The organism is Geomicrobium sp. JSM 1781026 (genome assembly GCF_041949955.1).
Lineage (GTDB): Bacteria > Bacillota > Bacilli > Bacillales > Marinococcaceae > Geomicrobium_A.
The window spans coordinates 230,687-288,357 of the sequence record NZ_JBHFQF010000001.1 but is presented as its reverse complement, the minus strand read 5'-3'; the positions used below and the strand labels follow the sequence as shown (position 1 = coordinate 288,357).

Genomic DNA, 57,671 nt, shown 5'->3' with positions numbered 1-57,671 from the left:
GAGCTGATGAAAGTCATTCAGCAATACGCCAAATAAGTACAGGCGAGACGGTTTCATTTGCACAACGGGTGGGTATATATGAAGTAACCTTCAACGAGGAGGACTTCAAAATGGGAAAAGGAAGTAAAGATCGTCTAAAGGGACTCGGCAACAAGATTAAAGGTTCTGCAGAAGATGCCGCAGGCAAAGCAACGAATGATCCTGATTTACAAGCAAAAGGGAAATTCGATAAAGTTAAAGGTACAGCCCAAGAAACAAAAGGCAAACTAAAAGATACGTAATGAATTAAAAAACGCAGATCGTAAATCGATCTGCGTTTTTTGCTATGTGGCCGAGGGGTCAGTTCTTATGAATTGACGCTCATCTTCATTTAACCCACATGCCCCACATTGGATGCGGTTGCTCGGTCCACTATAAGGCAGGTGAAACGGGTCTAATTCTGATTGCTGGTATTCTTCGACTACATCCCCCGTTTGTGGATTCAGTTTCACCGCATGCGGAGACTGTTCAATAATGTGAAAACGTGTTTTATTCGTTTTGCATGCTGGGCATACATAATGCGTCGTCATCAAATCCCTCCTGTTTTACGATTATCGTTCCCTTGAGCTTGTTTCTTTATCCAGAAAAAAGGATGACGCATACAGCGGCATCCTTTTTTGCTTATTCTGGTGCAACAACAACCCCACAACCAATTCGGTCTCCAGCGTCTCCTGCCTTCTTCGTTTCTTCATCCGCACCCGGTGCATCTGACTCTGAAGATTGATAACGGTCAGGAATGTTCGCAAAGTTATCGGCACCTTCATGAATCATCACAGAAACATCCGCATCAATTAACTCTTCTGCACCAAATCGGTCCATCATAAATGTCGCTTGTGCAGTGCCATCTTCATTCACATACAAGGATGGCATGTCTCCAGCATGATGATCATGAGAAACATCTTCAGGAGAGTAATGTCCACCCGCTGTCGTAAACGGACCGTCAGCCGCATCCGCTTCACAAATACCCTTTTCATGAATATGGAACCCATGAAATCCTGCAGGCTCTAACCCTTCGACTTTCGTATGGACAACCGTCTTCCCTTGACTGTCTTGGTAGAAATTCGCCTCGCCAATGACGTCTTGATTTACATTTATAATTTCTGCCATCGCTGACGGTTTCAACGGCGTATTCTCATGTTGAACGGCATTGACTTCTTCTACTTCATCCTCGCCAGGGGTTTGCTCGTCTTGCGCACAGCCGGTAGCTAAAATCGCAACCATTGCCACGATCATATACTTTCTCAATTCCTACACCTCTTTTCTATTTACATGCTAGCTTTGCCAACATGTTTCTTCTTTCATACATGAAAGATCATTCCAAAAAATAGGTGTAGGATCGTTGACTTTACACAGTAGGTTCGATTTTTTCTCCATTAATCCATGTGCTTAAATGCGTGGATGCATAATGGAACGGGTGGCCTGTCCAGATCGCAAAGTCTGCGTCCATCCCACTAGCGAGGTGACCGATTCGATCCTCTAGACCAAGATGTTTAGCCGCATTTGATGTAACAGCTTTCATCGCTGTCTTTTCACTTAGCCCAGCAGTGATTGCTTTTGATGCACTTACGAGCAAATGCTCAATAGCAATGACAGGATGATCCGTCGTAATCGCAATATTAACCCCTCTCATCTCAAGCTCCATTAGCGTGTGCCAACTTTTTTGACTCGTTTCGATTTTTGATTTTGGTGACATCGTTGGGCCAACTGACACCGATACATCATGCATCGCCACATGATCAGCAATCAAATGGGCTTCCGTCCCGTGTTCTAACGTTAAATCAAAATCAAACTCCTTCTTTAATCGAAGGACTGTAACAATGTCATCTGCTCGGTGCGCATGAATGCGGAATGGAATTTCTTTTCGCAATACTTTCGCTAACTGCTCATAACCAAGCTTAAAATCTGTCGTCCCGGCTTTTCGTTTTTCCATATACTCTTTCGTACGATACATTTCTTCACGAAAGATTGAGGCAATGCCCATACGTGTAATCGGCTTTTTCGTACGAGAACCATACACACGTTTCGGGTTTTCCCCAAACGCCGCCTTCATACCCGACGGGGCGGCAATTGCCATGTGATCAGCAATACTTCCTGATGTTTTCACTGTGCACATTTCTCCACCGATCACATTCGCACTTCCTGGCAACACTTGCACCGTCGTTACACCCGTCCGGATGGCATTTTGAAATCCTTCCTCTAAAGGATTGAGGCCATCAAGAGCGCGGACTTCTGGCGTGACCGGGTCGCTCGTTTCGTTGAAATCCGCCCCTGCTTGCCCGATCCCCTCTTCACTTACACCTAGATGCGTATGCACATCAATAAACCCAGGGGTTATATACCCGCCGCGAACATCAACTTTCTCCGCCTCAGACGGAATGTCCCCTTCTTTTACAATTCGTTTCACTTTTCCGTCTTCAATTAATAGCGCTTTCCCTTCGTATTTTTCACCGTCTCCATTAAAGATTGTTCCATTATAAAAAGCTTTCACTTATGACCACTCCTTTCAAACAGTGTAACAAAAGACGATAAATCTGGACATCGATCATGCTCAATAGCAAAAAAACAACAAAATATTATTGACAAAAACGAACAAATCAGCCTATAATATTGTTGTCGCCATTACTTATACGTTCCGTTAGCTCAGTTGGGAGAGCGCCACCTTGACAGGGTGGAGGTCACTGGTTCGAGCCCAGTACGGGACACCATTTATAACGCTACTCTTTTAGGGGTTGGACGTTTTTTTGTTTTTGTAAAAATATTCAATCTTTCGTATTTGGGGCTTATTTTCCCTTGATTACACTGTTGATACTTGATCTCCACTTCAAGCAGATGCTTGTAGTCCAGACTTCAATTGCAACATCGGTGGACAATATTCAGCCACAGTGTTCTCTTTACCCTCCGGGGTGTAAGTGCGGCATCACCTCTCCGCCTCGGTGTGCGAAAAGAGGTCCAAACGCCTTATGCAATCATTTAAGTGACAACTGGTAAAGAAAAGTCATTATTTTAAAAGTGGATCCGCACATAAACGGAGCGGGCGGTCACAAATTGCGATATATGCGCCCGATTTGAGAGCTGACTGGTCACATAAGTGACGGGTAATAACTTTCCTTGCGCCAGGTGGGGACCAGCCGTCACGTCTTTTTTACCCTTCAATACTCGTTTTCCGTGTTGTCTTCAACTCTTGCAGTGACGAACAACGAGCGGCATCATAGTTGTCGAGGTGAAACGAGATAAGCTTTAACAGTCAATATGTAGGTATTCACCCGTAAAGAGCGATCTCGATCATAGGAGTTCAACTTATATAGATCATTTAAGTATGCCATACTGCTCGGTTCTACTGGATAGACTAACAGCATTTATTGATAGTAACAGTTTATCTATATTCGTTACTATATCCATGAAATTATTTGCATTAAGAGCAGCGCCGTCTACAGCACATGAATATTAATCAATCGAAAGTTCACTTACCCAGCTGAGCGCTAATATCCATTTTTGTTCGCTTGTTTGTTATAGTATTCGTAACTATATGTTAGGGGATGTATACATGTTGCATAAGAAAACTCCTTATAGTATTCGCAAAGGTAAACTAGATGATTCAGATGAAATATTACAACTGCAAAGTTCAGTAATTTCTGAAGACAAATTTTTAATTACCACTTCTGCTGAATTTACTCCCAATTTTGCAAATCAAAAAGAATGGATGAATAAAATATTGGAGAATGATCGGGAAACGATCATTGTTGCTGAATTTGAAGCTAAAGTAATTGGATGGATAATATTTCAATCACATGATAGAAAAAGGTTACAACATACAGGCTCCTTTGGAATGGCGGTAAGTAAAGCACATCGAGGTACAGGTGTAGGTAAAGCTCTTGTAGAAAGTTTATTACTATGGGCAGAAAAGAACACATATATCGAAAAAATTAGTTTAGGAGTGTTTTCTACGAATCACAGAGCCATCTCATTATATAAAAAGATTGGTTTTATTGAAGAGGGCCGCAAAGTTAAAGAAATAAAAATTGATAATCACCAATATATTGATGATATTATGATGCACAAGTTTGTTTAAAAATTGACAGGAATTACGAGCACTAAATTCACTTTGAAAATATATCTATTTCAGTTTATCTCTTAGTAAACCTATCCTTAAAAGTTCATATAGCACATAATCACTTAAGTGCATTTTGGTACTTATAATCATCGGAATATTGAATGAGCGTTTATCATATATAATAAGCGCTTTGATTAATATTACTAAGAGAATACAGATATTCAAATGCCTTATGACCCCACTCCTAAAAACAAAATTGAAAAGCAAAATACTTTTCCTGAAAAATATATTTGCCTTTTTCTTCTACATTATATAATTGTTTCCGATATTATAGTAATATATAATCATTACTTTAGTATTTGGAGGAATTTGATGGCAATTTTGTTTGGGTTATTCGCTTTTTTTGCGGCATTTGCTTCTTTCGGTCTATTGGTGGTTGCTTTTATTCTCTTTTTTACGAAGCGCGAATATTTTAAGCGGACGATGATTGCAAGTGTTGGTTCTTTTGGTGCGATGGTTTTATCTTTTGTGATGATGGGGGTTTTATTACCTAACGATTCGTCGGAAGACGTCGCTCGCGCAGATGAAGAGCCTGCTGAAGAAGAAGAGGTTGATGAGGTAGAAGAGTCTGAGTCTGAAGTCCACTCTGTTGAGTTAGACGCAAGTATAAACTTTGATTCGACTGAAGACGAGATACACATATCTGGAGACACAAGCTTTGAAGATGGGGTTACTGTTACATATACGATTTCAAATTTAGATCACATGGATGAATTTATTGAAGGAGATATCGAAGTACAAGATGGTGAATTCGCTGCTAAAGTAGATATTTCTAGTTTTCAAGACGGGGAAGTTCATGCTGTTTTAGGGTATTATCCGTTCGCTCAAACTGAAGATATTACGGAGAAGTACGGTTTTGAAGGGGAATATATTGGTCACGATCATATTGATGATTTCGGTGAAATTCGTTTTGAAGAAACCTTTGTTCGCTCTCACCCTGTTGAATTGAGCGGAAGTGGTGATACCGCCACTGATTCATTTAGTCTGAATGCTGGATTTGCGGTTATCAATGCAACACATCAAGGGTCAAGCAATTTTGCTTTGTATTTAAAAGATGAATATGGTGGCCAAGATCTTTTAGTGAATGAGATTGGCAATTATGACGGAGAAACGTTTGCTGTTATTCCTCAAACTGATGATTTTTATTTGGAAGTTAAAGCGGATGGAAGTTGGGAAGCTTCCGTTTCACAAACGATTCCAGAAGAAGTGACTAACGAAGATGACTCGATTGAAGGAACCGGAGACTCCGTCGTCTTTGTGGATATGAGTAGCGGTAATAAACGACTTTCCTTCACCCATAGCGGGGATAGCAACTTTGTCGTACGATTAAACGGGCAAAATTTACTCGTTAATGAGATTGGGCATTATGAAGGGACCCAAACGTTCATGTTTAATGATGATGATGTTTATGCGTTTGAGGTTCTTGCTGACGGAAATTGGCGTATTGATATTGACTAAAAAAATAAGGAGACCGCAAACGTTGGTGATGCGGTCTCCCTATTTTTAGCGATACTGAATGAAAACTTTTAAGGGGCGCATTTTCCGTTCGGCTAGTAGGTGAAAACATTCAATCAGCTCAGATTGTTCAATGGTTTGCTCAAATAGCTCATAAACGTAAGGTGTGCCGCTTACTTGTCTGAAAAACCATTCGAAGTGTTCACGATAATCCCAACCATCACTCGAACGAAAGAGCGTAAGTTCTTTGCAAAAGTAATCATCGGTTAACTCAAATCGGTCGCTATTTCCATCAGACAGCAAACAAATGCTTCCGTTAGTGCACACTAGCCGCTGTAATTGGCCAAATGCGCGATTGGAAGTTGAACACTCAAGACCGTAATCGTAACAACCGTGGAGCTTATGAGAACCTTCATCGACATGTTCTTTTGCTCCGAATGTTTTGGCGAGTTGCATTCGATCTGCGTTTGGCTCGATTACATCCACGTTCCTCACACCGTAAAATAGTTTCAAATAATAGACCGTCCAAAGCCCGATTACGCCCATGCCTGAAATAACGACACGATCTTCTCGGCGCGGCGCCAGTTTTCTGACCCCCTTTGCTGCATCGCAACTGAGTATGACGAGTATTGCGGCTCTCTCGTTCACATGATCAGGCAGCGGGATGACTTGGTTCTCTTTGCATAGCTCGATATTCTTGTGTCCGTAAAAGGCAACAACTCGGTCTCCTGGCCGTACCGCGTTAACCTCGTTACCTATTTGAACCACTTCTGCGACGTTTTCATAACCTGTTTGTATTGGGTATGTGTTCACAGCACCAAAGTAAGCAGACAGTTCTGCCCCAATGCTAATGCTTGATGCCAACGTTTGGACGAGCACTTCATCGTGTTTAGGTTTCTGTATCAATTCCGTTTTCCATTGTAATGTTTGTTTATCTATTAACTGCAATTCACTTTGTGCGAACATTCCGAACCCCCATTTTTGAAAAAAGAAGCAGGCTGTTACCTGCTTCTTTTCGTTTGCTAATGGTTTAGCTCTCCAAGTTAGAAACGGTTCCCTTTCTTTTGTTGAAGCTGTTGCATTTTATTTTTGATTCGGGATTCTCTTCGTTCTGTTTCCTCGCGGTCTTGCTGAATGTGTGTGACTTGATTGTCATCAATCGTAAGTTGAAGCCATTCCCCTTCTTTCACACCGTCAGGAAGAGATTGTACAGGAACAATTCTTTCTATCTCGTCTTTGCCTACAAGTAACACAGCATTTGTTTTGTCTTCAATGCGGTCAATTACTGCTTGAACGGTTTGCATCATTGCCTCCTATTCAATAAAGCATACACTGTTTTCTGATTCGATTTGTTCTAATCGTCGCTCTCCAATACCTTCGATTTGCATAAGATCATTATATGATGAAAACGGCCGCAAATCTATCATTTGCTCCGCACGCTCCGGTCCGATGTGCGAGATCTCTTGAAGTTCTTTGGCGTTTGCATTGTTTACTGCGACTTGACCAGCTTCACAAAGAGATTCGGGTCCTTTCGCACCGTCCCCGGTACGCACGACGTAGTCCCGGCCATTTGTGTAAACTGTCACAACCCCATCGGTATCGGTTCCGTACACATCAGCTCCTGTAGCTGTGAGGCGTTGTAGTGCTTCTTCATGGGGATGACCATGCGAATTTTCCTCACCTGCTGAATAGATGGCTATCTCCGGCTGCACTTCTTGGAGAAAGCTTTCTGAGCTTGAACGATTTGATCCGTGATCGGCGACTTTTAGAATGTGTGAAGATAGGTCCATCTCTCGTGATACAAGCTCACCTTCTGCGTCTTCATCTAGATCGCCAGTAAACATCATGCTCACATCACCATAGTTAAACTTTACGACGAGGGAGTTGTTACTTTTATGCTCGCCAAGTTGTTCTGGATGCAACACGCTTAACTGCCCTCTTTCAAGCAATGTGCTGTCTCCTGCTTTTGGTTCATGATACACCGCACCAGACGATTGAATTGCGTCAAGTGCTCGTTCAAACGTTTCAGTTGTCTCAGCATCTCCGTTCATCCATACTTCGTGTACGATTAATTCCTCTAGAATCTCTGGAAGCTGGCCGATATGGTCGTCATGAACATTGGAACCGATAAACAAATCAAGCTCTTCAATATCCCGATCATGTAGAAAATCGATGACAGCTGTATCATCATGACGACCAGCATCAATAAGAATATTGAATTCTTCAGTTTCCAACAGTACCGCCTCTCCTTGACCCGCATCGATAAAATGTGCCAAAAGGTCTGGCAATTCATCCACTTCTTTGATTTGCTCATCTTGTGGATCGTTGTTCGCTAAATGTTGTATTCTTCCTAGCTCTTCTTCTGGAATGGCGTTGTTTTCACCATTCATACTACAAGCGGTTATGAGTGCGAAAAGTATAATAAAGCATGAATACAATCCCGTGCGTTTCATATCCAACCCCCTTTTCTTTTTTGTAGTATAAGGAGTTGGTGAGCGATTTATCCGAAAAAGAACAACAAGCGATGAGTGAATTGGACAACGTGCAGCCGGATTGTTTGATCAAAAATCCGACAGAACTAATTTCAAGGCCACCGGTGCTGTGTGAAGGTAAAAATCCCGCCAAAGTTCACTAAATGTTTATTGTGCGCTGGCGCAAAAACCGAACAATCTACCGTTCGTCTTGTGCGACTGACTTGATGAAAAGATGCGATGCACTAAAGAAATTCGTTGATTCTTGAGGTGGTTTTGCTGCATTAAATTTTATCTCTTATACGCTCGGCATAAGAAATTCCATTACTCTTTTCGGTCACTAAAGCCAACATCACATGAGCACAAGGTATATGAAAGACTGTATGGTTTTTCTTCGGCACCTGATGTGCCGATTGTTACTAGCTCATGAGGTTCATGTGAATAAATCGACAACTTCGCTGCCGATTGTTGGTCGTCACTGCGAGGGTTGCGAGCACCACAGAAAATGTTTGCCAAAGGGCATAAAGGCGTAACCGGTGGTCACTACCTGGCGCCAGGAATGTTATGGCCTGTTACTTATGTGACCATTCAGCTCTCAAACCGTGCACTTTCGGCATGCAACGGTCACAAAATGCAATATTTGTGACCGTTGACTTCGTTTATGTGCACATTCACGTTTAAAATCATGATTTTCCTTGCTCAAGTGTCACAATAATGAATATATGGGGCATTTGGACTTCTTTCCACACACCTTAGCCAGGAGGCAGAAACGTGAACCGATGTCGCCCTTGTGCTCTGGAGTACAAGCATCCGCCTGAAGTGGAAAGCAACAACAAACTGTGCAATCAGGAAAATGTTAAGTTCATCCTATATAGATCGTTTCGGACGTGATCTATGTAAGTTGAACTAAAGAATCTCTTCAAGAACCAATGGGGAGCTTGCTAAGATGGAAACTGTGCTCGAGTTGTGACCGAACTGTTCTCAAGTCGTGAAAAATCGCAGGAAAAGCGATATTTTCTCATAAACTAGGGAACAGAATGAGCAAACTCGGGAATAGATTAAAAGTCATGTGCACATCCGCGCTCCGAACCGAGTCCGATTTGGCTTCGGCCGTGTTCAGGTCGAAAGGGTGTTCGCTTATGGGCATTGAATCTGCACTCCAGTTGGAAACTGCGCAGGAGTTTAGCTGAATGAGCGCCAAAATCGTTAAACTAGGCAAACTTGCGCGCAGAACGTGTAAACTTGCGCGCAAAATGGCACCCAGCACCGCGTTACCCCTCCAACCCAACACCCAACAGCGCAATCAGGAAAACCTTAAGTTCATACTATATAAATCATCAAATTACAGTATATTCCAGATCTACAGGCGCTATAAAACCACATAATCCTTCTCCCCCGCAACATAAAGATGAGATATTAGTACCGGGTGCGCTTTAAAGATTAGCTGTTTTTTAGTGGCTTCTCTCGCCCTGACGAGGCATCCATTTTGTTTCTTTTACTTCACTGCGCGTTGTTTTCTTTTAAGAAGATCTTGAAACTTGGCGTCTAGCTCTTTTTTCTCTTCTTCAGTTGCTGCGACGCTGAGCTTACTTAGTGTTTCCGTAATTTGCAATTCAATCGCTAAAAGATCTTCGTCTGTATGAGAATGAGCGGTTTGTTCGTCTCTTGAGATTGGGCTGACGGTCGGCACGTTGTTGGCAAACGACAATTCATCGTCAGCGACTTCGTCGACGAAGCTACGATCATGGCTAACAAAAATGATCGTACCAGGAAATGAGCGTAACACTTCCGTAAGTGCTTCTTTTGTTGTGAGGTCTAAATAATTGGTCGGCTCATCCAATAGCAGAAGATTGTTATTATGCAAGAAGACGGTCGCAAGCGACGCGCGCACTCTCTCGCCACCACTAAGGACTGCGATCGGTTTATGCACATCTTCTCGCTTAAAACCAAGTCGTGCGAGCACGTTTCGAATGAACGTTTCTTTGTACGGGCTTTTTGCCGTCACATTTTCTAAAATGGTCTCATTTTCATTTAAGTTCTCTTGCTGTTGCGAGAAGATGCCTAGTTTTGCCGGACCTGCAACAGTAAGCGCCGAATCTCGACTTGCAATCATGTTAAGAAGTGTCGTTTTTCCACTGCCATTTGCTCCGGTAATGGCAAGTTTTTGACCAGGTTTGATGGCTCCAGATACTTGTGATTTGAGCGAACGGTTGCCAACTTTCACCTCACAATCGTTAAATTGAACAGCATAACGACTATGAAGCTTAGGAAATTCTGCAATATCAAACACAATCGCCTCATGCTCCATTGGCTTTTCTTTTTTTTCAAGCTGATCGATTCTGGAGTGCATCGTTTCTGCAGCCCGGTTCAGCTTCGCCTTCGTCGCTCGAGCACTTCGCTTGTGCAACCTTGCTTCTGAATTACCCATACGGCTTGGCGCCTTTTTTACACGATCTGATTTTTGCTGAACATTTTCAATCGCTGATTCCAGCCGTTTTTTCTCTTTCGCATACGTTTCGTAATCTTTATTTTGCCGAACACGAGCGGCTTGTTTTTGTTGTTGATACGCATCATAATTTCCTTCGTACATCGTGACGGTCTGATTTTCAATCTCCCAAATGGTCGTACAAACCTCATTGAGCAACTGCTTGTCATGGGAAGTGAGTAGCACTGCACCCCGGTGCATTTTGAGGGTACGCTCAAGTCCTTCAATGCCTTGTATGTCCAAGTGACTCGTCGGCTCATCGGCGATGATTACGTCAGCTTCTTCGCCGAGTGCGCTCGCAATCTTTTTCCTCGTGCGCTCACCCCCGCTCATCTCTCTATCGTCCTCTGGCACTCTCCATAGTGAGGCGAGCCGTGCATTCGGTTGGACGTCCCCCTCGTTGAGTTGTGGGATATAGACTGCATTCCCATATCTTTCAACCGTACCTGAATCCTCTTTGAGTTCCCCCGCCAAAATGGAGAGTAACGTCGACTTCCCTGCACCGTTGTCACCGACGACGCCGATGCGGTCTCCTTCGTACACATAAAGGGAATCGACGGAGAACACTTCCTGTCCTTCATAATTTTTTGATAGTTGTCTAGCGTGTAATAGCACGCAAAAACCCCCTCTAAAGACATTTAGAGAGGGTCCGCAAATCGTTCTACTGCTTATCTATTCACACACGCACAAATAAACATCACCGAACGGGCGTGTGTGTAGGCAGGTAAGTACGAATGGACAGACGAATCCCATCTCTAAACATCTTCAAAATGATGTTCAATCTCATTGAACGTATTCTGATTATGTTTGTTGATAAGATTAGTTCCACATTCGCGACAGTACCTGTACCTTTCTTAGAATTGAGATTATCATCACATACGTTTTCAAAAATGTCAACGCTGTCTGTTTTTAATGAGTAGTACGAACCGGGTCGCATGTAAAGCGACAGTAAGTACGTAGAAAATAAGAATGATCATATCGACAACGAGCGGGTTTTCGAAATCTACATATAACCAGACGATGAGCCCTCCCCCGAGTAGCAGGAAGAGGTTGAATCGGCCGAATTCATTCAAAAGTTTCATCGTGCTTCTCCTTACATTCAATTAAAGGTTTGAAAAAACGAAAAAGGATGAGATAACGAGCAATACGAACGCAACGAGCAGCAAAGAGATCGCATTCATAATCTTTCTTCCTCCCTTAGTGTACTGTTTCTATCGTATCTCGCTTCTCCTTAGAAACGAACCGTTCTTTCTTGCGATTTTCTTACAATTTTGTAACAAATCATAAAAGAAAAGTGCACTCAATAGCTTGAGTACACTCTCCAATCGGTTCGGTAAGGTTTTGCCATTTCTGTCTTTATTCCGTCTGCTTCACTTCTTAGTCGGCTTAAATCTTTCTTTATGTCTTCAATCTCTAGTTGGACTTTTTTAAGCTCCTTTTTCATCGGATCCACTTAAAGTTTTGCCCCCCAATAAACACTCTAGATCTTGTGCTATCTGTCATTATACTAAAGGCAGGGTGGCAGAAACATATGATAAAAGTCAGAAATCTACACGTTTACATTCGCTACGAAGGAATCATTCTCTGTGTTTTCTATAGGTGTGGTGCTCTTTTGCTAAATGAAGCGTGCGCATAAGGTCACAAATGATGACCATCGTTGGATTAAGAGCGGGCGTGATCTTTTACTTGTTCTCGAAGCGCTCGCTTTAGAAACTTTCCAACAGAAGTTTTCGGAAGTGCTTCTAAAAACAGCACCTGATCAGGTACCCACCATTTCACAAATTGCGTCTCAAGATGTTGGAGCAGCTCTTCTTCGGTCACGACCGAACCTTCTTTGCGAACGACACAAGCCATTGGTCGCTCCTGCCATTTTTCATCTGGCACGGCGACAACAGCGGCTTCGAGCACTCCAGGATGGGCCATAAGTGCATTCTCTAAATCGACGGAAGAAATCCATTCCCCACCACTTTTGATTAAGTCTTTCGTTCGGTCAACGATGGCAATCGATCCTTCTCGGTCAATCGTGACAACATCTCCGGTGTATAGCCATCCGTCTTTGAACGTTGCCTCGGAGCGATCGTCGTTATGATATGCATCGGCAATCCATGGACCGCGAATGAGTAGCTCTCCCATTTCTTTTCCGTCCCACTTAATCTCACCATGCTCATTCACGGCCTTCAGATCAACGAGAGGTACCGCCATTCCTTGCTTGGCTCGAATGTTCAATTGCTCTTCCTTCGAATCTTTCAATTGATGACTCTTCAACTGAGAAACGGTTGCCAGAGGTGCAGTTTCCGTCATCCCATACGCGTGCAAAAAGTCAATGCCGTACACATTTTCAAACTGCTCGATCATCCCTTTTGGTGCAGCAGAACCTCCACAGAGCACACAACGCAAACTGCTCGTGTCATACGACCCTTTTTCTAACACTTGCAACAGACCAATCCAAATGGTCGGAACCCCTGCAGTAATCGTTACTTTTTCTTCTTGGATAAATTGTGCAATGAGCTCGGGGGTGAACTGTGGACCTGGGAGCACTTGTGTTGTTCCAAACCAAGTTGCCGCAAACGGCATGCCCCATGCATTCACATGAAACATCGGTACAACCGGCAATGCCGTATCCTTTTCAGAGATCGCTGTTGAATCGGTTAACCCTAGTGAGAGGCTATGCAACACAATGCCCCGGTGCGAATAGAGCACTCCTTTTGGCTTGCCTGTTGTCGCTGACGTGTAACACATTGCGACAGGTTCATTTTCATCCAAATCGGCGACAAATGAGAAGTTCTCATCTCCTTCTTGAACGAGATCTTCATATGAATACACCGGTGAGAGAGAGGTTTCAGGGAGTGACGGTTTATCTGTCATGATAATAAACGCTCGTACCGTCGTTAGTTGATCGGCCACACGCTCAATGAGCGGTAAAAGATCTTCATCGACGAGAACGACACGATCTTCAGCATGATTCATTACGTATACGAGGTGCTCTGGTGGCAGACGAAAATTAACCGTATGAATTACCGCTCCGACACCAGGAATGGCAAAATACGCTTCAAGGTGGCGATGGTGATTCCAAGCAAGTGTTGCAACCCGTTCCCCGCGCTGAACGCCTAATTGCTTAAGGGCACTTGAAAGCGCGCGTGTTCGTCTGCCAATATCTCGATACGACATTCGCTGTACATTGTCCAATGTCCTGGAAATGACCTCTTTGTCTGGAAAGTATCGTTCTGCTCTTTCTAGCATTGGAGGTATCGTTAATGGCGTGTTCATCACCTTAATCAAACCCTTTCATGTTTAGATGCAGCGCTCTCCACACCGGTTTGTTTTTTTATTTCGGTGGCATACGAACCGCTCCGTCGAGACGAATCGTTTCTCCATTTAACATGACGTTATCGACAATTGATGCGACCAGTTTCCCGTACTCAGACGGGTAACCAAGTCTTGACGGGAATGGGGTCATCTCTTCAAGTGACTTACGTGCTTCTTCTGGTAAACTTTCAAACAACGGCGTTTCAAATAAACCTGGAGCAATGGTGACAACTCGTATGCCTAATGAAGCCAAATCACGACTTATTGGTAGTGTCATCCCTGCTACGCCGCCTTTGGACGCACTGTATGCCGCTTGTCCAATTTGCCCATCGTATGCGGCGATCGATGCGGTGTTAATGATGACCCCTCGTTCCCCTTCTTCATTGGTCTTATTGTCCTTCATTCGTTCTGCTGCAAGTCGAATGACGTTAAACGTACCGACAAGGTTGATTTCAATCACCTTTTTAAAAGACTCCAGCCGATGCGTTCCTCGTTTTCCGGTCGTTTTTTCCGCAGATCCAATACCTGCGCAGTTTACAACGGTATTCACCTTACCGAACACACGAACGGCTTGATCCATTGCGGTCGTTACACTCTCTTCATCTGTGACGTCTGTGACGTAAAACTCCACGTTTTCACCTAGCTCACTCGCCAGCTTTTCTCCTCTCTCTTCGTTCACATCCAAGATGGCAACGTGCGCTCCATCACGAACAAATTGCCTAACGGTCGCTTCCCCTAATCCTGAGGCACCACCTGTTACGACTGCTTTTACTTCATCTCTTTTCATCTGTACATCCTCCAAGTTGTAAGCCTTTTCATTTTTTCCTAATGAATCGATTCTCTCATTGCTACATTTCGCTGAATTTCGCTATTTTCCTGCTAAAAGAAAAAATTACCACTTATAAAAGAACGTATGTTCGTGTATACTCATTGTGAGGTGATCCACATGGCAAACAAACTTACTCCCGGTTCAAACATGCGCTGGGAATCAAGTCGAATGATTTTACCTGAACACCGAGAAGCTTGGCTAACCCATCAACAGGACACAACAAAGGTGAAAAAGCCCATCCTCGATGAACAACGCTGGCTCGAATTTGAACTCATCTTAAGAGAAGCGATGGAATATAACGAGCCCCTGCTATTCACATACTGGAAGAACGGATCATTCTTTGAACTCACAGGCTACTGCCATTACGTCAGCCATGACCAGAAGCAATTCCACATCGTTTGCACAAACGATGATGTGCACTACCTGAAGTTCGATGTGGTCATGAATGTTGAACGTGCGTAAGCGTGAATCAACGACAAAGGGCCGTCGCTGCCATGTGCCATTGGATAGCTTCCGCGCAGTAACCAGCCTGTTAGTCGACCGTTTTCTACTGCTCAGCGGCTTTGGGCGAGTGGATAAACGAGCACCCAAGCCACAAAAGTCCCGATAAAAGCAGACAGCGTCGCTGGCCATAACACAGAGCCAAGCTGCCATTCGGTAGTGATGGCTGTACATACGGCCATCACTACCGCTGCTCCCCCAGCCATCGTATAGCGTTTCATATTGTTCCCTTCCATGTCTGCCACCTTTCTATGACGCATTTCATCGCGCGTCATCTCTTAACATCCGTCGAGTTGATTAAAGCTGATTTTTTTCGCGTGTGCAAAGCATCTTCTTTGTTATATCGCTTGTGATTAAAAAGTCAAAACGACGTCCTACCAGCGCTAAGGAGAGCGGTAAAAAGCTAGAAACTGGACCTTCAACAGAATAAGTAGTATTCATCGGTAAAAATCCGAAAACAATCGCCTACACACCGAGCATCACCGTCACTACCCATACTAACACTCGAATGTTTTTTATCGTTTTCAACTTCATAAATCTACGTTCATTACACTCAACGATTTTGATTTAACCATTGGTAGAACGACCTCTCTTCAATCACATTCAGAATGCAGTCGGTGCCGTATTCGTTCACCATGCTCTCTAGCTCATCAGGGAAAAGGTGCTCCACATTCATGCGAATGTACGGCAATTTTTCTTGTGCCTTAATTGAGCGCAGATTTTCCGCTTTCGCTCCTGCGAAAACACGCTGGAGGTTCAGCTCATCAAAGGCAAATTGAAGAATTTGTTTTTTTGCTGCGGCGTTCATTCCCTGCCCCCAATACGGATAACCGATCCACGTACCGATGTGGCACGAACGCTTGCTCAAATCCACCTGTTTCAGTGTAATCACACCGACGATCTTGTTTTCGAATACGATCGCTCTTGAATACATGTTTCCCTTTGCCTCTTCTGCATTGACGAAGGAGATGAAAGCACGAGTGCCCTCCACCGACGTTTGTGCTTTGCTGAGGCCTAGTGCCCCGCTAATTTTCTCGTGTGAGGATAATGCCGATACGTGTTCAGCATCTTCCAGTTGGTGCGGCCGTAACGTAATCATACCATCCCTTCTCTCTATCTGTTCGGCAATCTTACAACTGCTCGTATTTCCTGTAGGTGATGACGATCATGTTCCGCAAGCCCTATAAAATATGCGGACACGGTCAGTTCGGTATCCCCAATGAAGATGGGGCGATTCCAGTCTGTTTCATGAATGTCTCGAATGGACTGTAAAAGATTTGTCCTTATGTTAGTGAATTCGGCGATGATGTCGGGTTGTGCGATACACCTTCCACTTTCAGCTGCTCGGCTGTTGATCCCTTCACGCTCTGGTCCTTTAGGAAGTGGATGCTGCGAAAATAAATAAGGGAGGCGTTTTTGCAAAACGAAGTCGCCCCAAGGAATAAGATGGGCAATAACTTCAGCAACCGTCCACCCGCCAAGCTTGACGGGTGTCCTCCACTCATGCTCATCGAGCCTTTGCAAAGATGTCACAACGGATAAGACGCGGTTATGGTGGGCGATAATTCGTGCTTGGTGTTCTTCCATCGTACGCTCCTTAACTTAACGTGAGTTGTCCATTGATAGCCCGAAATACTTCTCGATCTTACTCACTTCTGCCATCGTCCGTTCAATACCTACCGCTGACTGAAACCAATTGCCTCTCGTAATGCCAAATCGGTCCACACACGGAGAGATGAAGAAGGTCGTTTCCGCTGGAAACACTGATTGGTAGGAACATAACACCCTTCTTGCATGACACGCCTTACATACAATGAGAACGGCCTTCACTGAGATTTGCTCTCTTTGTAAAACCTGATAAGAAGACCGAGCATTGTCAAGCGTGTGAGTCGCTCGGTCTTCTTTTAAGATACGAGCATCGGGAATACCATAGGCGAGACCGATCTGCCGCAAGTACTCCCACTCGGTCGTCTGTAAGCGAGTATTGAAGCCACCAGAAGGGAGGATGAATGGCGCCAATCCACGTTTGTAAATCAGAGCTGCCGTTTCCATCAACTGACGATGATCAGCACCTGGAATAAGGATCACATCTGCATGACTCACTTTCGTTTCAACGAAAATAAAGTTCGTCATCTGTTCAATGAGTTGAGGTCGGATCATTCACGATCAACCTTTGCCACGTACGTATCGTTTTCTGAGGCGCTATGAATGCCGTATGACAGTGAAAAATCAAAGTCATCTGGACGGGCATTTGGCAACGCCTCTATTGATTCCGATGAACGTGTTCCACATCCGGCAAATCGCATGAACAAGCAGACGTTCTCCGCGCGATGTCGCACTTCTCAGCCTCCTCACTTATTCCTTCACTGACGCATTACGATGAACCCACCCGTGCTGAATAATCTGTTCAGTATGTTCCCCGAGCGCAGGTGCACCCGTTCGGACTCTGGCTGGTGTCTCGGATAAGCGGATCGGCTGGGCAATGGTTCGCCCAGAAGGTGCATCGTCCTGAATCATCTCCCTATGGACGACTTGAGGATCTTTTGTCATTTCTGCAAATGTTGCCACTGGTGTGACACAAGCATCCGAATTAGCAAAAATCGCGGACCATTCTTGAAAAGAGCGTTTGTGGAACTCTCGCTGCACTTCTCGTTTTACTTCACGCTGAACGGCAGCGTCGCCCGTTTGCCTACTGATGAGGTCCGGTCTATCTATTTGTTCACAGAACAAACGCCAAAACTTAGGTTCTAACGCACCGACAGCGAACCAGCGATTGTCTTTTGTTTCATACGTTTCATAACAAGCGAGACTTCCACTTAATGGCAACTCGCCCCGGCTTTCTTGCGCACCACTTGAAAGATACTGCGGCAAGCTCGTTTGCATCCAGGAAAGGGCGCCATCTAACATAGAAATATCGACAAACTGGCCAACGCCAGTACGATCTCGCTCATGAAGAGCAATCATAATTCCCGAGAAGGCGAGTAATCCCCCGCCCCCAATATCCCCAATTTGCGCAGGAGGAATGACAGGCTTTTCACCGGCATGTCCAGATAGGTCTAACATTCCCGCACGACTAATGAAATTCACATCGTGACCGGCTTTCGTTCGATCAGGTCCAGACTGCCCGTAGCCAGTGATTGCACAATAGACAAGTCGTTTATTTTCAGACTTGAGGGTTTCATAACCAATGCCTAAACGGTCCATCACACCTGGCCGAAAGCTTTCAATGACTACGTCCGCTTCTTTGACAAGTTTGAGAAAGTGGTTGCTGCCTTCCGGTGACTTTAGATCAAGGCAAAGGCTACGTTTGTTCCGATTCAAACTATGAAACATTGCTTGTTTCTCATCGGAGATGAGAGGGTCAAGACGAGCGGGGTCTCCATCAATACTCTCAATCTTAATCACATCTGCTCCAAAATCAGCAAACATCATCGAACAATAAGGACCAGGTAGTAGCCTTGATAGATCCAATACACGCAAATCATTTAATGCCAAGATGAACCCTCCCCACTAGAAACGATTCTTTCAATAATGGTTGCGTTCGCCATGCCATTTCCTTCGCACATCGTTTGTAGTCCGTAACGTCCTCCAGTCCGATCCAACTCATCCATCATCGTAATCATTAGACGCATACCACTTGCGCCAAGAGGATGACCAAGCGCAATTGCCCCACCTAACGGGTTCACTTTGCTCGGATCTACACGAAAAGCATCCAGCCAAGCAAGCGGTACCGAAGCAAACGCTTCGTTCACCTCAAAATGATCGATTTGATCAATCGATAACCGTGCTTTTTCAAGCACTTTTTCGGTCGCTGGAATTGGACCGGTAAGCATGAGCGTTGGATCAGAGCCGACTACCGTTCTTGCTACAATCCGAAACCTCGGGGTAAACCCTAACGCTAACGCTCGTTCTTTTGACATGATGAGCATTGATCCAGCCCCGTCACTAATCTGACTAGAGTTACCGGCAGTAACGTTTCCTTCTGGATTAAACGCAGGGGATAACCTAGCAAGCTTTTCAAAGCTCGTATCCTCTCGTGGCCCTTCGTCTCGGTTGACAATGTGTTGTTGACCGTCTGCCTGTGTGACAGTGACGGGCATAACCGAGCGATCAAAATATCCGTTTTGCAATGCTCGAACCGCACGGCGGTGACTTTCAAGGGCATATTCATCCAATTGTTTCCGCGTCATTTTCCACTCGTCAGCAATTCGGTCGGCTGACAACCCTTGATGCAAAAGTTCATAACGTTTCGATAACTCCGGACTCGGTTTTACTCCTTGTACCGTTGACCCGAGAGGCACTCTTGACATGTTCTCGATTCCACCAGCAATGACAACGTCCATATCCCCACTCTGAATCGCTTGAGCCGCAAAATGGACGGCCTGTTCACTTGAACCACATTGCCGATCAATTGTCGTTCCAGGCACTTCCACAGGTAAACCTGCAATTAATGCTGCGGTTCGCGCAATGTTTTGTGACTGCTCACCAACTTGACTTACACAACCAAGGATTACATCCTCAATCTGATGTGGATCCAGCTGCGCACGCTTTACGACTTCGCGAATGACCATACTTGCAAGCTCATCGGCTCGCACCTGACTTAACTGTCCATTCCGCTTGCCAACAGGTGTACGAACAGCTTCTACGATGACGACTTCTCTCATCTCATTCAACTCCTAACTTTTTGTAAAGGCTTCGAATCTCTTCTGTCGGTTGACTGGTGAGTGAGGGAATCGAATGCCCCGCTTCAATAAGCGCTCGAATGATACACATTCCGTAAAAGTATCCGGTCCTTGGAATGACCGCGTCCGGTTGCGCCATAAAGTACGCGTTCATTCGCTCCTTCGTTAACGGCAAATCAAATTGTTGGTCCAATTCTCGAATAATGTCACGTTTATGTTTGTTCATTTGTACATACGTAGCGGAACTACAAAAGAGCATACGTTGTAAATTCCCGTCTGTCATCGGCTCCCTATCCAACTCAAGAGCGGTGAGCAAAGCTAATCCCTCGGCAATCGCTAACTTTCCGACCGTCCATATACGTTTACCATATTCATCCAACCGGGAAAATCGAACGAGGTGATTCATTTCATGGGCGATGAGAACAGATCGGTCCGTATGTAAAAGCCGTTCAATACCCAAATAAAGAAACGGACGAGTTGTTCTTAATGCACAACCGTCAATATGACCGAGGCCAACGAGCAAATACACATCAAAATCTTCATCAAACTGAAGGAAACGAGCAGCGTCTTGTGCTCGACGACGAATGGCATGCTCATCTACACATGCAACACCTGCCCGGGCGTCTCGAATCAGCTCATTGGCATTAATGGATGCAAATAACGCACGCTTCTCCTCAATTCCTACAATCTGATAAAGCCGATCAAATATCGGATCAAACACTTGTTCATAATCTGAAATGTATGCCAGCCACGAATGTTCATCCACTGGAGGTGACTTCATGAAGTCGCGATAACCATGTATCACATCCATCGGTCACACCGAATCCGATACCAATTTGCCGTAATAGACGAGATCCAAAAACGCCCCGTCTTTATGCACATGTTCTCTTAACACACCTTCTTTTTTCATTCCGCACTTTTCTAATACCCGACCTGAAGCGGGATTGAACGTCATGTGACGCCCGTATATCCGGTGAAAACCTTTGGACTGGAACCCCCACTCCAACACAGCACAAGCCGCTTCGGTCGCATAACCCCTCCCCCAATACGGTTCTCCCAACCAATAACCGATTTCGCCATGACCGTGTTGCGCGTTTTCAGAAAGTGACATCGAGCCAATAACCTTCTTTGCGTCCTCTGTTGTGATCGCCCATCGATACGTATTCTTTGTCTCATGAGCGATCCAAGCTTTTGCATCCGCAACCGCATAAGGAAAAGGCAAGTGAAGTGTAGATTCGTAAAGCTTTTTATTGTTGCAAAGCGTCGCCACCTGCTTGGCATCTGCCATCCGTAACGTCCGTAACACTAAACGCTCAGTAACGATACGATATTCATCAACCGCTTGACACATCTTCACTGCCTCCTTTTGGTGAACTCCTCAAAATTTTCCGATATCGAATTTTCCACTCGTGTGAAAGTGACTTGAGTTCGAGCATTGATTGGATTTTTGCAAAGTCTTCACGTTTAAAATAAACATCGCTGCACATCCAAACACTCGGCGAATTGACGGTTCGCTCCATAAGCTCAAGGGTGTCTCCTTCTTTTATACAGCCTGGCTGCAAAACCCTCGCAAAAAAGCCAGAGTAGCGGGTTTCAATAAAGCGGGCAAACACTCCATTCACATTCAGTTTTCGGTCGATCGTGTTGCACGGCACTCGCCCTTGGCTAATCTGAACAGTCGCACTGCCAATCGTGTAAATGTCCCCAATATAAACATCTCGCTCCAGCAAGTTCGTAACGGTTACATTTTCGCCAAAAGCTGGGGCTGTAAGGGAAAGGTCAAATTCTTCCTCCCACATCTGATAGTGTTCAAACGGATAAAAACTAATGGCACGATCTCTGCCACCGTGGTTCTTCGTATTGCCAACACCGTCTCCTTCAAAGCCGTCGTATGTCAAATCAACAGCTTTTACAGGTTGCTTTTGAATGCCTGTAACGATTGACTGATCCACCAACTGACTGTTCATTTCCTTCGGCAAGCCGATGGATAGTGTATGAATGCTTGGATGTAGCATGCGGTTTCTCCTTTACGTTACAAGTAATCAATGGTTGTCCATATGGTCTTGCATTTCCTCTATAAACCGAACGTTGCGACCGTTTAGAACGTTCCAAGTTCAGCGTAACACATTCTTCGTGTGCCGACGTAAAAAAATGGGTAAAGTAAAAGAAATTGGATGTTGAGGTGATTGAATGAAACACAATGAAAGCGACGTTATTATCATCGGAGCAGGGCTCACTGGACTTTCAGCTGCGAATCGGCTCATCGAAGATGGGTTTCACGTAACCGTTCTTGAAGCGATGGAGCGAGCAGGTGGAAAAGTAGAGTCTGTAGAAAAAGAGAGCGGATGGTTTGAACGAGGACCGCAATTCGTTAATGATGATATGTCTGAAATGGTCAAGCTCATTGAACGAGCGGGCCTAACTTTAGCCGAGACGACGGTCGCTGACAATGCAGTGATGATTCATGCAGAAACTAAAGAAGATGCGGATCAACGAACGGAGCCACTCGTCCCGAAGTTATTTGCCACCCGTTTAACCGACGATATTCCACTCGCTCAATTGTATGCGAATGCGGGCATGAATGATACGAGCCTTTCTATTATTCGTAGCATGCAAACAGAACTCGTTACGATCGAACCTGATCAATTGAGCGCTATCGCACTTATTGATACGAATAACCGCTACCCATCAGAAAAAAGCGATCTTACCCACCAAGCTTCTGGTCCACTTGGAACCGTCGTTACGTACTTAGCGGACCGACTTAAAGATCGATTGATCTATGAGGCACCGGTCACACACGTCCGGACTTCAGAAAAGATGTATACCGTTCATACGAAAAACGAGCAGTACACTGCCCCTGCAGTCATTGTTGCACTTCCCCCTGCTGTGGCAACCTCTCTAAATTATCCAGAAGAGGTTGAGTCCCAGTTTCGCGACGCATTATCTAGCTACACGAACGGCGCGATCGTTAAAGTAACTTGGCAATTTGATCAGCCATTTTGGAACGATTTGCATGCCAAGAATACAGAGAAACCGATGGCAGGTCTAGTGTATACAAACCCTGAAGGCATTACCGTTTCTGTATCAAGCAAAGCAAATGGACAACCTCGATTAACGATGTTTATCGGCGGAAACGAAGCGAAGCGCTTTTCCACTATGAACGAGAAAGAACGTATTCACGAAGCCACGCGCTTACTCGCTATGGGTGTCGGTTCAGCTGCCTATGACTATACGGATGCGACTGACAGCGTGTGGGTGGACCACCCCTATTGTGGAGGTGGCTACGGAGCAAGCGTTCATTTCGGTGGGCAGCCGGATGCGGCAGAACATTTACGTCTACCATACGAGCGCTTTTTGTTTGCGAGCAGTGAAACCGCGACCGAATTCCCGAACTTTATGGAAGGAGCGGTACGTGCAGGGATCCGCGCGGCGATGAATATCAAATAAATGATCTATGACCCAATCCCCACTTGGGAATTGGGCCACATCTATTCGCTTTCCTCTTCTTCATCATGTTTTGTAATACGAACTTGGCTAATTTTCTTCTCATCCGCCTCCAGAATTTCAAACCTCAAATTGTTAAACTTGATGACTTCTCCTATTTCTGGCAACCCGCCATACTGAGCCAACAGAAAACCAGCAAGGTTATCCTCGTCTTCGGGGATGTTCGTCGAGAACACGTTATTTAAACGGTGTAATGTGAGCTTACCCTCACAAATGATCTCATGATCCGTTTGTTTCACAATAAATGATCCGTACGTGTCTGTTTCATCTTCAATGTCTTGTCCGATCATCGCTTCGATGAGATCCTCATGGGTAACAATGCCTTCAGTGCCTCCGTATTCATCATGGACGACAGCAAAATGTTTCTTTTCCTGTAGCATCTTCTTGAATACGGAGTTTACCGCCTGAAATTCATGTACGTAAAGCGGACTCAGATCAGAAACTTCGCGCACGGTGCGGTCTGGCTCCGTAATCCATTGAAGAGCAAACTTCGAATGAAACACACCGACAATGTGATCGATGTCGCCTTCATAAATTGGATAACGCGTGTATTGGTTATTGCTTAAAATTTCTTTCGCTTGTTCAAACGTGTACTCTACAGGAATGGCTTGGATATCTATTCTAGGCGTTTTTAAAATGTCTGATACGTTCAGTTTTGTGAAATCCAACATCCCTTTTAGCCGTTGCATTTCATCTGGAGCAAACGTTCCTTCCGTATGACCGATATCTACCATCGCTCTCATTTCATCTTTGGAAAATGTTGCTTCGTCCTCATTTCCTCTACCTAACACCCGAATAACAAAACGTGTAAACATGTTCAACAAGTATGTAAACGGCTTTAATACTTTGAGCAAAATGTACGTAAACGGATACACAATGTGAGAGACCCGCTCCGGATACGCTGCTGCAATTGATTTCGGCAACACTTCCGCAAAGATGATAATCATTACCGTTAAAACGGCAGTTGCAATTCCTACATTAATGCCATATTCTAGCGCCACAATCGTCACGAGTGACGGCAAAATGATATTAGGGACATTGTTTGCAATCAGAATACCCGATATAAACTCCTCAGAGTTCTCGACAAGTTTCAATAAGTTTGCCGACCGTTTGTCCCCATTGGCAGCTTTAGATTGCAATTTAATTTTGTTCGTAGCAGTGAGAGCTGTTTCGCTTCCAGAAAAAAAACTGGATGCGAGAAACAGCAAAAATATCGCGATAATCACAAGACTTCCTCCACTCAAGATATAAACGTTTGTGTATACAATTTCCATTTCTTGTTCTTATTATAACGTAGTTAAAGCTCTTATGCTTAGCATCGTATACCTCTCAATAATTCGTGCATACTACACGTAATTTAGGAGGGTAAAATTTATGAGCCTTTGGGAAGAAGATTACAACATACCGTCGTTTCCCGCAGTTCCCGCGGACGACTCGGCAGACGTTATTATCGTTGGGGGTGGCATTACTGGCATTACAGCGGCATACCTACTTACAAAAGCGAATGTGTCTGTCATACTTATTGACGCTGATCGGTTAGTAAACGGAACGACCGGCCATACGACCGCAAAAATTACTGCTCAGCACGGCCTCATCTACGATGAACTCATTCAACATACAGACAAAACGAAAGCAAGGCTTCACTATGAAGGGGCTACTGATGCATTAAACATGATTAAAGAAACAATTGAATCCTTGGCAATCGATTGCGATTTTGTTGATAAGAACGCTGTTCTCTACGCAGAGAATGACGTGTACGCTCGTAAATTAGAACGAGAAGCTATGGCTTACAAAACGTTAAACATTCCCCATGAAACGATCGAAGGCCCTCCAGATCTACAGGCGGTGGGCGGCTTGCGTATGCCGGACCAAGCGGAGTTTCATCCGATTAAGTACCTATCTTCACTCGTCCATTATATCACTAAACACGGAGGGCGCATTTATGAGCAGACAGTAGCAACAAACTTGTCTAAAGATGATCGTCCAGAAGTGATCACACGCGATGGCCATCGCCTGCAAGGGTCTCACGTGATCGTCTGTTCACATTTCCCTTTTTATGAAGGCAACCAATTTTATTTTACAAGAATGTACGCCGAGCGCTCCTACATTCTTGCCATCAAACCGAAACAAATGCCCGCAGAAGATGACATGTATTTAAACCCAGAAGATCCGGTCCGCTCTATTCGCAAAATGTCCTTCAGAGGAGAAGAACTTCTACTTATAGGCGGCGAACAGCATAAAACTGGACAAGGTCGTGCGACAAGCTCTCATTACGAAGCGCTTGAAACATTTGCCAATAAACATTTCGGAATTGAACGCATCGTTGACCGTTGGTCTGCCCAAGATTTAACAACGATTGATAAACTGCCCTATATCGGCAGGATGAGTGATGCACATCCGAACGTATATGTGAGTACCGGATATCGCAAGTGGGGGATGACGACCGGCACGTTAGCCGCAATGATCCTTTCTGACGCTGTCCATCTCAAGCAAAATCGGTATGCATCATTGTATTCACCCAACCGGTTTTATGCAAACCCTAGTATCGCGACCTTTCTTAGAGAGAACCTTAACGTTAGTAAACACCTATTACTCGGGAAGCTGGACTTGACGAATCAATCGTTAGATGATCTGAATACGAATGAAGCGATTGTGTTCAAGCATAATGGTCAAAGAAAAGGTGCATTTAAAGATACCGAAAATCACATCCACATCGTTGATACAACGTGTACACACCTTGGGTGTGAAGTGGCATGGAATGACGGTGACCATACTTGGGATTGCCCTTGCCACGGATCAAGATTTTCCTACACTGGAGACGTCATTGAAGGTCCAGCCGAAACCCCTTTACAAACACATGATCATAGTCTTTTTACGAACCTCGACACGAAAGATGATTCGTCTGGTTGGTAAAAAACAAAAAAGAACTCGTCGATGTTGTTGACGAGTTCTTTTTTGTTTAGAGTAACCCTTTTTCATGGATCGCCTGCGATAACGACGATCGAACCGAGACTTCATCAAATTGTATACCTAGTTGTACTGCCGTTTGCGCAATTTCAGGACGTAATCCAGACAAAATCGTATGTACGCCTAATAGTCTTAGCCCTTGAATAAGCTGAAACAGTTGTTGCGCGACCATCGTATCGACAATCGGCACACCTGAAAGGTCCATAAACAACGTGGATACTTGCTTTTCAGCACATTGTTGCAATGTGTGCTCCAACATTATTTTCGCACGGTACGTATCAATATCTCCTACGATCGGTAAAAGAGCGGTATGTTTCGTGAGCAAAAGAACAGGTGCACTCAACTCTGCAATCGTTCTCTGTTGAGCAAGGTTTCTGCTTTCAGCAATTTCGTCATACGCTTTTGCAAACATTTGAATAACGGTGTTCATCGCTTCTGAAATGGCTATCGTCCAATCAAGCTCATCTCGTTCACTCCATTTTTCAGGAGATTGTTGGATATATTCATCCAATAACTGTTCATAGAGTCGTTGATTATGCGCGAATTCACGAATAATCAGATGAATGGGTGTGTTTTGATGATACTCATCTCGAGCAATTTCTCTTACCCAAGGTTCAAGCGTTGACTGGAACTCATCGATGGTACTTTTAAAGATCGTAAAGAAACGTGGATGAAAAGCATGATTCTGTTCCTTTAATTGATCAATTACTTCTTGATTCCTCGAAGCGTACACGCCTTCATTTTTGTCTAGCTTTTCGTACCAACGCTCAGTAACCGTTCTGCTATTCCTCATCATAAATTCATACAGACCGTCGTTTTGGCTCATAATCTTCTCTCCTGTTCCATATATATTTCTATCATAGAACATTTGTGCACAATTGTCTTGCAAAAATGGGGGTAGAGAAATATGTCGAATCAAGATGAACAGGTTGTGCATCTCATAAAAGAAGTGGGCACACAAATTGTACAATTAGAAGAAGAGTTAAAGCAGCTCAAACGGATGATCAAAACATTGGAAGAGAATGAAAAAAAGCTTCATGAGCAGATGGAAGAATACGAACAGCTACACCGTTACGTTCACAATAAAGTATGCGAGCATGATCGAGATATATTTTTGCTAAAGCCTAGAGGTGACCGATGAAACAAGAATGGTATTACCTCGTAGATGATGGCAATCAAATCGGTCCTTTCTCTGCAAAAATGATGGTGCAATTATATGAAGATGAGAAAATTCATAAAGAAACGTACGTATGGGATGGAATCATTGATGGGTGGCGCTACTTCTCAAGAACACAACTTTATGAACAATGGAAGTCCTATTCCATGCGTCATGAAAGGACAACCTTACAAGAGCCCGTAACTCGTATGCATAAATGGGAGGAAGTTATTGAAAAACGGGTGCTGCGAAAGCAATTCTTTGCTAAGATCTTTACGATCCATTCTTGGCAAGAAACGAATGATGTGTTATTCGCTCACCACCCCGTCCAAAAACCTGTACAACCTTGGGTGTACACGCGCGTCATGTTGTTAAGTCTTTTTTTCTATTTACTCGCGTTCACATTGTCTTTTTTCGTAGCCAATAACCCGCTTTCCATCCCATTTGCCATAGCAGGTTTGCTTCTCCCTGGATTGTTATGGATTGTATTTCTTTTAGAGATTCAACGACACGTGCAATTGCTTCCAATAATCTATACCGTGATTGTTATTCTTTCGGGTGTTGTTGCCATGGTCGGCTACGCCACCGTTGCCATCACCGGCATCTCATTTATACTGTTAGTTTTCTTGATCGGAAGCGTTGCGCTTTATATGCGATTGTATAAGCATCAGGACCTTCCCCACGCCCTGTTTATAGGTGCGCTAATCGCCGTGCCATATGCAATCATTGAAGGGCAGATGCTCCTAACATTTGCTGGGAGTAATTTGACGCTTTTCTCGTTGTACGGCACATTCCTCACTTGGGGCATGCTCATCGGCGCAAGCTTGTCAAAGCATTGGAACAAGTGGCAAAGCATCGGATTGTTTTCTTTCGCCATTCTTTTGGCTGGATTCTACTACACCTTCCCTATCACTTTCGTCATCGTTCTCGTTACGATCGTTGGATTAATAGCGATCCTCATGCTAATTTATGTACAATTTATTAAGACAGAGCAAAAAACAGGCGAATAGAACCACTCGCCTGTTTTAAGATTTCTTTTTATTTTTATGGATGCCTAAACGCGTTCGCTCACTTCGTACGTCAAACCCAAACTCATCCATACGTTTAATCATATTTAAGTACAACTCGCCATTTTTTCTCGTATCCATTCCATCAAATAAAGAAATAAAACGAACGCCTTGCTCGCGTAGCTTTGATAAGTTGTCGATCAGTTGTTCACTCGATGATGCAAAACAGGAAAGCTTAATGACAACGATTGTGTCTTTCGGCTTTACAGTGTCCATTAGCTTCTCGAGCTCAACTGGTTCATCCGCTTTTCCAAATTCTTGTTCTTCAAACACAAAGTCTACACCGTAATTTTTAAGCATTTGTCGCTGAATAAAGCCCTTTTCATCGCGACTATAAGGATTTACATATCCATAGATCAATTCCGCATACCTCCTTTAGTCTATACTTCTGTCTCATACCTGTTTCTCGTCCTTTTCAAACGCCCTTTAAAAAAGCGGAATCTGCACATGCTCTGCTTCTTCAAGATTAGAGACAGTAATGCCGAGTAGCCGGATCCCTTTTTCTGCATCCCCTAACTCTGCCCATAATTCTTCAGCATATTCATATATATCGTCAGAGGCTTGCACGTGACGGTTGCCACTCACTCTTCTAGTAATCGTTTCAAAAGAATGGTAACGAACTTTAAGAACAACCGTTTTTCCTTTCTTACCATGCCTAACTAATGCGTTCATTACCTCATCGGCTAAGCGTTGAAGCTGAGTTAGCACTTCAGTTTCTGAGTACAAGTTTTTAAAATACGTATGTTCTTTACCCACTGACTTTCGTTCACGTTCAATCCGAATCGGCTTATTATCGATGCCACGAATCTTTTTATAGTAAGACATGCCCGCTTTACCAAAAAGACGGATCAATTCCATCTGCTCTAACTGATACAAGTCATCTCCTGTATAAATTCCAAGTTCGTGCATACGTTGCGCCGTTTTCGGCCCGACACCCGGAAACTCCTCCACGTGTAATTGGCGAAGAAACCCCTCGGCTTCATCAGGAATGATGACCGTTAATCCCGCTGGCTTTTGCTGATCAGAAGCAATTTTAGCAATGAACTTATTATAGGAAACACCCGCTGAACTCGTCAGCTTTGTCTCTTTCCAGATGTCTCGTTGAATCATCCGTGCGACGACCGTCGCACTTGGAATGTTCTTTTTATTGTTCGTCACATCAAGATACGCTTCATCAATGGACATCGGTTCTACGAGGTCTGTATACCGAAGCATAATGTTTCGAATTTGTGCTGATGCCTCGCGATACGCTTCATAATTGCCAGACACAAACACACCGTGTGGGCATCTTTCATATGCTTCAAAGGCACTCATTGCCGAGTGTACACCGAACTTACGCGCTTCATAGTTCGCCGTTGATACGATGCCCTTTCCCCCGGTTTGGTGAGGGTGCTTCGCAATAATGACGGGTTTCCCTTTTAGCCGTGGATCGTCTCGTTCTTCAACAGAGGAGAAAAACGCATCCATGTCGATATGAATAATCTTCCGTGAAATATCCCGATAAGGTTCTGGAAACTGTATTCCTGACGACACGGCTACTTCCCCCCTACTTTTATATACACTTATTATAGCGAACGTATGATCGTTCTTCAAGTGACGAGGGAACTTCACATGAACATTTCACTTCCGGTTCTATATCGTGTTAACTTTAGATTTTTTTAATTCACGCTGTTGGATTGGAGGGGGAGCGCGGTGCTAGTTTGCCTAGTTTTTCGCTTTTGGCGCTCACTGCGCTAAACTCCTGCGCAGTTTGTTCCAACTGGAGAAGAGATTCAATGCCCATAAGGGAGCACCCTGTCGGTCCCAGCACGGCCGAAGCCAATTCGGACCCGGTTCGGCGCCGCTCGTACCGACAGCTTGTTGGGACTTCGGGGCGGGGATGTACACATGACCCGGTGATCTGTCACCGAGTTTACAATATTATACCGCTTTTCCAACGATTTCCCTTAACTTGAGAACCGTTCAGCCGCAACTCAAGCACAGTTTCCACTTTACGAAGCCACCCATTGGTTCTTGAAGAACTTCTTTCGTTCAACTTATATATAGAACAATAACCTAACATTTAGTGTAGATCCGAAAAAATAAGCGACCCCGATTGGGGTCGCTTATTCATTTATTCCTCATCTTCGTCCTCGTCGTCAGAGTCCTCATCACTATCTTCTTCATCAACTTCTTCATCTTCACGCTCTGCCTTCTCATCAGCACCCGCAATTTCAATGTCGCGACCGAGCGTATAATCGACGCCTTCAGTATACGAATTACCCGCATTCCAAAGGAGGAACTCGTAAATATCGTTGTCATACAGCGCTTGAATTTGCGCTTCAACTTCAGCTACCCCGTAGTTCATATAATTGCCAGATCCAAGATAGGAAGCTGTAAAGTCTTGAAGCCACGGTCTCGAAACCGGTGGGTTATCCAATTCACCTAAAACATCGTTTTCCAATTGTGAAAACCAATCCATAACATTGTATGGCTCCAGATCTGGAATTGGAATTCCTTCAATATGCCCAACACCCCAGTGACTTGGATAAGGCATGGCAGAGATAATGTCAACGTGCTCTGCAATTCGTTGATAATCTTGACCAATTGTTGGTGCACCGTCAGGAAGACGAACGGGTTCACCGAAAATATCTACAGAAACTTTCACACCATATTCTCTTAGTTCTTCACGAGCGTATTCAACAAAATCTGTAACCGCTTGGAACCGCTTCTCAGAACTCTCAACGTCCATATCGCCGTATTTACCGTAATCAAAATTCAAGCGATCTTCATTAGATGCGAGGTTTTCTGGGAAACGAATATAATCAAATTGAATCTCTTTAAATCCAGCCTTAGCAGCCTCTCTAGCTACTTCAACATTATACTCCCAAACTTCTTCAGAGAATGCACTAACAAACACATCGCCATAGTTTTCCCACATTGAGCCATCTGGCTCGGTATAGGAAAGTTGAGGTTCACTTTCACCAAGTACACGGTCTTTAAAAACAACAACCCGTGCAATCGGGTAGATCTCTGAATCTTCAAGCGTTTCCATCATCCCATCAACATCAGAAATAATGGCTTGTGAGTTGTTTTGGATTCGCTCATCTTCGGAGTCCGTATCAATAGTAATATTTCCGTGGTCGTCTTTAATATCAATAACCATTGAATTCAATTCGGTGCGATCTAGTAAATCAACTAACGTTTCGAACCGGTCCCCGCCTGCTGAATATGCGGTAGAATACACACCTCTCACACCGTCTTGAGGGTACTCAATCTCAATGCCACTATCGTATGTAAATCGATCAGGTATTAAGCGTGGGAGAAACAAGAGTCGATCTTCTTCTGATATAACATCAAACAATCGTTCTTCTTCTGCTGCTTCATCTTCAGCTTCATCACTGTCTTCTTCTGCATCGTCTTCTGTTTCTTCTTCAGCATCTGCATCCGTTTCTTCAGCCTCTTCTTCTGCAGATACGTCAGTCACCCCAATGCTCAGTGCAAACCAGCCAGCAAACAATAAAGTTGATAGTTTCAAAGGTTTATTCATGAATTATTCCTCTCCCTCTTCTTCCTCAACGTCCATTTCAAAGTCTGCGAGAATTTCTTCAATCGTAAGTAACGCTTCTTCTAGCTCGTCCCAAGCTGGAAGTGTTTCGACATGAGAATCATTTAATGTTTCAATGCCATCTGCCAACATTTGAAAATCGGCTTCTTCGCTTCCTAGCCCATCAAAATATTGTTGATGACGCTCTAGATTGGCACTATATTGTGAGATAAATGAAGAAATACCGCTTTTAGCATCTGCTAAACTCGATGCCGTTTCTTCAAGATCACTCGGAAGTTCTTCAGCATTCCCGTTTTCTAAAACGAGTTCAACGGTGGACAAGTCAGATTCCATTTGAGCGTATGCCGTTTCAATTTCATTGAAGTACTGCTCACGAGTGCTTACATTCTCAGCAACTTGCCCTGAACCTTCTGTCAATGCACCGTTTGCGTCATCTGCCAAGTCTTCTTCAAAATGAATTTGCAAGTCTCTTTCTTGTTCCAAAATGTTATGAGCTGCATTGATGATCGTTTCGTGTTGCGACTCTATGCTATCAAATGCCGTGCCTGCCTCTTCTGTGCTGCTCGGCTCGTCCGTGCCATTACATGCAGCAAGTAAAAGTGCTGTACTAGCAGCACCAAGCACCAAGTTCATCTTTTTCATTTGTTTCTCCTCCCTGTTTCTACTCCTGAGCGTTATCGACAATGTTACTAGAAATGCGCCTGATTTCCTAGATCTTTTTTCCTCTATTGGCAAAAGAAAAACCGGCACGTAAAAATTGCCAGTTTTAGAAATCATAAACCATATTTATTATATCAGCACCTTCGTAAGAGTGGAAGAGTTAGATGTATGATTTTGTCAATTATCGTAGAATTATGAACAAGGACAAATGCATAGAGAGCGGTTATACTAGATGGAACGCTTTCGTTTGAAAGGAATTCGAGTATGAAACAACACCAACAAGATTTCACCCAAGGCCCCTTGTTTAAGCCGTTGTTGCTGTTTTCTGGGCCCATTATGCTCGCCAACTTACTTCAATCCTCATTCCAGATCACTGACAGCTTATGGGTCGGTAACTTGCTTGGCGCTAATGCACTCGGTGCTGTCGCCGTTTCCAGTACGATCATCTTTACCGTTCTCTCATTCGTCATTGGTTTGAACAACGCATCGTTAACGATCCTTTCTCAACAACGAGGCAAAAATGACCAAACCGGCTTAAAACGATACTTAAACGCATTTGTTGTCGCTATGACCCTCATTGCCCTGTCTGTAGGTGCTGCCGGCTATTGGTTTAGTGAGCAGTTACTCTTATTAATCGGCACGCCTGAAGCTATGCTCGCATCAGCAGACGCTTATTTGCGCATAAATTTTCTAGGCATTCTCTTTCTTTTTGGGTATACCTTTATTAGTACGATCTTACGTGCGCTCGGCGATAGCAAAACGCCTCTTCGCATCGTATTGCTCGCGGTTGTTTTAAACATCGGTTTAGACCCGTTGTTCATCAGCGGATTTGGCTGGGGCATTGAAGGGGCTGCTTATGCGACGCTTGCCTCTCAGGGTACTGCCTTTTTGTTCGGTGTTATGTACATCATCAAAAAAAAGCTAGCACCATTTACTATGCCACACTTGCCCTCTAAACAAGAAATTGGTTTGATCTTAAAACTCGGCATTCCTTCAGGGTTGCAAATGTCGGTGATCGCGGCAGGTGTTGCCGCCATTATGAGCGTGGTGACGAGCTTTGGTAGTGATGTTGTTGCCGGATTTAGCGCTGCTCAACGTTTAGACAGCTTAATTATGCTTCCCGCCATGGCCCTTGGGACGGCTGTGAATAGTATGGCAGGTCAAAACATTGGAGATGAACAGTGGGATCGCGTAAGAACGCTCGCCAAATATGCGGTTCTTTATAATCTCGTCATTATGTTTGCCATTGCGACGTTTATTGTGCTGTTTGCGGAATACGGCGTGCGTTTATTCATCCAAGATCCAGATGCGGTTTTGTTTGCGACTCGTTACTTACAAATCGTTGCCTTGTGCTATCCGTTTCTTGGCATAAACTTCGTATTAAATGGGATCGTAAGAGCGTCGGGAGCTATGTATCAAGTTCTTGCATTGAACATCATCTCCTTTTGGGTATTACGATACCCCATTACCGCGCTTTGTTCCTCGTTATTCGGGGAAATTGGCATCGGAATTGGGATGGGAATAAGCCTTCTCATCGGTAGTTTATTTGCCTATCTGTACTACCGCTACGGAAAGTGGGACCAAAAGCGGATTTTTGCTGAAGAATAAAGAGGGAACAAGAAAGCGATGAGATTCGTATTTTGCGAATCTCATCGCTTTAGCTTTTCTTCACATCCGGCACTGTTAATGTAAACTGAACTCCCGCATCAGTATTTCCTAATTTGTACGGGTAGGACAAAGCTTCAGCCATTTGTTGAACGAGATACAAGCCAACGCCACTACCGCCACTGTTTTTGTTTCGGGACTTTTCTACACGGTAAAACGGGGCAAAAACAGCCGTTAAGTCTTTATCTGAAAGGGTTGCGCCTGTATTCACAATTGAAATGTCCCAAGCGTTAGGAACCTTTTCAGCTCGAATGACCATCTGCTCTCCTTGAGGAGAATACATGAAGCCGTTATGAATGACGTTATACATAATCCTGGATAAGAGTTCTTCGTTTGACTGAACCCACACGTCGTCCTCTAGCTGACAATCGACCGTAATCTCTCGTTCTGATTGGAAGTACTCCAGTCGCTCCAACGTCTGATTGATGAGGGAAGCGAGTTGAATATCTTGTCGTTCGATACTCGTCAGGCTTCTTTCTAATTTCGACAGCTTCATCATATTTTGCAAAAGACTCTCCATCTCTTCGGTCGTCTGAATCGACTTAGCCAAATACACTTCTCGGTCTTTGTACGGACCGATTTCGTGTAGCATGCCTTCAAGCTGTCCTTTTAAAATTGTAATCGGTGATTTCAGTTCATGGGAAACTGCAGAAAAATACTCTCTTCTCTTCTCTTCGATGGCCCGCTCTTTTTCAATATCAGTCTGCAACTGCTCATTTGCCGACTTTAACCGTTCCAACGATTGTTCTAAGTTCCCAGACATATGATTAATACTTTGAGATAATTCACCGATCTCATCGCTCCGCTTCATGTCAATTTTTTCGGTGAAGTTCAGCTGTGCCAGCGATTGAGCGGATTGATTGAGCTGAAGAAGCGGTTTTGTGATCTGTCTAGAGAACACATAGGCAAACCCAACAGATAAAACAATCGCAAACACAATAATGTAGGGCAAAAAGAGAAACAGTGCTTCAGTCGCCTCACTTACCGGCTGCAAAGAAGCGTTCACGTACAAGTAAAACGGCTGCCCTTCGATTAAAATCGGTATCGTCCGTGAATACCCATCGGAAAAGCCTTCAATTTGCTCAGGGTTGGCTAAAATGCGTTCACGATAGTTTAAGCCCCCATCGATCTCAATGGAACGAGCATTTAAGGAGAGTAGCGGTGTATAGTTTTCGTCGAGCAGATGAAAATGCACATTCTGATTCCAACTAATCTCTTGCATCCCTTCATAAATCGATTGAAACGGGCTTGCTTCTGCTTGCTCGACTAATTCGTCAACCGCTTCGTCAATTTGTGCAACCTTATACTGTTCATAAAAACTCGGGAGAAATAAATAAAGGGCTACATAAAACACAAACGCAAGTGTAAGTAATGTACCTGTTGAAATTAGAAACAGTTTGCCCGTAATTCGATTCGGTGACAGTTGCTTAATGAGATTAAACATCCAATTTATAACCGACGCCTTTCACAGTTTGAATCGTATCAATGCCTAGCTTTTTTCTAACGTTTTTAATATGTGTATCAATCATTCTCGTCTCTCCTAAATAGTCATAACCCCACACTTGCTCAACAATTTTCTCTCTTGTCAGTACAATGCCTTGATTCATGAGCAATAACTTTACGATCTCAAACTCTCTCGTTGTCAGCGTCACCTCGCAACCATCAACCCACACTTGGTATCGATCAGGATCGAGCTTGATACTACCAAAATGCAACGTAGTGTCTGGTTCCGATTGATTGGCTCTTCGTAACAGCGCCTCGACTCTCGCTGTGAGAATTCGAAAAGAAAACGGCTTCGTCATATAGTCATCAATGCCGGTTTCAAACCCACGCACTTGATCCTCTTCTTCACCAAGTGCCGTCAGCATAATGATTGGGACGCTCGAATGTTGGCGAATCATTTTCACAAGTTGAAGCCCATCAATGTTTGGCATCATCACATCAATGAGACAAAGATCAAACGAATGATTTTTCATCCATTCATACGCTTCTAATCCATCCGATGCAGTCGTCACATCATAGCCACCAGCGATAAGAAATTGTTTTATAATTTCTTGGATCTCTAAATCATCTTCTGCAACAAGTATTCGGTTCATAGACGGTCCCCACAGTTTCATAGTATACGCTCATTATAATCGATGCCGACACCTCTCTTAAAGAAAAGATACTTCATCAACGAATTCCTGAAGATACACTTTCTAACAGAATTGCCTATTAGAGCATTTTTACGAACAAAGACAACGTAACACTTCCATCTTCTTATAGAAGCGCAAGATCCCAACGTAGAAACACCTACGCTGGGATCTTAATGGATTTTAGGTTAATTTTGGCTGCAATTCCTTGATTAGATTTTTGTCAGCACATCTGTCGTCAATGTGGAATTTATGAATTAATCAACCGTTCACCCCGGTATGCTTCATTGTCCCTCCTTTATATGAATAGATTGTCATCAGATTCTTCTGCTACGTTCAGCATCAGCTGGGGGGCAGCTTGCTGTTTACATATTCTAAACTACAGACCCCATCTGTAGTTTGTGTGAAGTTCACTTGAAGACTGGATGAGGATTCACAAATCTTGTGATTCCATTCTTCTACACTTTCTATTTACACCATTCTTTCGTATAGTAGCAGTGAGGTGATGACGTGCAAACAACCGATAACGATTGGCAAGCCATTGTTGACAATGATTCGACCTTTGATTCTGTATTTGTATATGCGGTTCAAACGACGAAAATCTATTGCAAACCGTCTTGCCGCTCCCGCCAACCGAATCGTTCTCACGTACAGGTGTTTCAACGTGCTGAAGACGCAGAACGTCACGGTTATCGACCGTGTAAACGCTGCGAACCACAGGAACGATTAGAGCCAAACGCACGGATTGCACAAACAATGACTACCTTGCTAAGAAATCATTTAGACGAGCCAATCACTTTGAGTTGGCTTTCAATGAAACTTCATAAAGACTCTGCCCACCTGCAAAAGATCTATAAAGCACAAACAGGGGAAACGCCAAAACAAACACTCACATACATGCGTATACAAAAAGCAGCAGAACTACTCGTTCATACGCACAAATCAATTGCTGAAATTGCACGCACTGTCGGGTATACGAACCGTTCATCATTTCAGCGAACGTTTGAAAAAGTTATGCACAGTACACCACAACAATTTCGAAACGAGGAGGGGAAACGATGAATGTTTACTACACGAACATCACAGTTTCAAAAAACAGCCATTGTGATTTATTAATTAGCGAATATGGGCTTTGTTATGTTGGAGCTCCTGCCGACTCCTATTCAACAACAAAAGCTTGGCTGGACCGGAACTTACCAGACGCAGTATTGACGACTGACCCGCTCGCGACAGAGCCCTACGAGAATGCTTTGCAACACTATTTACTTCAAAAAACGAACACCATCGATATTTCGATTCATCTCGTTGGAACCCCTTTTCAAAAACAAGTATGGAATGAATTATGCCAGATTTCATATGGGCAAACGAAGAGCTACTCAGACGTGGCACGTGCACTCCACCGACCAACAAGCGTTCGGGCTGTGAGCAATGCCATTGCGAAAAATCCCGTTATGATTGCCGTTCCTTGCCATCGTGTGATCGGTAAAAATGGTAAATTAACCGGTTTTCGTGGCGGTTTAGCGATGAAAAAACAACTTCTTCAATTAGAAGAGGGGGTGTTTACATGAACCTAGACGTGCGACACGTCCAATCAAAATCCATTCTCACGCGAACGTCTGGGTTTTTAAATGGTTATACACATTCACTAAACCCTTATACGGGTTGTGCTTACGGGTGCAGTTTTTGTTACGTGAGGCAAATGCCGATTGCCCTTTTTCGAACAAAGAGCTGGGGAGAGTATGTCGATGTGAAGCAAAATGCCAATGCACTACTCGAAAAAGAATTAGTACGTGCAAAGAAAAAAGAACCTGTCTTCATCTTCATGTCTTCCAGTACAGACCCTTACCAGCCCATCGAAATGAAAGCAGAAATCACTCGATCGATCCTTACTACCCTCATCGAAAACCGTCCAGCTTTTCTGTTCGTACAGACGAGAAGCCCAATCGTGCAACGTGATCTTGATCTATTCAAAGAACTTAAAGACCAAGTGTTTGTTAGCATGACTGTTGAAACCGATGACGACCGAATACGGAAACAGTTCACCCCGAATGCGCCTGCGATTCGCGGCCGATTAAAGGCATTAGAAAAACTCGCAACAGCAGGTATTCCTACTCAAGCAGCCGTTGCCCCACTATTGCCTAGCACCTCCCACTTCCCTAAACTTTTGGCAGATTATGTGGAGCGTGTTTGTATTGATGACTTCTTTTTAGGCGATGGAAGTGGAGGAAAACGAACCTCACGCCTTAACATCCGGTCCTTATACGATGAAAAACACGTCCGAGATTGGTACGACCCCTCCGCCCGCGATCGCCTAAAAAAACGCTTTTTAACAGTTTTTAAGGACGAAAATGTGAGGATGAACCAGGATGGCTTTCTGCCACCTGCACATCTTGGATTGAATCGGTAATCCCAAGTGCAAGCCGTAACCGATCACGCCAGGCGAGAAGCCCATCCTCATCCTCGCTTCCTCGATTAAGTTGTGTATACGCCAATCCGTCAGATTCCACGTAACCGACCACTCCACTCCGTTTCTTTACTTGCAGTGGCCAGGCGGCGTCATTCATTGAGAACACGTTCTCATGCATGAGTGTTCGTAAACTCGCTATATTCATCCCACAAGAACCAGCGGTCACATCCCAATACTTTTCTCCCATTTCTTTCGAAAATAACCGATTTACAATACTCTCGGTTTGTTGCCAAGACTCTGGATGACTGCGAAATGCCTGTTCGCTTCTACCAATTACCGTATAATCGTTCTCCTGAATCGTCTTGTGCACAGCGGCCAACTGCTCTTTTGCCGTCTCCAACCAGGTTAATAACCGATCGGTGTCGCAATAATGAAAATGATCTGATTGCGCGTGCTCATCTGCTAAGTGGAGAAGTGAATGTCTAGCAAAAGCCGCCCCTTTTGCAGGAATGACTTTCACCAAAAATCCTAAGCGTTGCAGCTCCTTCTGTAAAACATTCGGCGTCTCGTCACTACACGTGGCGATTTTTTCTGTAAAGTACGCATCTAATTGTTCACCGTGCTCCTGCATTTTCGTAAGCAGCGCACCTTTTGGGTCATGCATTGTGACAAGTAGCACCATATTCAAAACGATTCACCTCGTAATAAAATGAAGGAAGTGAAGATCTCTCCTCACTTCCTCGGCGTTTTAGTTAGCCATGACTTTACATACATCTTGTGTAAATGCGACAGGGTCTTCAAGTGGAAGCCCCTCGATCAGCAAGGCTTGATTGTATAACAGCTTTGTATAGAGCTCCAACGTTTCGTCATCCGCTTGTTTTAGCGATTGAAATACATCATGCTTGGCATTCACTTCTAATACTTTATCTGCCTTAACATCTTGATTATCCGGCATGGACTGTAAGACTTTCTCCATCTCTATCGTAATCTCACCATCAGCCGCCAGAAAGACCGGATGTGTTTTTAGCCGTTTCGATTCACGAACGTCTGTCACTTTCCCTTCTAGAAATCCTTTCATTTTCGCAAAAATCGCTTGGTCTTCTTCTGTTGCTGTACTCTCTTTGTCATTCTCTGACAAGTTAAGGTCTGCACTTGAAACCGATTGGAATTCTTTTTCGTTGTAACTCGCAATCATCTTTAAGGCAAATTCATCAATATCTTCGGTCAAGTAGAGAATTTCATATCCTTGCTCCGCGACCATCTCCGTTTGTGGAAGCTTATCTATTCGCGTGACAGATTCACCGGTAGCATAGTAGATATGAGATTGATCGTCAGCCATACGCTCTACATACTCCGCAAGTGTGACGAGCTTCTTCTCTTTAGACGAATAGAACATTAACAGATCTTGTAGGTCATCTTTGTTCATGCCAAAGTCGCTATACACGCCGAACTTAAGCTGACGACCAAATGCTTCGTAAAACTTCAAGTATTTGTTTCGGTCGTTTTTTTGCATCGTTTTCAGTTGCGATTTAATCTTCGATTTAATGTTTTTGGCAATTAACTTTAATTGTCGATCGTGTTGCAACATCTCTCTCGAGATGTTGAGTGACAAATCTTCAGAGTCAACCATCCCTTTGACAAAGCTAAAGTAATCAGGCAAAAGGTCGCTGCATTTCTCCATAATGAGCACTCCGTTGGCGTAAAGCTCCAACCCTTTCTCAAATTCCTTTGAGTAATAATCAAATGGTGCAGACTCAGGAATATAGAGAATTGCATTGTAGCGAACCGCCCCGTCGACACTAATGTGGACATGGTCTAATGGCGTATCAAAGCCGTAGCGTTTGTCTTTGTAAAACTGTGTATAATCCTCTTCTTTAAGCTCCGCTTTGTTCTTTCTCCAAATCGGAACCATGCTATTGATCGTTTGTAGTTCTTCCACTTCCTCCATTTCATCACTGTCATCCGATTTAGGCTGACTCACTGTAACGTTCATTTTAATCGGATAGCCGATAAAATCCGAATACTTCTTAATGATCGACTGTAAGCGATGTTCATCTAAATAATCCTCATACGTTTCTTCTTCTGTGTCTTCTTTCAGTGTGAGAATGATTTTTGTACCAATCTCGTCTTTCGATGTTTCTTCGATCGTAAAACCATCCGTACCGTTGGACGTCCATAAATACGCCTTTTGTTCATCTACGGAACGACTGATCACTTGCACCTCTTCGGCGACCATAAATGCAGCGTAAAAACCAACACCAAATTGACCAATAATGTCATGGCCATCTTTAATTTCTTGTTCTTTCTTAAATGCTAAAGAACCACTTTTGGCAATTGTGCCTAGGTTATTTTCTAACTCATCATGTGTCATGCCAATTCCTGAATCCGTCAGTGTTAGTGTGCGACTTTCTTTGTCTGTCTCCACTTGAATGTAGTAATCTTCACGATTAAACGTAATGGAGTCATCGGTAAGCGCTCGGTAGTACATCTTATCTGTTGCATCACTTGCATTAGAGATGAGCTCACGAAGAAAAATCTCTTTGTGTGTGTAAATGGAGTTAATCATTAGTTCTAATAAGCGTTTTGATTCGGCTTGGAATGGAATTTTAGTCATGTCTGTTTCCTCCTTAACGATCGTTTAGCACTCCACTCATTTGAGTGCTAACCTACATATTATTTTACCGAATCACCCAAAATCGTCAATGATTATGCGGATGTTTTACACATTTTTGTTACATAAAACCTGTACACTTAATAGAATTGTTAATTTAAGGCGTAGGTACATATTGTATAATGGCACTGAATGAAAATGACGCATATCGTGAGGTGTACGATGTCTGCGCGATTCCATGTTCGAACCGTAGTGCAAGAAGAAGAGCTCCACTCCATGAGTCAACTATATGATGATGTTTGGAATAGTAGTGAATCTAGTACGATCCAAGAGAGAATGAAACTACACTATGAATATGAAGGATTTTTAGGGCTTCAGGTCATTGGCCCAAAAGACGAGCTTTACGGTTTTGTTTATGGCTACACGTCTAAACCTGGACAATATTATCACGAACGGTTGAAGTCCAACTTGCCAAGTCCCGTTTATGAACAATGGCTATCCTCTTGCTTTGAACTCTCCGAACTCGTCGTTCACCCTTCTGCAAGGCGCAAAGGAGTTGCCCGTTATCTTTTAGAACATATCACGACCGTGGTTCGCCACGATACCGCGATATTAACGACGCAGGAAGCAAACAAAAAAGCGAGAGCGCTTTATGAGCAACTCGGATGGCAAACAATATCTGAAACGTTTTACCCCTCCTCCTTACTTGAACCCTATGTCATTATGGGTAAAAATCTCGAAGAAGCTGATGGTGTCCCCTCTATATAATTGAGCGTTTTTATGGCTTTAGCCGTCCCCTCCCGCTAAAGCCAACGTTCATCTTCCTTAATCTACTAACGGTCATTGATTGTGAAATTCGTAGTTTCCATGTATATTTTTAATGAGAGAGATTCTCAAGGAGGAAAACGATGCACACATCCGTGAAATTCTGGATGAAAACTGCCCGCTCCCAAGTGCTACCTGTGATGGTGCTTCCAGTGCTCATCGGTGCAGCTGGAGCGTTTGCTGTTTATGAAACTTTTCATCTCGGACTATTTTTACTCACACTTATTGGTGCGCTTAGCGCTCACCTGTTTAGCAACATGATTAATGATCTATGGGACTATCGAAATGGTGTAGATATCGCTGCTGAAGAAACGGCTGCTGCCATTTCTACCAATTCTCGAGTATTACCGAGTGGGGCTGTTCCCGAACGAACATTTTCCTTCGTCACGTGGCTATTCTTTGTTATTGCCCTCCTATGCGGCGTCGTGATCAGTGCGTTTGTCGGTTGGACGGTTTTATTATTTGCAGCTGCTGGCGGCGCTATTGCTTATTTCTACGTTGCTCCTCCACTTAAATTTGGCTATCGGGGGAAAGGATATAGTGAAGTAGCCATTTTCCTCGCTTTCGGAGTGTTGCCCGTCGTCGGTACGTATTACGTCCTTACCGAGCAATTGGACGTACAAGCCTTCATGATGAGTGTGCCAATTGGAATCTTAACCACTCTAATTTTATTTAATCATCATTTCTTACATTGGCAAGCCGATAAAGCATCTGGAAAAGTAACACTCGTCGTTGTTCTTGGCGAAAAAGGAGCGCTCCGCTTTTCTAAAGTACTCGCTTCTCTAGGATTTTTCTCAATTATTGTCGGCATAGTTGTCGGTGTGTTTCCGTGGTACACAGTGCTCGCCATCCTCCCTGCAATACCGTTATTCAAAGTGTATCCATCGTTTAACGAGACGAATGCCAACGAGTCGTATGTGAAACTGATGGGTGCATCGTTAAAAGCGTCTGTACGCTCAGGCTTGATCATCACGATTTGCCTCGTCATTAGCGGACTATTATAAAAAACAAAGGTGTGAAAAAAATTGACAAACACGCGCATACTCGGAGATTTTCATAATATCATTTCAGAAAACGACACTTGGAGAATTGGAGGCTTCCCACTTCCTGACGGAAGCTTCTGGGAATACCGTGAACCGGAAGCCGTTGTCATTTCCAGAAATGGCTTTCTATATGTACGCGCCCCACTTAGTCGCTCGCACGACCACGTCCAAATTCTTGATAATGCCAAGCATATGTACTACTCAAAAGAACCTGTCACCGTCCCTGAAAACACAAAAGTTAGCTTTGAGCTTCAAATTCGCGCTCGCACGAAAGACACAAATCCAGACGACTTGTATGATGGATATGTATCACTTAACCTCCTTGATTTCTCAACTGGAGCTGCACTGGACTTCTTCACGAACGACAAACAATACGCCTCCGTATACGGCGTGCTTCCGTTCCCTGGTGTCGATGTGCCTGATACCGATGAAACGAAGTATTTCTGTATGTTCAAAGAATCCGATGACCATTTCATCTCGAACGACTTTAATCGATATAAGATCACGTATGACCGGGCAAACAATGAAGTTATTTTCTTTGTAAACGGCCACGAAGTACGTCGAGAGAGCAACGTACCGATTAAATTCAATCAATTCACCGTTGCCCTTGGCATCATGACTGAACAAGACCTCGGTCCAGATGGTAGTGTATCCGTTCATGGTCAAACGGTGATTGGTGAATGGTCGCCAGTAACCGTAACAACAGAAGAAGAATAAACCGAACCTAAGGGAACGATCGTTGCCAAAGCTGAATATGGCGGAATTAGCACGCATAACCATTCAAATTCCAAACACCCCCATACGTGGCTTCAGACCACGTATGGGGGTGTTTGTGCGCAACCTAAACTCTTCGCTCTACGTCTTCTGCCTACGTACTAACGATCAGTTACGTTCAAAACGGCGAAGCATCACATAGCAGTGTTACGGTTTATCTTCGCCACCAGAGGTGCCGACAGTAGCTCGCTCTTTGAGGTTAAGATAAATAAGCAAGGCTGAAGTTCGGCATAGAGCGCTCAGTATGAGGTTAGCTGAGGTGTTCTGAAGTGATCTAGATCACCTCTCTCCTAGAGGTTCCCAAAAACGAGTGGCCGTCGCCAAAGCCGGAGCTGAAGATCGTGAAAAACGATCGGCATAGAACGAACATAAGCATTACCTCATTTACGCTGTTCGGTTGGAGGGGTAGCTCGGTGCTGGGTGCCATTTTGCGCGCTCGTTTGCCTAGTTTAACGACTTTCGCGCTCATTCCGCTAAACATGCGCGCGGTTTGTTCCAACTGGAGCGCAAATTCAATGCCCAAAAGGATCGTTCTCTGAACCCGTTGCCGCAAGGGATGGCGGCATATGCGGGCAAGACGAACGATCGTTCTGCGCTCTAGTTTTCTCCATCTGCGCGCAAGTTTGAGCTTTTCACTGATTTTAGGGTAGATTTCGCCAAACTTGATCGCAGTTTGTTTCAACTTGCGCGCAGATTCCAGGCTGAAGTGCCAACGACACGTCGGCCCCGCCGGGGCCGAAACGAAACCGAACTTGGTTCGGCGCGGTTCGCGCCGACAGGTTGCGGGTACTTGGGGCGGGGATGTACACATGAACTTATGATCTGTTCCCTAGTTTATAAGAATAGAGCGCTTTTCCTGCGATTTTCCCCAATTCGAGCACAGTTTCCACTATACCAAGCTTACCATTGGCTCTTGAAGAAATTATTTAGTGCAACTCATCTATATAGGATGAACTAAACATTCTCCTAATTGCGCAGTTTGTTGTTGCTTTCTACTGCAAGCGTATGCTTGGATGTCGGGGGTTCCCCCCTACCATCACTCCCGCATATTAAGTTCAACAAATATATATTGTCACATGAACTTCACCAACTGTCACAAATCGTATTAGATGGAGCGTTTGACGGGTGAATGATCACATAAAAAGGGCAGAGAGAATGACTGCCCTTTTTCTCTACGGTGACCACTAAACAAACCGATCATGTCTGTTCAAAGTGATCATTCATACACTTCGTAATGCTCCCCTGTTTGTTTCCCTTCCAAAGACTTCACGTACGCTTGTGCGACCTTTTTACCGGGAACGGGCTGAAAACCTCGGAAATAACTGCCAAGTTTTTCAAATGATTCTTCTAGCACTGTTGGACTTACAGCATTAATCCTGATGCTACGCGGCATCTCAATTGCCGATGCTTTCACAAACGATCGTACCGCTCCATTTGCCATCGCAGCTGAAGTCCCTTGTGGTATGGGATCATCCATCATGACTCCGGTTGTGAGTGTGAAGCTTCCTCCATCTGCCACATAAGGAATACCTAAAAGCACCAGGTTAATCTGCCCTTTCAGCTTACTATTGAGACCGACTTCGTTCTTTTCAGGTGTTAACTCGGTAATCGGTGAAAAACCGGCTCGCCCAGAAGCATTAATAACTGCATCAACGATACCGGTTTGCTTATACATCTGTTGGATACTCGCTTCGTCCGTAATATCGACTTGGATATCTGAACCGTTCCTCCCTGCTCGAATGACTTCATGATGATCCTTAAGACATCCATAAATCTCCTTCCCGATCGTTCCACTTGCACCAATGAGAAGTACCTTCATCTAATCAACAACCTCTCCTAAAAGAATTCGCTTCAGTTTACGGATTAACTTAATAACTATGAAAAAAATCCGTCTGTATTCTTCTTTTACCATTATGCGGTAAGATAAACATACAGAGTCGGTGAATAGTATGTGGAAGAACAACACATAAACATCTGAACAACATATATGAATTCTTTTTTTGATGGCGTATAACGCATGGATGAATCAGCATATTCAAGCATTAGTGACAAATAGAAATTTCAAAACGTAAATATCGAAATGAATCTCACAAAAAAATCGAAGTGGAGTGGAGTGGGATTTTGTTTGTCATCACCAAAAACTCCACAACGATTATATAATCCATGCAAATTTCACTGAAAATGGGTTCCCTACTCTTACCCATGTTACGATCATTTTAAATGCATAACAGAATTACCGACGATGTCTTGATGATGCGCTTGACCTTAACTTCAACAAACAAATTGAAAGGTTTGTCAAAATGGCTGTTACGAGAGAGACCCCTAGATATAGAAGAACTGGAAACCACCATGATTGAATGTTCAACCGGTGAGCGATTTGCTTAGCTAAACCGCTCATTGGCAATATCCATGACCATCATTGACGCGGCCATATTGCCGGTAGTGCTAGCCATAAGAAGCGAGGAGGATGCTTTTTTCTCAGTCTCACCAGCAATATGAACGCCAAGTACGTTCGTTCTCCCAAACCCATCAGTAATGATTTCATCTCGTTCATTTCTTTCTAAATGGAGTTGTTCAGCAAAAGGGTTTGCACGCACGTATTCGGGAACGACGAATCCGCCTCGTCGGACAATCTTCTCTCCATTCTGTAATTCAACGGATGATAATTTCCCGTCCTCTCCGTGAAGTTGGCTAATCGGGTTTGTTTGAATGGTCATTCCTTGCTCCGTTAGCGGTTTGACAGCTTCTTTGTCAACAGCTTTACCGTTTGTAAACACGACCAAATCAGCGGACCAATTTGACAACAATTTCGTCAAGTGGAGGATGGCTGCTTCATCATCTGCGAACACAGCAAGTGGTTGGTCACGTAATTCATAGCCATCACAAAAAGGGCAGCCAAAAATGGACGTCCCATAATATGTGCGAATTTGCTCGTGAGAAAACACTTCTTGTACCCCGGTCGCAATGAGAATTCGTTTCGCGACGAAAACCTCTCCTTCTTCAGTTGAGACTTCAAATCTGTCTCTTATTTTTGTGGCGCTTGCTACAGTTGCAGAAATCTTCTTCACCGTCGGATATGCAAGGGCATCAAGCTGCGCTTGCTCTCGAAATGCGACCGGGGACATGCCATCTCTCGTAATAAAGTTGTGTGACTCTCTCGTCACACGATTCCGGTTCGTATCGTTATCAAATAATAACACGTGTTGACGAGAACGACCGAGGGTCAAAGCAGCTGCTGAACCTGACGCACCCCCACCGATAATAATGACATCCACAAATTTCATATTTTTAACACCCTCCAAAGAATATATTAAAGATCTTTAATATCTACAATTAAACCGTTATAAATGCCACTTGAAAGTGGCATTTATCGGACTTGGGAAACCAAATCTTCCAGCCTTGTTTCATCTAGTTGTGCAAAGAATTTCTCCTCTGCAGCTTCAATGGACCGTTGAATAACACAGTTTGGATTATGTGTCTCACAATAATCAAAGATGGCAGGCAGCCCCTCTACCGCACGAATCATTTCTAATATGGAAATCTTCTCCCAGCCTGCTTTTAATTTGTATCCCCCATTTGCACCAGGAACAGAAACAATCATTCTCGCTTTCACAAGTTTTGTTAAAATCTTGGAAAGATACGTGGTTGAGACGTTTTGATGGCCTGCAAGCTTAGCCACACTCGTATGACCCGAATCATCCCCAACAGCTAAATGGAGCATCGTATGCAATGCATAATTCGTCGCCTTGGACAGTTTCATCTTTCGGCTCCCTTAACATAGATAATATGAATCTATAATATCAACGACACCTGCTCGTGTCAATTAAATTGGAATGCAATCTTCCCGTTCTCATCTAGAGTAAGCACAGCTGAAAACTTTTTCTTGTTTTTGCTTACGAACCCTTTAATTTTCCTCGTTTCTCTTTTCGTACATAACATTCGAATTTGATTTTCTGTGAGTGTCTTTCCTGCGATTCGAATTGGAATCACTTGTTTGCACCCTTCTTTATATTTGTCGCAGCCGTATACTCTACCTTTTTTAATCATGGCTCCCCCACATGCAGGGCAATTTGCAATTGATGGGGGTTTCACACGATCCGTTACAGAACGATCTAGCTGTAACTGGCCGACTTGTTGCTTGGATGTTTGTAAAAGATGATGAATGAATTGCTCGATATTCGTTAAAAATTGATCTTTTGATTTCTCCCCTTGTCCAATTCTTTGCAAAAACTGTTCCCACTCAGCCGTCATATCTGCTTTAGATAACAGCGTTCCATCGACAGCTTCACAAAGAATACGGCCTTTCGGGGTCACACGTACGATATTTTTCGTGACTTCAATGTAATTCTCTCGGATGAGTGTTTCGATAATGCTGCTTCTTGTCGCTTCTGTGCCGATACCGGCTGTCTTCTTTAACACCTCTTTGAGTTCCTCATCTTCAACAGACTGTCCTGCCGTTTTCATAAGGTTAATGAGCTGTCCATTCGTATAAGGTTTTGGTGGCTTCGTCTCATCTTCGTGTACGCGTAGGTTTGCATGAACGACTTCACCTTCTTGAACATTCGGAAGACGCTCTTTTTCTTCTCCCTTTTCAAAGAGCAACGCTTTCCAACCTCTCACTCGTTCAACGACGCCTTTCGCTTTGAACTCTAGCCCCTTAATGTCAACTTTTACATGGGTTTCTTCAAACTGATGAGCTGGCATAAACATCGCCAATGTGTTCGTTAAGATTTCGTCATAAATCTTCTTTTCAAGTGCTGGCAATTGATCAATACGGCGGCGTGTAGGCACCCGCTTCGTCGGAATAATTGCATAGTGTTCTTTCACCGCTTGGTCGTTTACGTATCGACGATCCGGCTTTCCAGGTTGAATAAGCGAAGAGGTAGACTCCGGAACAGAAAGCAATTGTTTATATTTAGTTAAGTTTGTGTTTAAATACTTGAATTCATGTTGGGTAATGTAGTTGGAATCCGTTCTTGGATATGTGACTAACTTCTTTTCATATAAAGACTGGACCGTACGAAGCACTTGAGAAGGGCTCATTTTCCATCTTTTGTTCGCTTTCGTTTGAAGTGTGCTTAAGCTATGCAATCGCGGAGATTTCACCCTCTTCTCGACACGATTCACTTCAGCAATCGTTCCCTCTTCCTCCTCCCGAATGCCTGCTTCATAAAATACTTTCTTTACTTCAGGCATCGAGCCGTAACGATTCGGGTGTTTCGCTTCAAATGAGCCCTCGTTAGTATGAATTCGGGCGTAGACTTCCACATAGGGCTCGGGCTTGAAGTGTCGGATTTCTTCTTCCCGACGATGAATTAGGCAAAGCGTAGGTGTTTGCACACGGCCGACACTAAACGCTTGTGATAGCCCACGTTCTTGTAGCAGAAGGCTGTAGGCTCTAGAAGCATTCATTCCAACAAGCCAATCACCAAATTGACGTGCTTTTGCTTCTTCGTACAAAGACAAATATTTGTCCCCTTCCTGCAACTGCGTAAATCCACGCTGCACCTCTTGTTTCTCTAAAGAATTGATCCACAACCGTTGCATCGGTTTGTGTGAGGCACGGGCTTTTTCAATAATACTTCTTGCAATGTTCTCCCCTTCTCGGTCGGCATCTGTGGCAATGATCACTTTTGTTGCTTCAGCGAGTAGTTTCTTCACTGTATCAAATTGCTGTTTTTTATCCGCAGGCACAAAAAACTGAAATTGCTCTGGTAAAATCGGAAGTTCGTCCAACTTCCATTTCTTCCATTCTTTTTTATAATGATGAGGCTCAGCCAAGTTGACCAAGTGGCCAAACCCCCACGTAATGACAGTACGATCGCTAAAGTAATTCGGATCAGTCACTTCAATATAGCCATTCTTTTTCGTCGTTTTTGAAAATGCAGACGCGTAGTCTCGCGCTTGACTTGGCTTTTCAGCCAAAATGACGGTTGTCATGTTCCTCACCTCTACCGCTACATTGTGCGTTCCTATCTTCATCCAATTATCGCATCCTTAACACGTGGTGACTAGCTGAAAATATAATAAAAAGGCATGAAGCACATGGCTCCATACCTTTTATTTTACGGTTCGTAATAAATCGGTGCGTTCGGTCCAAGTTCAACCCCTAGGAAAATCCATGCGATAATCATTACCGTCCAAGCGAGGAGGAAGAATATCGAAAATGGCACCATCGTGGAAATGAGTGTTCCGATTCCCATCTTCTTATCGTACTTCTGTGCAAAAGCGATCACCATCGCAAAGTAAGTCATGAGTGGTGTAATGATATTTGTTGCCGAATCTGATACACGATAAACCGCTTGCGCAAGTTCAGGCGAATAACCGGTTTGCATCATAATTGGAACAAACACAGGCGCCATCATTGCCCACTTCGCTGAAGCACTACCTACAAAAAGGTTTAACAGCGCAGTAATGAATATAAACCCTATAATGACAGGTAATCCGTCAATATTTAAGGAAGTGAGGAGTTCACCGCCGTAAATTCCCATAATTAAATCAAGGTTCGATTCGTTAAAGAATGCAACAAACTGACCGGCTGTAAACGCGAGCACAATGAATACACCCATGGAAGCCATCGTATCCGACATTTGCTTTGCAACATCCTTATCGTTACGAATCTCTCTCGTAATAATTCCGTATACAAGGCCTGGGATTAAGAATAGCAACAACATCACGACAACGAGTGAATCCATAAACGGTGAATTCACAATCGGCATTTCTGGATCATCACCGCGCATCGGTCCCCATTCTGGAACGACGAGCAAACTCATAAGACCTGCAGAAATGAGCACAGATACAACTGCATAAACAAGACCTTTCTTCTCAATCGGCTTGAGTCTTTCTAAGTCCCCTCTGTAATCACCTTTGTACTCTCCAAGGCGAGGCTCGACAATTTTCTCAGATACCCATGTACCGACAATCGTAAGTAAGAACGTCGACGCGATAATGAACCACCAGTTCATCGCAATGTTCATCTGTTCAGCATAAGCAGGATCGATCGTCGCTGCTGCTGCCATTGTAAGCTCACCAAGCATCGGATCGGTTGCAGATAATAAAAGGTTCGCACTAAAACCACCAGACACCCCAGCAAAAGCTGTGGCAAGACCTGCAATCGGATGGCGTCCGAGTGCTGCATAAATGACGGCTCCTAATGGAGGAAGAACGACATACCCTGCGTCTGAAGCGACACTTGACATGATCGCCGCAAACACGAGACCTGCGGTAATTAAACGGTTAGGAATAGAAAGCACAAATCCCTTCAACCCCGCGCTAATTAACCCGCTTCGCTCACACACACCAATACCAATCATCGTGGCTAGCACAACACCCAATGCCGGAAACATAATAAAATTGTCTACCATACTGGAAAAGATATACGCAATCCCTTCGCCAGATAACAAGTTAAACACTTCGACTGTTTCTCCTGGCTCAACAGGATCTTCAACAGATAGATTAAAACTTGATGCGATTGCAGAAGCAACCATTACAATTAACGCCAGAATGACGAATAGCGTAATAGGGTGAGGCAATCGGTTTCCCGCTTTTTCGACGACGTCAAGAAAGCGCTGAAACAAACCCCTTCTCTTTTTGTTTGGATCCACAGTTTCTTCAGACATACGATTTTCTTACCCCTTTTCTATCCCCTTGTCCAACAATTGATGGTTATAAATTATTTAGAAAAAGTATTCTAACAATTGTTGTAGTTGTACTTATGTAGCAAACATATAACCATAATCATGATCGGTATCCATGCATTTGTCAATCGGTAATTTATTATTCCAAAATAATAATATGACCAAGTAAATTACTGACCTCCTTCTTAATAGAAAGAAGGAGGTCAGTATATTCATTATTCAGATATAAATCGAACGAGCTCTTCGTTGAATTTCTCCCACTCATCATGGAAAAGACTGTGTCCACTTTCTTCAAACGGAATCAAGGTGCTTTTTTCAATTCCACGCTCAAGAATTTCAGCGAGCTCGAACGGGCAAACCTCATCATTTCTCCCATGCAATATCGCTGTAGGTACGTGTATGGATGAGAGATCATCACGCAAGTCTGCGTCCCTTAGCGTCCGTGCGGAAAAAATTGTTGCGTGTGGTCCTGCTTCCATAGCGAGACCATGAAACCAGCGATTGTAAGCTTCACTCGGGTCTTTTCCAAAGAATAGACTCCCAAAATCAACGAGCATGTTCGCACGGTCCGCATACGCTCCATCGATTAATCCATTCACATTGTCTTTAGGAATGCCATGTGCAAAGTCATCTCTTTCGGTAAACACTGGGGCGGCGGCACCAAGAAGGGCCAACTTCGAAATCCCTTTTCCCTCATGACGCGCCATGTAGCGCACGGCGATGGCTCCACCCATTGAAAAGCCAGCAAGCACAGCGTCTTCAAGTTTTAATTGATCAATGACTTTTCGGACGTCGTCTGCCATCGTATCATAATCGTACCCGTGTAATGGTTTATCTGAATTTCCGTATCCTCTAAGGTCGATACCAATGAAGCGAAACCCTTTCTCAGGCAACACAGACATTTGATGTTCAAACATCTTATGGTTCACAGGCCAACCGTGCAAAAAGATGACGGGCTTGCCTCTACCAATATCTTCTACAAACACGTTTGTTTTCTCACCGACTTCAATGAAATGACTCATCGTATACACACCTTTCAAATCGTATGGAAATCAATTCCCAAAAGTCTTGCTTTTGAAACTTGTTTATATCCCGTATGATAAGGGTATAGATTACACGTTTCGCCGTAATCAAAATGCACTTACTAAAAGGAGCGATAATTCATGAGATCCGATCTTTTGCATTACATTAACGGAGAATGGACAGAATCTTCGGGCAAAGATACTATCGAAGTGATTAATCCTGCTACAGAAGAAGTGATTGGTACCATTAGTAACGGCACGAAAGAAGACGTTGACCGCGCAGTGAAAGCGGCACGAGCTGCTTTTCCACATTTTTCACAAACATCTAAATCCGACCGCATTGACCTGCTACATCGAATTGCTGAAGAATATGAGAAACGAAAAGATGACTTTGTTGAAATGATTACACAAGAGCTCGGGGCCCCTGTAAAAATGAGCAACAAAGTCCATTACAATATGGGACTCTCTCATTTTAAGGAAGCAGCAAAGCAGCTAGACACATTCGAATTTACCGAAAACCGTGGGTCGACGCTTATCCGGAAAGAATCGATTGGTGTGAGCGGCCTCATTACCCCTTGGAACTTCCCGACAAACCAAACATCAACGAAACTTGCCAGTGCATTCGCTGCTGGAAGTCCAGTTGTGTTAAAGCCTTCCGAGCTCACACCGTATGCAGCGATCATTCTTGCTGAAGTATTCGAAGCTGCCGGCGTACCTAAAGGAGTGTTCAACCTCGTAAATGGATCAGGCGAAACCGTCGGAGATGCCATCAGCTCTCACCCAGACATTGATTTTGTTTCCTTTACAGGTTCTGGTGCTGTCGGACAGAAGATTAGTGAAAATGCTGCTAAAACGGTCAAACGTGTGGCACTTGAACTCGGTGGCAAATCGCCGTTAATTGTTCTGGATGATTATGATGTGAAGAAAGCAGCCAAAATCGCTGTTTCAAATGTCTTGGCCAATTCCGGACAAGTGTGTACAGCTGCAACCCGAACGCTCGTATCCAAAGCAAAACACGACGAGTTTGTCGAAGCGGTTAAAGAGGTGCTTCCGAAGTTCCCTGTAGGCGACCCACGGGATGAAAATACATTTTATGGCCCTCTCGTCGCCGAAAAGCAATACGACCGCGTCCAAGATTACATTAAGAAAGGCGAGGAAGAAGGCGCAACGTTACTTGCTGGAGGTACAGGCAAACCTGAAGGGTTAGAAAAAGGGTATTATGTAAAACCTACCGTGTTTACGAACGTCAACAATGACATGGTTATTGCAAGAGAAGAAATCTTCGGTCCGGTCATGTCGATTATTACGTATGATGACCTCGAAGACGCCATTCGAATTGCAAATGATACCATTTATGGTCTCGCAGGTTATGTTGTTGGAGATGATCCAAAAACGGTGGAATATGTTGCATCTTCCATCAGAGCAGGCAGAATCTCAATCAACACACCTCCTGCCGACTTCTCCGCGCCGTTTGGTGGTTACAAACAGTCGGGTATAGGTAGAGAATGGGGAGACTACGGCATCGAGGAATACCTTGAGATTAAATCTGTTGTCGGGATGTCCTCATAACCGATCAAAGACACAACACGCATGAGGAGCACCAAATATGTTCAAACGTTGGTTCAAAAAGAAGAGCTGCTTCTTTTGCAAGAGTAGCCAAGGGCACATGAAACCGTACTACACACTGGAAAATGAAAAGATCTCCGTTTGTGAAAAGTGTTTGGAGTACGCAGAACGAAGAGCTTTTCGTAAAGGGTGATTCACGGTCTGTTCGTCCTTAACGAGTCGGTTTAGAAGACTCGAGAACATCCGCTAAAAGTAAAGTAGGTTAGGATTATGTTCGCTACATAATCCTAACCCTTTTTATTACACTCGCAGTTCAATAGAATGACCAATAGCACTTGAGTAACCTGTAAATTAGCCACAAACCCACAGATTACCATTAGAGCTGTATAGTGTGAACTTTTCATTTTTCTAACCTGCGCAGTTGCTACTTCGTTCTCATCAGCTTTCCAAGGTCCAAGTTTTGCATCGACACCGGAGGTAGCTACAAAGGTTTTTGTTTCCAAAGAGCTTGGATTGGAGACAGCTATTCAGTGGAGTACGAAGTACTTAAACCTGTCACTATTAATCATTTTGAACGAGGTAATAATGTCATTTTCAGCAACCGTACCAAGGGTAGATTATCGTCAAACCAAGCGTGAAATTAACCTCAAATCCCTTCAAGCCGTTGGTCCTAATTTCCCTATTGACCACTTGGAATCGACAACAAGCATGTCATGAGGTCACGTTGTAAAGCCTTAGAAATTCGATCCGCGCGCAGACAGTAAAAACGAGGGCATCAAGCTCCGACAGCAGTAATGAGGGAACCTTAACGATCAACTTACATCCATTACTTAAAAAAGAGACTGTCAAAAGGTCACTTCATCCCTTTAAACTCAGTCCCTATTCCTGAATACACTATACAATTCAAAAACTTTCATAGAAACAAAATCAAACTGGTCGCCATGACGGCCATACCGAGTACGACACCGTATATGGTCATGTGACCGTCATCGTATTTTCTTGCAGCTGGTAATAGCTCATCTAAGGAAATAAAAACCATAATGCCAGCAACTGACGCAAATACGAATCCAAATGACATCTCATTCAAATACGGCATGAGAAACAAAAAGGCAACGACTGCCCCTAAAGGCTCTGCTAACCCTGACATGAACGATAACTTAAACGCTTGCCAACGACTGCCAGTTGCATAGTAGACCGGTACACTTACAGCAATTCCTTCTGGAATGTTATGGATGGCGACGGCAATTGCAATCGCAACCCCGAGCGATGGATCATGTACAGCAGAGGCGAACGTAGCGATGCCTTCAGGGAAGTTATGAATCGCGATCGCTAATGCGGTTAACGTCCCCATTTTCAAAAGTTCTGGATTATCCCGCAATACACGTGCCCTCGGCGCCCTCATCTCCTCGACCTTTTTAACTTCATGAGGATTCTTCTCGTCAGGCACACACCGGTCAATGATCGCAATCATGAGTATGCCGGCAAAAAAACCACCGGCAGTGAGCCAGCTGCCTGTCTCACCAGTCGTACTCGCCGTTAGCGCTTCATGAGCTTTTGGTATAATCTCCATAAATGATACATAAATCATTACCCCTGCTGAAAATCCTAATGCCCAAGATAAAAACTTCGTATTTGTGGTCGACGTAAAGAATGCTATAAAGCTTCCAATGCCAGTAGAAAGACCCGCAAATAACGTTAGTAGAAACGCCAGCCATACGTCTTCACTCACAGCCCACTCCCCTTTTACACTTCGCTGGTTGTCCTATGTATATGTATGGATATGACGTTCATGAGCAAGAAAGCGTTTGTAACGATTTTCTTGCGAACGCGACTATAATAAAAAGACGGACTTCCAATGAGGAGAATACGATGAAGAAAACATGGTTGTTCATTTTACCCACCCTTATGCTTGCGTCTTGCGGGACGAATCCATCACAAAACAGTGGAGATCAAATTCATATTGGCAATGTTGATGACCTTACTGAAGGTTATGTTTTAGGGATAACAGATGAAACGATTACACTGAACATGTCACCAGCGCATCAAGCTCATGCTCTTGAGGAAGGTCACGAATTTACGGATATGATGCTTCGCTCAATGGATGTCGTTCGGACTGATGAGCTCGATGTGATTGACCGTAATGGATCAGTTATTGAAGATGCTCATATTGAAGAAGGAGAACGGTTACGGTTTGATTTTGACATGGCAGAATTCGATGATATTGAAGGGCCAATTGAGCTCGACTACGTTGTCGTAGATCCTGTGACAGCAGAGGATATTATTGCGGAATATACGCCATCAGAGCCTGGAGTCAACGTCGGCTATGTTTATGATGAAACCGATAGCTTAGATGATTTGCCAGAAGAAGACGTCAATGACTTACTCGATCATCCAAACGTGTTAGATCTTTACTACTTGCCTCAATCAGCCGATGACTATGGCCACAATTACGAAGAGATCTTTGAGATTGAAACGTTACCTGCCTGGGTGTTGTTTGATGAAGATGAAAATGTGACGGTTTATGAATCTTTGGAAGATGTACAAGCCGAATTGGACGAGTATTAGTTCAATTCGGTTTGTATAATTTATATCTGAAAATTAAGATTAAAAAATCTGTTGATCGGGAATTGGACAAGTAGCCGAATGCGGCAATTCTTTTCTGGAGGGATTCGAATGTCAAGCAATCGCGCAGTCGTGTACCAAGGACCTGGTGAAGTTACTGTTGAAGACATTGCCTACCCTGATCTCGTGTTACGAGATGGCCCTGGTGTACCCAAAGCAAATGTAAACCGTAAATGTGAGCACGGGGTAATCTTGAAAGTCATTACGACGAACATTTGCGGCAGTGACCAACATATGGTTCGCGGTCGGACAACCGCTCCGCAAGGTTTAGTTCTTGGTCATGAAATTACAGGAGAAGTGATTGAAGTCGGTAGAGACGTGGAGTTTGTTAAGAAAGGAGACATTGCTTCGGTGCCATTTAACATCGCATGTGGTCGGTGTGTGATGTGTCAGACGCAAAAAACCCACATTTGTACGAATGTGAATCCAGAACGCCCAGGTGCTGCGTACGGTTATGTGGATATGGGTGGATGGGTTGGCGGACAATCAGAGTACGTGATGGTACCTTATGCTGATTTCCAATTACTCGTCTTCCCAGACAAAGATCTGGCAATGGAGAAAATCTTGGATTTAACGATGCTAACGGA

At 43.9% G+C, this 57,671-nt stretch carries 57 protein-coding genes and 1 tRNA gene (2 of these 58 running past the window's edge); 20 read left to right on the top strand and 38 right to left on the bottom strand.

What is annotated here, in order from left to right; translation table 11 throughout:
• Window positions 1-36: the end of a metal-sensing transcriptional repressor gene (locus ACE1TF_RS01435; protein WP_042403542.1), read on the top strand. Its footprint begins 282 nt before the window's first position; 36 of the gene's 318 nt are visible here — the last part of the coding sequence; its start codon lies off the left edge, out of view; its stop codon occupies window positions 34-36.
• Window positions 37-110: 74 nt separating this feature from the next.
• Complete coding sequence (locus ACE1TF_RS01430; protein WP_081829423.1) at window positions 111-281, top strand: CsbD family protein; 171 nt, start codon at window positions 111-113, stop codon at window positions 279-281.
• A 42-nt stretch (window positions 282-323) separates the two neighbouring features.
• Here ACE1TF_RS01430 and ACE1TF_RS01425 read toward each other — a convergent pair whose 3' ends face one another.
• The 3 genes from ACE1TF_RS01425 to ACE1TF_RS01415 form a co-directional block, all read right to left on the bottom strand.
• Complete coding sequence (locus tag ACE1TF_RS01425) at window positions 324-569, bottom strand: hypothetical protein (RefSeq protein ID WP_042403544.1); 246 nt, start codon at window positions 567-569, stop codon at window positions 324-326.
• Window positions 570-660: 91 nt separating this feature from the next.
• Entirely contained in the window at window positions 661-1,284 is a 624-nt protein-coding gene (locus tag ACE1TF_RS01420; RefSeq protein ID WP_375013686.1) for a superoxide dismutase family protein, read from the bottom strand.
• A gap of 100 nt (window positions 1,285-1,384) precedes the next feature.
• Window positions 1,385-2,527 (bottom strand): amidohydrolase, encoded by a 1,143-nt coding sequence (locus tag ACE1TF_RS01415; RefSeq protein WP_042403548.1) that lies wholly within the window; start codon window positions 2,525-2,527, stop codon window positions 1,385-1,387.
• 141 nt (window positions 2,528-2,668) lie between these two features.
• Between ACE1TF_RS01415 and ACE1TF_RS01410 the strand changes: the two genes are divergently transcribed.
• The 3 genes from ACE1TF_RS01410 to ACE1TF_RS01400 all read left to right on the top strand — a co-directional run bounded on the left by ACE1TF_RS01410 (window position 2,669) and on the right by ACE1TF_RS01400 (window position 5,608).
• A tRNA-Val gene (locus ACE1TF_RS01410) sits at window positions 2,669-2,744 on the top strand.
• An 839-nt stretch (window positions 2,745-3,583) separates the two neighbouring features.
• Entirely contained in the window at window positions 3,584-4,108 is a 525-nt protein-coding gene (locus ACE1TF_RS01405; RefSeq protein ID WP_375013684.1) for a GNAT family N-acetyltransferase, read from the top strand.
• A 354-nt stretch (window positions 4,109-4,462) separates the two neighbouring features.
• Window positions 4,463-5,608 (top strand): hypothetical protein, encoded by a 1,146-nt coding sequence (locus tag ACE1TF_RS01400; protein ID WP_375013682.1) that lies wholly within the window; start codon window positions 4,463-4,465, stop codon window positions 5,606-5,608.
• Between the two features lie 45 nt (window positions 5,609-5,653).
• Here ACE1TF_RS01400 and ACE1TF_RS01395 read toward each other — a convergent pair whose 3' ends face one another.
• The 8 genes from ACE1TF_RS01395 to ACE1TF_RS01360 form a co-directional block, all read right to left on the bottom strand.
• Window positions 5,654-6,571 (bottom strand): zinc-dependent alcohol dehydrogenase, encoded by a 918-nt coding sequence (locus ACE1TF_RS01395; RefSeq protein WP_375013680.1) that lies wholly within the window; start codon window positions 6,569-6,571, stop codon window positions 5,654-5,656.
• 77 nt (window positions 6,572-6,648) lie between these two features.
• Window positions 6,649-6,909, bottom strand: a complete 261-nt coding sequence (locus tag ACE1TF_RS01390; RefSeq protein ID WP_042404158.1) for a DUF3006 domain-containing protein — start codon at window positions 6,907-6,909, stop codon at window positions 6,649-6,651.
• A gap of 9 nt (window positions 6,910-6,918) precedes the next feature.
• A complete protein-coding gene (locus tag ACE1TF_RS01385) occupies window positions 6,919-8,058 on the bottom strand; it encodes an MBL fold metallo-hydrolase (protein ID WP_375013677.1) in 1,140 nt (379 codons plus the stop codon).
• Between the two features lie 1,513 nt (window positions 8,059-9,571).
• Window positions 9,572-11,176 (bottom strand): ribosomal protection-like ABC-F family protein, encoded by a 1,605-nt coding sequence (abc-f, locus tag ACE1TF_RS01380; protein ID WP_375013674.1) that lies wholly within the window; start codon window positions 11,174-11,176, stop codon window positions 9,572-9,574.
• A 278-nt stretch (window positions 11,177-11,454) separates the two neighbouring features.
• Window positions 11,455-11,643 (bottom strand): hypothetical protein, encoded by a 189-nt coding sequence (locus ACE1TF_RS01375; RefSeq protein WP_375013672.1) that lies wholly within the window; start codon window positions 11,641-11,643, stop codon window positions 11,455-11,457.
• A gap of 218 nt (window positions 11,644-11,861) precedes the next feature.
• Window positions 11,862-12,005 (bottom strand): hypothetical protein, encoded by a 144-nt coding sequence (locus ACE1TF_RS01370; RefSeq protein ID WP_193744171.1) that lies wholly within the window; start codon window positions 12,003-12,005, stop codon window positions 11,862-11,864.
• A gap of 218 nt (window positions 12,006-12,223) precedes the next feature.
• On the bottom strand, window positions 12,224-13,831 hold the full coding sequence (locus ACE1TF_RS01365) for a long-chain fatty acid--CoA ligase (protein ID WP_375013669.1): 1,608 nt from the start codon (window positions 13,829-13,831) through the stop codon (window positions 12,224-12,226).
• Between the two features lie 55 nt (window positions 13,832-13,886).
• On the bottom strand, window positions 13,887-14,654 hold the full coding sequence (locus ACE1TF_RS01360; RefSeq protein ID WP_375013667.1) for a 3-hydroxyacyl-CoA dehydrogenase: 768 nt from the start codon (window positions 14,652-14,654) through the stop codon (window positions 13,887-13,889).
• A 159-nt stretch (window positions 14,655-14,813) separates the two neighbouring features.
• Between ACE1TF_RS01360 and ACE1TF_RS01355 the strand changes: the two genes are divergently transcribed.
• Complete coding sequence (locus ACE1TF_RS01355; protein WP_052398599.1) at window positions 14,814-15,158, top strand: YolD-like family protein; 345 nt, start codon at window positions 14,814-14,816, stop codon at window positions 15,156-15,158.
• Window positions 15,159-15,250: 92 nt separating this feature from the next.
• Here the strand turns inward: ACE1TF_RS01355 and ACE1TF_RS01350 are convergent, their stop codons facing one another.
• The 10 genes from ACE1TF_RS01350 to ACE1TF_RS01305 all read right to left on the bottom strand — a co-directional run bounded on the left by ACE1TF_RS01350 (window position 15,251) and on the right by ACE1TF_RS01305 (window position 21,894).
• Complete coding sequence (locus ACE1TF_RS01350; protein ID WP_375013665.1) at window positions 15,251-15,472, bottom strand: hypothetical protein; 222 nt, start codon at window positions 15,470-15,472, stop codon at window positions 15,251-15,253.
• A 278-nt stretch (window positions 15,473-15,750) separates the two neighbouring features.
• Complete coding sequence (locus ACE1TF_RS01345) at window positions 15,751-16,296, bottom strand: GNAT family N-acetyltransferase (protein WP_375013663.1); 546 nt, start codon at window positions 16,294-16,296, stop codon at window positions 15,751-15,753.
• Between the two features lie 14 nt (window positions 16,297-16,310).
• Window positions 16,311-16,784: a DinB family protein gene (locus ACE1TF_RS01340; RefSeq protein ID WP_375013660.1), complete on the bottom strand. Its 474-nt coding sequence runs from the start codon at window positions 16,782-16,784 to the stop codon at window positions 16,311-16,313.
• 15 nt (window positions 16,785-16,799) lie between these two features.
• Window positions 16,800-17,357: a YdcF family protein gene (locus ACE1TF_RS01335; protein WP_375013658.1), complete on the bottom strand. Its 558-nt coding sequence runs from the start codon at window positions 17,355-17,357 to the stop codon at window positions 16,800-16,802.
• Window positions 17,354-17,536, bottom strand: coding sequence for a hypothetical protein (locus ACE1TF_RS01330; protein WP_375013656.1), 183 nt, complete (start codon window positions 17,534-17,536; stop codon window positions 17,354-17,356). The genes ACE1TF_RS01335 and ACE1TF_RS01330 overlap by 4 nt, the downstream gene beginning before the upstream one ends.
• A 16-nt stretch (window positions 17,537-17,552) precedes the next feature.
• Window positions 17,553-18,692, bottom strand: a complete 1,140-nt coding sequence (locus ACE1TF_RS01325; RefSeq protein WP_375013654.1) for a CaiB/BaiF CoA transferase family protein — start codon at window positions 18,690-18,692, stop codon at window positions 17,553-17,555.
• Window positions 18,683-19,861: a thiolase family protein gene (locus ACE1TF_RS01320; protein WP_375013652.1), complete on the bottom strand. Its 1,179-nt coding sequence runs from the start codon at window positions 19,859-19,861 to the stop codon at window positions 18,683-18,685. Before ACE1TF_RS01320 ends, ACE1TF_RS01325 begins: the two co-directional genes overlap by 10 nt.
• Before the next feature lies 1 nt (window position 19,862).
• Window positions 19,863-20,690, bottom strand: coding sequence for a DUF2268 domain-containing putative Zn-dependent protease (locus tag ACE1TF_RS01315; RefSeq protein WP_375013650.1), 828 nt, complete (start codon window positions 20,688-20,690; stop codon window positions 19,863-19,865).
• A 3-nt stretch (window positions 20,691-20,693) separates the two neighbouring features.
• On the bottom strand, window positions 20,694-21,230 hold the full coding sequence (locus ACE1TF_RS01310) for a GNAT family N-acetyltransferase (RefSeq protein ID WP_375013648.1): 537 nt from the start codon (window positions 21,228-21,230) through the stop codon (window positions 20,694-20,696).
• Complete coding sequence (locus ACE1TF_RS01305; protein WP_375013646.1) at window positions 21,214-21,894, bottom strand: MOSC domain-containing protein; 681 nt, start codon at window positions 21,892-21,894, stop codon at window positions 21,214-21,216. The genes ACE1TF_RS01310 and ACE1TF_RS01305 overlap by 17 nt, the downstream gene beginning before the upstream one ends.
• A gap of 175 nt (window positions 21,895-22,069) precedes the next feature.
• On the opposite strand from ACE1TF_RS01305, the gene ACE1TF_RS01300 reads away from it, so the two are divergent.
• Window positions 22,070-23,326, top strand: coding sequence for a flavin monoamine oxidase family protein (locus ACE1TF_RS01300; protein ID WP_375013645.1), 1,257 nt, complete (start codon window positions 22,070-22,072; stop codon window positions 23,324-23,326).
• Between the two features lie 41 nt (window positions 23,327-23,367).
• Here ACE1TF_RS01300 and ACE1TF_RS01295 read toward each other — a convergent pair whose 3' ends face one another.
• Window positions 23,368-24,609, bottom strand: coding sequence for a hemolysin family protein (locus ACE1TF_RS01295; RefSeq protein WP_375013642.1), 1,242 nt, complete (start codon window positions 24,607-24,609; stop codon window positions 23,368-23,370).
• A gap of 148 nt (window positions 24,610-24,757) precedes the next feature.
• On the opposite strand from ACE1TF_RS01295, the gene ACE1TF_RS01290 reads away from it, so the two are divergent.
• Window positions 24,758-26,296 carry an FAD-dependent oxidoreductase gene (locus ACE1TF_RS01290; protein ID WP_375013640.1) on the top strand — a complete coding sequence of 513 codons (1,539 nt, stop codon included), beginning with the start codon at window positions 24,758-24,760 and terminating at the stop codon, window positions 26,294-26,296.
• A 46-nt stretch (window positions 26,297-26,342) separates the two neighbouring features.
• Here the strand turns inward: ACE1TF_RS01290 and ACE1TF_RS01285 are convergent, their stop codons facing one another.
• Window positions 26,343-27,176, bottom strand: coding sequence for an STAS domain-containing protein (locus tag ACE1TF_RS01285; RefSeq protein WP_042401661.1), 834 nt, complete (start codon window positions 27,174-27,176; stop codon window positions 26,343-26,345).
• Window positions 27,177-27,257: 81 nt separating this feature from the next.
• Here ACE1TF_RS01285 and ACE1TF_RS01280 point away from each other — a divergent pair, with 81 nt between their 5' ends.
• Window positions 27,258-27,491: a hypothetical protein gene (locus tag ACE1TF_RS01280; RefSeq protein WP_042401662.1), complete on the top strand. Its 234-nt coding sequence runs from the start codon at window positions 27,258-27,260 to the stop codon at window positions 27,489-27,491.
• Window positions 27,488-28,516, top strand: a complete 1,029-nt coding sequence (locus ACE1TF_RS01275; protein ID WP_375013637.1) for a DUF4339 domain-containing protein — start codon at window positions 27,488-27,490, stop codon at window positions 28,514-28,516. The genes ACE1TF_RS01280 and ACE1TF_RS01275 overlap by 4 nt, the downstream gene beginning before the upstream one ends.
• Before the next feature lie 15 nt (window positions 28,517-28,531).
• Here the strand turns inward: ACE1TF_RS01275 and ACE1TF_RS01270 are convergent, their stop codons facing one another.
• From ACE1TF_RS01270 to ACE1TF_RS01255, 4 genes are all read right to left on the bottom strand, one after another.
• On the bottom strand, window positions 28,532-28,933 hold the full coding sequence (locus ACE1TF_RS01270) for a recombinase family protein (protein ID WP_375013635.1): 402 nt from the start codon (window positions 28,931-28,933) through the stop codon (window positions 28,532-28,534).
• A gap of 66 nt (window positions 28,934-28,999) precedes the next feature.
• Window positions 29,000-30,106 (bottom strand): DNA polymerase IV, encoded by a 1,107-nt coding sequence (gene dinB, locus ACE1TF_RS01265; RefSeq protein ID WP_375013633.1) that lies wholly within the window; start codon window positions 30,104-30,106, stop codon window positions 29,000-29,002.
• A 580-nt stretch (window positions 30,107-30,686) separates the two neighbouring features.
• Window positions 30,687-32,102 (bottom strand): putative glycoside hydrolase, encoded by a 1,416-nt coding sequence (locus ACE1TF_RS01260; RefSeq protein WP_375013631.1) that lies wholly within the window; start codon window positions 32,100-32,102, stop codon window positions 30,687-30,689.
• 3 nt (window positions 32,103-32,105) lie between these two features.
• The gene (locus tag ACE1TF_RS01255) at window positions 32,106-32,762 is read right to left on the bottom strand and encodes a YkyA family protein (RefSeq protein ID WP_042401675.1); all 657 of its coding nucleotides are present in this window, start codon (window positions 32,760-32,762) and stop codon (window positions 32,106-32,108) included.
• 282 nt (window positions 32,763-33,044) lie between these two features.
• Between ACE1TF_RS01255 and ACE1TF_RS01250 the strand changes: the two genes are divergently transcribed.
• Complete coding sequence (locus ACE1TF_RS01250; protein WP_375013628.1) at window positions 33,045-34,388, top strand: MATE family efflux transporter; 1,344 nt, start codon at window positions 33,045-33,047, stop codon at window positions 34,386-34,388.
• A 49-nt stretch (window positions 34,389-34,437) separates the two neighbouring features.
• Here ACE1TF_RS01250 and ACE1TF_RS01245 read toward each other — a convergent pair whose 3' ends face one another.
• Window positions 34,438-35,889, bottom strand: coding sequence for a sensor histidine kinase (locus ACE1TF_RS01245; protein ID WP_375013626.1), 1,452 nt, complete (start codon window positions 35,887-35,889; stop codon window positions 34,438-34,440).
• The gene (locus ACE1TF_RS01240; protein ID WP_042401678.1) at window positions 35,882-36,541 is read right to left on the bottom strand and encodes a response regulator transcription factor; all 660 of its coding nucleotides are present in this window, start codon (window positions 36,539-36,541) and stop codon (window positions 35,882-35,884) included. The genes ACE1TF_RS01245 and ACE1TF_RS01240 overlap by 8 nt, the downstream gene beginning before the upstream one ends.
• A gap of 546 nt (window positions 36,542-37,087) precedes the next feature.
• Between ACE1TF_RS01240 and ACE1TF_RS01235 the strand changes: the two genes are divergently transcribed.
• The 3 genes from ACE1TF_RS01235 to ACE1TF_RS01225 are packed head-to-tail and all read left to right on the top strand — an operon-like array spanning window position 37,088 to window position 38,984.
• Window positions 37,088-37,639 carry a bifunctional transcriptional activator/DNA repair enzyme AdaA gene (locus tag ACE1TF_RS01235; protein WP_042401681.1) on the top strand — a complete coding sequence of 184 codons (552 nt, stop codon included), beginning with the start codon at window positions 37,088-37,090 and terminating at the stop codon, window positions 37,637-37,639.
• On the top strand, window positions 37,636-38,145 hold the full coding sequence (locus ACE1TF_RS01230) for a methylated-DNA--[protein]-cysteine S-methyltransferase (protein ID WP_042401684.1): 510 nt from the start codon (window positions 37,636-37,638) through the stop codon (window positions 38,143-38,145). Before ACE1TF_RS01235 ends, ACE1TF_RS01230 begins: the two co-directional genes overlap by 4 nt.
• Window positions 38,142-38,984 (top strand): SPL family radical SAM protein, encoded by an 843-nt coding sequence (locus ACE1TF_RS01225; protein WP_375013622.1) that lies wholly within the window; start codon window positions 38,142-38,144, stop codon window positions 38,982-38,984. Before ACE1TF_RS01230 ends, ACE1TF_RS01225 begins: the two co-directional genes overlap by 4 nt.
• Here ACE1TF_RS01225 and ACE1TF_RS01220 read toward each other — a convergent pair.
• Together ACE1TF_RS01220 and htpG are read right to left on the bottom strand one after the other, a co-directional pair.
• Window positions 38,914-39,672: a hypothetical protein gene (locus ACE1TF_RS01220; RefSeq protein ID WP_375013620.1), complete on the bottom strand. Its 759-nt coding sequence runs from the start codon at window positions 39,670-39,672 to the stop codon at window positions 38,914-38,916. The two genes, ACE1TF_RS01225 and ACE1TF_RS01220, sit on opposite strands and share 71 nt — an antisense overlap.
• 60 nt (window positions 39,673-39,732) lie before the next feature.
• On the bottom strand, window positions 39,733-41,598 hold the full coding sequence (htpG, locus tag ACE1TF_RS01215; protein ID WP_375013618.1) for a molecular chaperone HtpG: 1,866 nt from the start codon (window positions 41,596-41,598) through the stop codon (window positions 39,733-39,735).
• A 219-nt stretch (window positions 41,599-41,817) separates the two neighbouring features.
• Here htpG and ACE1TF_RS01210 point away from each other — a divergent pair, with 219 nt between their 5' ends.
• The 3 genes from ACE1TF_RS01210 to ACE1TF_RS01200 all read left to right on the top strand — a co-directional run bounded on the left by ACE1TF_RS01210 (window position 41,818) and on the right by ACE1TF_RS01200 (window position 44,180).
• Window positions 41,818-42,363 (top strand): GNAT family N-acetyltransferase, encoded by a 546-nt coding sequence (locus ACE1TF_RS01210; protein WP_052363872.1) that lies wholly within the window; start codon window positions 41,818-41,820, stop codon window positions 42,361-42,363.
• 140 nt (window positions 42,364-42,503) lie between these two features.
• Complete coding sequence (locus ACE1TF_RS01205) at window positions 42,504-43,424, top strand: prenyltransferase (RefSeq protein ID WP_375013615.1); 921 nt, start codon at window positions 42,504-42,506, stop codon at window positions 43,422-43,424.
• A gap of 21 nt (window positions 43,425-43,445) precedes the next feature.
• Window positions 43,446-44,180, top strand: coding sequence for a DUF6081 family protein (locus ACE1TF_RS01200; protein ID WP_042401689.1), 735 nt, complete (start codon window positions 43,446-43,448; stop codon window positions 44,178-44,180).
• Window positions 44,181-45,453: 1,273 nt separating this feature from the next.
• Here the strand turns inward: ACE1TF_RS01200 and ACE1TF_RS01195 are convergent.
• The 6 genes from ACE1TF_RS01195 to ACE1TF_RS01170 all read right to left on the bottom strand — a co-directional run bounded on the left by ACE1TF_RS01195 (window position 45,454) and on the right by ACE1TF_RS01170 (window position 52,896).
• Window positions 45,454-46,056 carry a short chain dehydrogenase gene (locus tag ACE1TF_RS01195; RefSeq protein ID WP_375013612.1) on the bottom strand — a complete coding sequence of 201 codons (603 nt, stop codon included), beginning with the start codon at window positions 46,054-46,056 and terminating at the stop codon, window positions 45,454-45,456.
• 562 nt (window positions 46,057-46,618) lie between these two features.
• On the bottom strand, window positions 46,619-47,521 hold the full coding sequence (locus ACE1TF_RS01190) for an NAD(P)/FAD-dependent oxidoreductase (protein WP_375013610.1): 903 nt from the start codon (window positions 47,519-47,521) through the stop codon (window positions 46,619-46,621).
• A gap of 83 nt (window positions 47,522-47,604) precedes the next feature.
• Window positions 47,605-47,997 (bottom strand): Rrf2 family transcriptional regulator, encoded by a 393-nt coding sequence (locus ACE1TF_RS01185; RefSeq protein ID WP_375013608.1) that lies wholly within the window; start codon window positions 47,995-47,997, stop codon window positions 47,605-47,607.
• 59 nt (window positions 47,998-48,056) lie between these two features.
• Window positions 48,057-50,219 (bottom strand): type IA DNA topoisomerase, encoded by a 2,163-nt coding sequence (locus ACE1TF_RS01180; protein ID WP_375013606.1) that lies wholly within the window; start codon window positions 50,217-50,219, stop codon window positions 48,057-48,059.
• A gap of 83 nt (window positions 50,220-50,302) precedes the next feature.
• Complete coding sequence (locus tag ACE1TF_RS01175) at window positions 50,303-51,856, bottom strand: AbgT family transporter (RefSeq protein WP_375013604.1); 1,554 nt, start codon at window positions 51,854-51,856, stop codon at window positions 50,303-50,305.
• 233 nt (window positions 51,857-52,089) lie between these two features.
• On the bottom strand, window positions 52,090-52,896 hold the full coding sequence (locus ACE1TF_RS01170; RefSeq protein ID WP_375013602.1) for an alpha/beta fold hydrolase: 807 nt from the start codon (window positions 52,894-52,896) through the stop codon (window positions 52,090-52,092).
• Window positions 52,897-53,037: 141 nt separating this feature from the next.
• Between ACE1TF_RS01170 and ACE1TF_RS01165 the strand changes: the two genes are divergently transcribed.
• A complete protein-coding gene (locus ACE1TF_RS01165) occupies window positions 53,038-54,465 on the top strand; it encodes an aldehyde dehydrogenase family protein (RefSeq protein WP_375013600.1) in 1,428 nt (475 codons plus the stop codon).
• 910 nt (window positions 54,466-55,375) lie between these two features.
• On the opposite strand, the gene zupT is transcribed toward ACE1TF_RS01165, so the two are convergent.
• Window positions 55,376-56,191, bottom strand: a complete 816-nt coding sequence (gene zupT / locus ACE1TF_RS01160; RefSeq protein WP_375013598.1) for a zinc transporter ZupT — start codon at window positions 56,189-56,191, stop codon at window positions 55,376-55,378.
• Window positions 56,192-56,331: 140 nt separating this feature from the next.
• On the opposite strand from zupT, the gene ACE1TF_RS01155 reads away from it, so the two are divergent.
• Window positions 56,332-57,027, top strand: a complete 696-nt coding sequence (locus tag ACE1TF_RS01155; RefSeq protein WP_375013596.1) for a hypothetical protein — start codon at window positions 56,332-56,334, stop codon at window positions 57,025-57,027.
• A gap of 108 nt (window positions 57,028-57,135) precedes the next feature.
• Window positions 57,136-57,671: the 5' end (the start) of a formaldehyde dehydrogenase, glutathione-independent gene (fdhA, locus tag ACE1TF_RS01150; RefSeq protein ID WP_375013594.1), read on the top strand. 679 nt of this gene lie beyond the right edge of the window; only the first 536 of its 1,215 coding nucleotides appear in the window; the start codon lies at window positions 57,136-57,138; the stop codon falls past the right edge of the window.

Excerpts from the sequence above, each read along its gene's own strand:
- ACE1TF_RS01430 (WP_081829423.1), top strand. The coding sequence starts at position 111 with ATGGGAAAAGGAAGTAAAGATCGTCTAAAGGGACTCGGCAACAAGATT.
- ACE1TF_RS01425 (WP_042403544.1), bottom strand. The coding sequence starts at position 569 with ATGACGACGCATTATGTATGCCCAGCATGCAAAACGAATAAAACACGT.
- ACE1TF_RS01405 (WP_375013684.1), top strand. The coding sequence starts at position 3,584 with ATGTTGCATAAGAAAACTCCTTATAGTATTCGCAAAGGTAAACTAGAT.
- ACE1TF_RS01400 (WP_375013682.1), top strand. The coding sequence starts at position 4,463 with ATGGCAATTTTGTTTGGGTTATTCGCTTTTTTTGCGGCATTTGCTTCT.
- ACE1TF_RS01395 (WP_375013680.1), bottom strand. The coding sequence starts at position 6,571 with ATGTTCGCACAAAGTGAATTGCAGTTAATAGATAAACAAACATTACAA.
- ACE1TF_RS01390 (WP_042404158.1), bottom strand. The coding sequence starts at position 6,909 with ATGCAAACCGTTCAAGCAGTAATTGACCGCATTGAAGACAAAACAAAT.
- ACE1TF_RS01385 (WP_375013677.1), bottom strand. The coding sequence starts at position 8,058 with ATGAAACGCACGGGATTGTATTCATGCTTTATTATACTTTTCGCACTC.
- ACE1TF_RS01375 (WP_375013672.1), bottom strand. The coding sequence starts at position 11,643 with ATGAAACTTTTGAATGAATTCGGCCGATTCAACCTCTTCCTGCTACTC.
- ACE1TF_RS01370 (WP_193744171.1), bottom strand. The coding sequence starts at position 12,005 with ATGAAAAAGGAGCTTAAAAAAGTCCAACTAGAGATTGAAGACATAAAG.
- ACE1TF_RS01360 (WP_375013667.1), bottom strand. The coding sequence starts at position 14,654 with ATGAAAAGAGATGAAGTAAAAGCAGTCGTAACAGGTGGTGCCTCAGGA.
- ACE1TF_RS01355 (WP_052398599.1), top strand. The coding sequence starts at position 14,814 with ATGGCAAACAAACTTACTCCCGGTTCAAACATGCGCTGGGAATCAAGT.
- ACE1TF_RS01350 (WP_375013665.1), bottom strand. The coding sequence starts at position 15,472 with ATGACGCGCGATGAAATGCGTCATAGAAAGGTGGCAGACATGGAAGGG.
- ACE1TF_RS01345 (WP_375013663.1), bottom strand. The coding sequence starts at position 16,296 with ATGATTACGTTACGGCCGCACCAACTGGAAGATGCTGAACACGTATCG.
- ACE1TF_RS01340 (WP_375013660.1), bottom strand. The coding sequence starts at position 16,784 with ATGGAAGAACACCAAGCACGAATTATCGCCCACCATAACCGCGTCTTA.
- ACE1TF_RS01335 (WP_375013658.1), bottom strand. The coding sequence starts at position 17,357 with ATGATCCGACCTCAACTCATTGAACAGATGACGAACTTTATTTTCGTT.
- ACE1TF_RS01320 (WP_375013652.1), bottom strand. The coding sequence starts at position 19,861 with ATGAGAGAAGTCGTCATCGTAGAAGCTGTTCGTACACCTGTTGGCAAG.
- ACE1TF_RS01315 (WP_375013650.1), bottom strand. The coding sequence starts at position 20,690 with ATGGATGTGATACATGGTTATCGCGACTTCATGAAGTCACCTCCAGTG.
- ACE1TF_RS01310 (WP_375013648.1), bottom strand. The coding sequence starts at position 21,230 with ATGTGTCAAGCGGTTGATGAATATCGTATCGTTACTGAGCGTTTAGTG.
- ACE1TF_RS01305 (WP_375013646.1), bottom strand. The coding sequence starts at position 21,894 with ATGCTACATCCAAGCATTCATACACTATCCATCGGCTTGCCGAAGGAA.
- ACE1TF_RS01300 (WP_375013645.1), top strand. The coding sequence starts at position 22,070 with ATGAAACACAATGAAAGCGACGTTATTATCATCGGAGCAGGGCTCACT.
- ACE1TF_RS01290 (WP_375013640.1), top strand. The coding sequence starts at position 24,758 with ATGAGCCTTTGGGAAGAAGATTACAACATACCGTCGTTTCCCGCAGTT.
- ACE1TF_RS01285 (WP_042401661.1), bottom strand. The coding sequence starts at position 27,176 with ATGAGCCAAAACGACGGTCTGTATGAATTTATGATGAGGAATAGCAGA.
- ACE1TF_RS01280 (WP_042401662.1), top strand. The coding sequence starts at position 27,258 with ATGTCGAATCAAGATGAACAGGTTGTGCATCTCATAAAAGAAGTGGGC.
- ACE1TF_RS01275 (WP_375013637.1), top strand. The coding sequence starts at position 27,488 with ATGAAACAAGAATGGTATTACCTCGTAGATGATGGCAATCAAATCGGT.
- ACE1TF_RS01260 (WP_375013631.1), bottom strand. The coding sequence starts at position 32,102 with ATGAATAAACCTTTGAAACTATCAACTTTATTGTTTGCTGGCTGGTTT.
- ACE1TF_RS01255 (WP_042401675.1), bottom strand. The coding sequence starts at position 32,762 with ATGAAAAAGATGAACTTGGTGCTTGGTGCTGCTAGTACAGCACTTTTA.
- ACE1TF_RS01250 (WP_375013628.1), top strand. The coding sequence starts at position 33,045 with ATGAAACAACACCAACAAGATTTCACCCAAGGCCCCTTGTTTAAGCCG.
- ACE1TF_RS01245 (WP_375013626.1), bottom strand. The coding sequence starts at position 35,889 with ATGTTTAATCTCATTAAGCAACTGTCACCGAATCGAATTACGGGCAAA.
- ACE1TF_RS01240 (WP_042401678.1), bottom strand. The coding sequence starts at position 36,541 with ATGAACCGAATACTTGTTGCAGAAGATGATTTAGAGATCCAAGAAATT.
- ACE1TF_RS01230 (WP_042401684.1), top strand. The coding sequence starts at position 37,636 with ATGAATGTTTACTACACGAACATCACAGTTTCAAAAAACAGCCATTGT.
- ACE1TF_RS01225 (WP_375013622.1), top strand. The coding sequence starts at position 38,142 with ATGAACCTAGACGTGCGACACGTCCAATCAAAATCCATTCTCACGCGA.
- htpG (WP_375013618.1), bottom strand. The coding sequence starts at position 41,598 with ATGACTAAAATTCCATTCCAAGCCGAATCAAAACGCTTATTAGAACTA.
- ACE1TF_RS01210 (WP_052363872.1), top strand. The coding sequence starts at position 41,818 with ATGTCTGCGCGATTCCATGTTCGAACCGTAGTGCAAGAAGAAGAGCTC.
- ACE1TF_RS01205 (WP_375013615.1), top strand. The coding sequence starts at position 42,504 with ATGCACACATCCGTGAAATTCTGGATGAAAACTGCCCGCTCCCAAGTG.
- ACE1TF_RS01195 (WP_375013612.1), bottom strand. The coding sequence starts at position 46,056 with ATGAAGGTACTTCTCATTGGTGCAAGTGGAACGATCGGGAAGGAGATT.
- ACE1TF_RS01190 (WP_375013610.1), bottom strand. The coding sequence starts at position 47,521 with ATGAAATTTGTGGATGTCATTATTATCGGTGGGGGTGCGTCAGGTTCA.
- ACE1TF_RS01185 (WP_375013608.1), bottom strand. The coding sequence starts at position 47,997 with ATGAAACTGTCCAAGGCGACGAATTATGCATTGCATACGATGCTCCAT.
- ACE1TF_RS01180 (WP_375013606.1), bottom strand. The coding sequence starts at position 50,219 with ATGAAGATAGGAACGCACAATGTAGCGGTAGAGGTGAGGAACATGACA.
- ACE1TF_RS01175 (WP_375013604.1), bottom strand. The coding sequence starts at position 51,856 with ATGTCTGAAGAAACTGTGGATCCAAACAAAAAGAGAAGGGGTTTGTTT.
- ACE1TF_RS01170 (WP_375013602.1), bottom strand. The coding sequence starts at position 52,896 with ATGAGTCATTTCATTGAAGTCGGTGAGAAAACAAACGTGTTTGTAGAA.
- ACE1TF_RS01165 (WP_375013600.1), top strand. The coding sequence starts at position 53,038 with ATGAGATCCGATCTTTTGCATTACATTAACGGAGAATGGACAGAATCT.
- ACE1TF_RS01155 (WP_375013596.1), top strand. The coding sequence starts at position 56,332 with ATGAAGAAAACATGGTTGTTCATTTTACCCACCCTTATGCTTGCGTCT.